Genomic DNA, 56,243 nt, shown 5'->3' on the forward strand with positions numbered 1-56,243 from the left:
GACCAGCGCTACGCGGATTCCCGTAGCGCTGGTCCGTTGGCGCGTCATGGGACTTTTACCGCAGCGGAGTTGTCTGCGGAACGGACCGGGCGTTCGCGGGCGGGTTTGGTCGCTGATTGACGAGCGGCGACGCTCCTGCCCAGTTACTCGGCACCACACCCCGCGTCCTGCTCACGGAACCGCGGGTTTCCGTGGGGGCGTGGCAGTGCGGCCGGAAGTAACTGGGAAGGGGCGTCGCGCCACCGCCGGTAATTCGTCAACGCGGTGAATCCTAGGCTCGCTGCCGGGACTTCCACTCATCCGCAAGAATGGCGTAGACGACTTCCGTTGCCCACTGTCCCTTGTAGTGCCACTTGTCCACCTGGGTGGATTCGAGCCGCATGCCCAGCCGCTCGCAGAGCGTTGCGGAGGCCGTGTTGAGGGCATCCAGCTTGGCATCGATCCGGTGGAAGCCGAGCTCCTCGAACCCCAGTTTCAGCAGCGCACCGGCCGCCTCGGCCGCAATCCCCTTGCCGCGCGCTTCCGGAGCCAGGCTCCAGCCGATCTCGGCCTGCCCGCGGCCGGGCAGCCACTTCAGCACCACTTCCCCGAGCAGCCCGGGCGATTCCGCTGCCTCGATGGCCAGGCAGATCCAGTCGCCCTCCTTTTCGAAGACGAAGTTGGCGTATTTGCCCACGGACTCCATGGACTTGGTGTAGCTTTTCGCCTCCCCGGGCAGGAACCGTGCGGTCTCGGGCAGCGAATGGTAGGCGTAGAAGGCGTCCAGGTCCCCGGCCTCGAAGCGGCGCAGCACCAGCCGCTGGGTGCGGAGGGGCAGGCGGAGGGGCAAGTTCTGTTCGGTCATGGCCTCCACGCTACCCATCGATTGCTCCCCACCGGCCCCCTCGCCTCGCAAGCTCGGCCAGGGAACCCTGCCGGCGTGGGCCCAGGGTGCCGTTTTGAGCCGTGAAAAGGGCAGTTACGGAGCAACCGACGCGCCGACGACGGCGGCCGTCGCCTCAGCGATCGCCCGCTCCTCGTCGGTTGGCACCACGAGCACGGGGATGGCCGAGGACGGCGAGGAAATCACACGGGGGTCCTTGGACCGTTCGCGGTTCAGGCCGTCGTCGAGCTGCACACCCAGGGCGCCCAGCCGTTCCGCCACGAGGGCGCGGAACTGGTAGGAGTTCTCCCCGATCCCGGCGGTGAAGACGAGGGCCTTCGCCCCGCCGACAGCCACGTGGTAGCCGCCGATGTACTTTGCGAGCCGGTAGGAGGCGACGGCGAGCGCCATGGCCGCCTTAGCGTCACCGGCTTCCGCGGCCTCCACCACGGAGCGCATGTCGTTGTTGCCGGCCAGCCCCTTGAGCCCGGCCTGGCGGTTGAGCATGGAATCCAGGTCCTCCGGGGACCAGCCGGCCCGGCCGAGGAATACCAGGATGGACGGGTCCAAATCGCCGGAACGGGTGCCCATCACGAGGCCCTCGAGAGGAGTGAACCCCATGGAAGTGTCCACGGAATGGCCGCCGCGGATCGCAGTCACCGAGGCCCCGTTGCCGAGGTGGGCGATGACGGCGTCGAACTCGTCCACCGGGACATCCAGCATCGCCGCGGCGCGGTGCGCGACGTATTCGTGCGAGGTGCCGTGGAAGCCGTAGCGGCGGATCCCGTGGTTGGTGTAGAGCTCCTCCGGCACGGCGTAGCGCCAGGCGTGCTCCGGCAGGGTCCGGTGGAAGGCGGTGTCGAAGACGGCGACCTGCGGCATGTCCGGCCACTTCTTCGAGATCGCGCGGATGCCCAGCACGTTCGCCGGGTTGTGGAGGGGTGCCAGCGGGTTGAGCCGCTCGATGGCGCGGGTGATCTCGTTATCGACCAGGACGGGCTCGGCGAAGCGCTCCCCGCCGTGCACCACCCGGTGCCCGACGGCGTCGAGCGCCCGGTCGCCCAGCGCGGCGTGGATCTCAGCGTCCACCAGTTCCAGCGCCTCAGCGTGGTCGCGGGGGCCCTCGAGCTCGCCGTCGCCCTCGCCGCCGTTGCCCATTCCGATCTTCTCGACGAGTCCTTCGGCGAGCACGCTGCCGGCTTCGACATCGCGGACCTGGTACTTCAGTGAGGACGAGCCTGAGTTAATGACGAGGACGAGCACTGGGCCTCCTAAGCCTTGGCTGCAGCGGTGGTCGGTGTAAGTTCGATCGTATCGCCATTGCATCGGACGCGGCGGGCGCCTAGAGTCGGCGGACCTATTGGTCACCGCACGGAGGGCTTTTCATGACTGACAGCACCAACGAGCAGGACAGCAGCGCACCGGACGCCGGATCCAAGAAGCCGGACCCCACCGGCGTCGAAGGCGCGAACCCGGCGTTGGACGACACCGGGAACCTCAAGGCCGCCGAGGCGGGCGAGTCCCCCGAGCCGCCCGAGAACGTGGAGGACCTGGACCTCACCCCCGAGGGCCTGGCGGACGAGCCGGCCAAGCAGGAAGACCCAGACAGCCCGGCAGAGCCGGAGAACAGCTGACGGAGAACAGCTGACGCCGGTCCCCCACCTACGCGTGCGCGGCCGACGCAGCCGGTTCGACGGCGGGACCCGTGGACTGGGCCTGGATGGCGGTGATGGCCACCGTGTTCACGATGTCCTCCACGGTGCACCCGCGGGAGAGGTCGTTGACCGGCTTCCGCAGGCCCTGTAGCACGGGCCCGACGGCGACCGCCCCGGAGGACTGCTGGACCGCCTTGTAGGTGTTGTTGCCGGTGTTCAGGTCCGGGAAGATGAAGACGGTCGCCTGGCCGGCCACGGATGAGCCCGGCATCTTCGACTCGGCGATGGCGGCGTCGACGGCGGCGTCGTACTGGATGGGCCCTTCGACGGCGAGGTCCGGGCGGCGGTCCCGCACGAGTTCGGTGGCCTGCCGGACCTTGTCCACCGCCTCGCCGCTTCCGGACCCTCCGGTGGAGTAGGACAGCATGGCAACCCGCGGCTCCACCCCGAACTGGGTGGCGGTCTCGGCCGAAGCCAGCGCGATGTCGCCCAGCTGCTCGGCGTTCGGGTCCGGGTTGACCGCGCAGTCGCCGTACACCAGCACCCGGTCCGGCATCAGCATCAGGAACACCGAGGAGACGATCTTCACGCCGTCGCGGGTCTTCACGAACTCCAGCGCCGGGCGGATGGTGTGGGCGGTGGTGTGCGCGGCGCCAGAGACCATGCCGTCCACCACTCCCAGCTGCACCATCATGGTGCCGAAGTAGCTGCCGTCTAGCATGACTTCCAGGGCCCGGGCCAGGTCAACGCCCTTGTGTGCGCGCAGCTCCGCGTATTTTTCGGCGAACTCCTGGCGCAGCTCGGACGTGGCAGGGTCCACGATGTCGATGCCGGAGATGTCGATGCCCTGGGTGGATGCCAGCTCCCGGACTTCAGATTCTCTACCCAGAATGGTGAGGTCGCAGACGTCCCGGCGGTGCAGGATCTCCGCAGCACGCAGGATCCGCACGTCGTTCCCCTCGGGCAGCACGATGTGCCGGCGCTGCAGCCGCGCCCGCTCGATGAGGTCGTGCAGGAACCGCAGCGGCGTCATCCGCTCCAGCCGCGGGAGGTGCAGGCGCTCCACGAGCTCCGCCTCGTCCACGCGCTTCGCCCACAGCCCCACGGCCGAGGCCACCTTGCGGCGGTGCCCGGACCAGATTTCGCTGCGGACCTCGGAGACCCGCTTCGCGGTGGTGTAGGTATCGTCCGGGCCGGCGAACACGGGGAACGGGGCCTGCGCCAGCAACGAGTAAATGTTGGGGTCCGGGGCCAGGCCGCCGGTGAGGATCAGCGCCGACGGCACCGGGAAATCCGGCGAGAACGACGACGCCAGGCACGCGACCATCACGTCGGCACGGTCGCCCGGGACGATCACCAGCGCGCCGTCGTCGAGCACGTGGAGGAAGTTGGCCACATTCATGGCCGCCACCTTGATGGAGTGGACGTCGCGTTCCATGTCCGGGCGGCCGGCCACCTGGCGGATCCCCAGGGCCGCGGCCACCTCGCCGGTGGTTGGCCGGGCAATGTCCTCAAGCTCCGGGAAGACATACACAGGACGGCCGGACGCGCCGGGCTTCACGGCAGCGACGATCCCGTCCACGTCCTCCGGGTCGGCGCGGTTCACCATGATGGCCAGCAGGCTGCAGCGTTCCGCCGCCAGTTCCTTCCGGGCAACCTCGACGGCGTCAGCAGCCTCCGCCACGGTGCGCCCCTTCGCTCCCACCACGGCCACGACGGAGGCGGCCAGGTTGTTCGCGAGGCGTGCGTTGAGGTCGAATTCGACGGCGGCGTCCTGGCCGGTGAGGTCGGTGCCCTCCACGATCACCACGTCGCAGTGGCGTGACATTTCGGCAAATATCTCCACGCACCGGGCGTCGATTTCCGCCCGGTTCCCCTCGGCCAGGAGCGCCCGGACTTCGGCAAAGGTCAGCCCGCCGCGGCAGCGCTCGTCATCAAGGTCGAACCGGGACTTCATCAGGGCCACCATGGGATCCGAGGCGGCGTCGCTGCCGTGGACCACTGGTTTGAAGAAGCCGATGCGGTCCGCGTGCCGGTGCAGGGTGTCCGCAAGCCCCAGCGCTATGAGGGACTTGCCGGAGCCCGGCGTGGTCGCGCTGACGTAGATTCCTTTGGCCATTGTTCGCCCTTTGCTGTGAAGTGGTGCTGCTTCCCTCCCAGCCTACTTTCTCTTGCCGGCGAGCCGGCTTCCGGGTCCCGATTCTGGTGCTTTTCGACGGCCGTTATGTCGTCCGCCGACCGCTTCATACGCCTGTCAGCTCTTGACAGAAGACACCCAAATGGGATTACCTAATGAACATTCGGTAAATAAAGCTGGAGGCAATGACGCATGGCTGAACTGACGGTTTCCGGTGGCACCCACCCCATTCTTAAGGACGACTACGCGTCCGAATGGATGGGCATCGAAGTTGTGGCGCTGGACGACGGACATGCCACGATCCGCATGGCGCTCCGGCAGGAAATGCTCAACGGGTTCGGCATGGCCCACGGCGGAATGATCTTTGCTTTTGGGGACACCGCCTTCGCGCTGGCCTGCAACCCGGCCGACCCGGAACCGGCTGACGAAGGCAACATCACCGTGGCGTCCGGTGTCGACATCAACTTCCTCAAGCCGGCGTTCCGTGGCCAAGTCCTCACCGCCGTCGCCAACCGCCGCGCCAGCACGGGCCGGAGCGGCCTCTATGACATCCAGATCTACGCCGCAGATCCGGGCACTCCTGAGGCGCGTCAGTCGGCACCCGCCGGCGCCGCGCACGCCGCCACGGCCCCGGGCGAACTCCCCACCGACGCCCCTGCGGGCGAACTCGTCGCCGAGTTCCGCGGCCGCAGCCGCACCATCTCCAAGAAATAGAAACAGGGAACCCCAGATGACCCAAGAAACCGTCGCCGCCGCCAGCGAAGCTGTCCTGGACCGCGAAGAAACCATCTCCCGCGACGAGCTCGAGGCGTTGCAGCTCAGCCGCCTGCAGCACACCGTGGCCTACGCCTACGACCGTGTTCCCCTGTACAAGCGCAAGTTCGACGAAGCCGGCGTCCACCCCACCGACCTCCGTGAGCTCGCCGACCTCGGCAAGTTCCCCTTCACCACCAAGGAAGACCTCCGCCTGGAGTACCCCTTCGGAATGTTCGCCGTGCCGCAGCACGAGGTGGCCCGCATTCACGCGAGCTCCGGCACCACCGGCCGCGCCACCGTAGTGGGCTACACGAAGAAGGACCTTGCCGACTGGGCCAAGCTCGTTGCCCGCTCGCTGCGCGCCTCCGGCGTCCGCCCCGGCATGAAGGTCCACAACGCTTACGGCTACGGCCTGTTCACCGGCGGGATGGGCGCCCACGCCGGCGCCGAGGCCCTCGGCTGCACGGTCATCCCGATCTCGGGCGGCCAGACCGAACGCCAGATCACGCTCATCCAGGACTTCAAGCCCGACGCCATCCTGGCCACCCCGACCTACCTGCTGACGATCGCCGACGCGATGATGAAGCAGGGCATCGACCCGGCCTCAACCTCGCTGAAGTTCGCCGTTCTGGGCGCCGAGCCGTGGACCGAGGAAATGCGCCACGAGCTCGAGACGACCATGAACATCAAGGCCTGCGATATTTACGGGCTCTCCGAGGTCATGGGGCCGGGCGTCGCCGGCGAGGCAGTCGAAACCCAGGACGGCAGCCACATCTGGGAGGACCACTTCCGCCCCGAGATCATCGATGCCTTTGATCCGTCCGTGGTCCTGGGCGACGGCGAACACGGCGAACTCGTCTTCACCTCGCTCACCAAAGAGGCGCTGCCGATCATCCGGTACCGCACCAAGGACCTCACCCGGCTGCTGCCCGGCACGGCCCGCCCCGCGCACCGCCGCATGGGCCGTATCACCGGCCGCAGCGACGACATGATCATCCTGCGCGGCGTGAATCTGTTCCCCTCCCAGATCGAGGAGATCGCTTTGCGCATCCCCGAGCTGAGCCCGCACTTCCAGCTCGAGCTCACCCGCCCCGAGGGCCAGCGCATGGACCAGCTGACTGTCAAGATCGAACGCCGCGAGTCTGTCACGGTCGAGAGTGTCGCCTCGGCTGCCAAGGTCCTGCAGCAGCAGATCAAGATCCACGTCGGGTCCTCCTGCGCCGTCGACGTCGTCGAACCAGGCTCCCTTGAGCGGTCCAACGGCAAGCTCCGCCGGATCTACGACATGCGCCCCAAGGCCTGACCCCATCCTGTCCAGCCCGCCGGGCCGCCCGCGAGGGCAGCCCGGCGGGCTGACCGATCTCCTGATCGTGAGAAACTAGCGACTATGCCCACAACAGCAACAACCACGAAACGCGGCCGGCCCGGTTATGACCAGCAGTCGGTGCTGGTGATCGCTGTTGACGTTTTTAACCGCCATGGCTATGATGCCACGTCCATGGGCATCCTGGCCGAGAACCTGGGTATCTCCAAGTCAGCCATTTACCACCACGTGCCGTCCAAGGGTGACCTGCTGAAGCTCGCCCTGGACCACGCCCTGGGCGGCCTCGAAGCCATCCTGGACCAGCCGCAGGCCCAGAACGGCACTGCCGAGGCCCGGCTGGAGTTCGTCCTCCGCCAGACCATCTCGGTGCTGGTGGAGCGGCTTCCGTTTGTGACCCTGCTGCTGCGGCTGCGGGGCAACACGGAGATCGAGCGCGACGCGATGGAACGCCGTCGCACCTTCGACCACAAGGTGGCGGCCCTGATTTCCTCAGCACGCGACGAGGGCTCGCTCCGGCAGGACATCGACCCCCGCACCGTCACCCGGCTGCTCTTCGGCACCATCAACTCCATCGTCGAGTGGTACAAACCCGGCGGCTCCCTCTCCCCCGAGAAACTGGCCGACGACGTCATCACCATGGCCTTCCACGGCCTCCACGTCCCGCAGTAGTCCGCCCGGCCGCCGGTCCCATTGACGGGCCAAGGCGCCGGGGCCCACGCTGTGAGGATGGCCACCAGACTATCCACGGTGCTCATGGGCACCTTCCCCGAGCTGCGGTACGAACCCACGCCCAAGCGGATCCGCGCGAGCCTCGGCGGGGCCGCCGTCGTCGATACGCTGCGGGCCTATCTGGTCTGGGAACCGCGGCGGATCACGCCCGTCTATGCCGTGCCTGAGCAGGAACTCCTGGCGGGACTCGCTGCGCCGGCCCTGCCGGCGACTTTGGTCGAGGAGCACCCCTTTGCCCTTCGGCAAGGCTCGGCCCCGACCTCCCTTGACCCGGGAACGGCGTTTGGCAAGCACACCATCGCAGGCGAGGAACTCGACGTCGTCACCGGACCGGCGGCAGCTCCCCGGGCCGCCTTCCGGCCGGCGGACCCCGATCTTGCGGGCTACGTCATCCTGGAATTCCCGGCCTTCGACTGGCTCGAGGACGACGAGGAGATCATCGGCCACCCCCGTGATCCGTTCCACCGCGTGGACATCCGCGCGTCGTCCGTGGACGTGGAGGTGGCGCTCGACGGCGTGACGCTGGCCGGCACGAAGCGCGCGCAACTTCTGTACGAGACGATGCTCCCGGTGCGCTACTACATCCCGCCGGCGGACGTGCGGCTGGACCTGCTGGAGAAGAGCCCCAAGCGGACGGTCTGCCCGTACAAGGGCCAGGCCAGCTACTGGAGCTACCCGGATTCCGCGCAGGGCAGGAACCTGGCATGGAGCTACGACCGGCGGTACGTCGACGCCGCCCAGATCCACGGCCTCATCAGCTTCTTCAACGAACGGGTGGACGTTCGGGTCGACGGGGTGCTCCAGACGCGCCCGGTGACGCCGTGGTCACGTCCGGGCGGTCGGGACGGGCCGGGTCAGAGCGGTGGTGGCGGGGGCGGTCCGGGGGCACTGTGAGGGCTGCGGCGCGCATTTCGCCCGCTGACACCGGCGTTTCCGTGTCGATGTGCCCCCGCCGCGTTACCTCGGCCGGTCCGGCTGACCGGCCCGCACACACAGGCGGCGCCCCGCTGAGCCGGGACGCCGTGACTTTGTCCGCCGATCAGAGCCCGGTCAGAGCTGGTAATCAGCTAACGTCGTGATGTCCTCGTGAACGCACAAGATGTTGTGCTCCGTGTCCATGAACCAGGCGCACTTCTCCGAATCCGTTGTACAGATGTGGTTCTCGGTCTTGAGGTCCGGCAGGTCGTAGTCCTGGAACTGGACGCCTTTGGATTCCATTTCCTGGACGGTCCGCTCGATCTCGGAGACTTCAAAACTCAGGGCTGTGTGCTCAGAGTGCTTACCGTCCCTGACGGGCATCAGCTGCAGCATGGGGCCGCCCTCGCTGCCGAACATTTCACTTCCGTCGTCTGCCACTCCATGGTGCGGGAGCCCCAGGGTGTCGGCATAGAAATGCCGGGCACGTTCTGCATCATCGACGGGCAGGACTGTTGTGGCTTTGTTGAGTACTAGGGTCATTTCGCCACCTCCTACGTTGAAAATTTTACGCCGGAGCAGGGCAGAAAGAACCGGCGCTTCCATGGTTGCCCTATCACTTGTGGCTGCCATTTCGGTGGTTTGGCAGCCACAAGTGATAGGGCAACTGGAGGGGAGGGCGTGGTTATTTCTCCACGAGGGTGAGGACGTCGTACGTGGCCACGATTTCGTCGTTCTGGTTGGTCAGGACGGCGTCCCAGGCCACCTCGCCGTACTCGTCGGTCTCGCGCGGGGTGATCTTCTTGGCGGTCAGGGTGACCCGGATGGAGTCTCCTGCGGCCACCGGAGTGATGAAGCGCAGGCCCTCCAGGCCGTAGTTCGCCAGGACCGGGCCCGGCGCAGGCTCCACGAACAACCCGGCGCCCCACGCCAGCAGCAGGTAGCCGTGCGCCACGATGCCCGGGAAGAACGGGTTGGCCTCGGCCGCTTCCTGGTTGGTGTGGGCATAGAAGGTGTCGCCGGTGGAGTTGGCGAACTTCGTGATCTCGTCCAGGGTCACTTCGCGCAGCTCCGAGCGCATCGCGTCGCCGATGTGGAGCGTTGCCAGGGACTTGCGGAACGGGTGCTGGCCTTCGGTCTCGAGCGTGAAGTTGCGGTCTGCCCCGGTGTGCCAGACGCCCGTGACGGCGGTCAGCATGTTCGGTGAGCCCTGGATGGCGGTGCGCTGCATGTGGTGCAGGACGGAGCGGATGCCACCGAGTTCCTCGCCGCCGCCGGCGCGGCCGGGGCCGCCGTGGACCAGGTGCGGGACCGGGGAACCGTGGCCGGTGGAGCTGCGGGCGTCCTCGCGGTTAAGCATGTGCACACGGCCGTGGTGGGCGGCGATGCCGGTGACGAGTTCGCGGGCAACCGCCGGGTCGTTGGTGCAGACCGAGGCGACGAGCGATCCGCCGCCGCGGGCGGCGAGGCGGACGGCGTCGGCCAGGTCCGTGTAACCGATCACGGACGACACCGGGCCGAAGGCCTCCAGCGAGTGGACCTCTTCGGCTTCCGGATCCTTCCAGCTCAGCAGCACCGGGGACATAAACGCGCCGTCGTCGACGACGCCGATGCTGCCGTCAGCGCTGGTGACCTTGGGCGAATCGAGCGTGCCGTAGGCGAGTTCGCCGCCGGCGTCGAGCATGGACTGGACGGCCGCGCGCACATCGGCGAGCTGCTCCAGGGACGCCAGGGCGCCCATGTTGACGCCGTCGGCGCGCGGGTCGCCCAGGACAACGCGTTCCTGGATCCGTTCCCCGACGGCGGCGATGACGTCCTGCACCAGCTCCTGCGGCACGATGGCCCGGCGGATCGATGTGCACTTCTGGCCTGCCTTCGCCGTCATCTCGGTGACGAGCGACTTGATGAAGGCGTCGAATTCCGGTGTGCCCTTGACGGCGTCCGGGCCCAGGATCGAGGCGTTCAGGGAGTCGGTTTCCGAGGTGAAGCGGACACCGCCCTTGACCACGTTGACGTGGGACTTGAGCGTGTTGGCGGTGGAGGCGGAACCGGTGAAGGCCACGATATCGCGGTAGTCGAGGTGGTCCAGCATGGTCCGCACGGAGCCGGAAATCAGCTGCAGCGACCCCTTGGGCAGGATGCCGGATTCGATCATCGCCTTGACCACCGCGGCGGTGACGTAACCCGTGGGGGTGGCGGGCTTGACGATGGTGGGCACGCCGGCGATGAACGCGGGCGCGAATTTCTCGAGCATGCCCCAGACGGGGAAGTTGAAGGCGTTGATCTGCACGGCGACGCCGGGAATCCGGGTATAGATGTGCTCGCCGGCGAAGGAACCGTCCTTGGACAGGACCTCCATCGGGCCGTCCACGATCACTTGGGCGTTGGGGAGTTCGCGCCGGCCCTTGGAGCCAAACGTGAAGAGCACGCCGATGCCGCCGTCGATGTCCACCATCGAGTCGATCTTGGTGGCGCCGGTCTGGGCGGAGAGCGCGTAGAACTCGTCGCGGCGGCCGTTCAGGTACTGCGCCAGCTCCTTGAGCTTGAGCGCGCGCTGGTGGAACGTCAGTTTGCCGAGTTCCGCCTGGCCGGTGGTGCGTCCGTAGTCGACGACGGCGGCGAGGTCCAGGCCCTCGGTGCTCACCTTGGCGAGGAGTTCACCGGTGCTGGCGTCGAGGACGGAGGCCGCGCCGGCCGCCGAGCCGGCGTCGGGGGTCCACCAGGAATCCCGGATGAAGCTGGGAACGATCTCGACAGTGTCTACTGTGGGTTCCGGAGCAGTTGCAGTGGTGGTCATCGTTGACGGGTCCTTCCAACGGGGGCAAGATCAACACGGCCAGCATTACTGACCGTCCGTTCGGTAATATGTCTACAGTACATGAATGAGGCCTGCCGCACACTAGCTGCGGCGGCATTGACCGGCCTGAGCCCTTGGATTTCCGGCCACAGAGGAGACGTTATGACGCCCGAGCCCCGGAACCCCGAGCTGTGGAAGATCACCCTCGGCGAACTCGACGAGAAGATGGGTGTGAAGATCGTCGAGGAATCCGTCGACCGGGTCGTCGCCACCATGCCGGTGGAGGGGAACCGCCAGTCCTTCGGACTGCTGCACGGCGGCGCCTCGCTGGCCGTCGGCGAGGCGGTGGGCTCCTGGGCCGCGGTCATCCACGCCAGCACCCTGGGCAAGACCGCCGTCGGAGTGGACGTCTCCGCCACCCACCACAAGTCGGCCCGCGAGGGGCTCATCACGATCACGGCGACCCCCATTCACCTCGGCGGCACCGTCACCACCCATGAGGTGGTCATCACCAACGACGCCGGCCAGCGGCTGTGCACGCTGCGGATCACCAACCTGTTGCTCGACCGCAAGGGCTGAGAGGACTGCGGCCGCGTCGCCGAATTCGCCGGACAGCTGCCAGGTCGCCGTACGGCAACGGCGACTCCGCAGCTGTCCGGCGACTCCGCAGTAGGGCTGGCAGTTAGCGGACCGCCCGACGCCGTGCGGCAGCCAGCTTGGTGCCGCCCAGCAGGAGACTGCCCAGCAGGATCGCCCCGCCAGCAAGTCCCGCCGTCGGCAGGAGCGATCCGGCGCCGGTGTTCGGCAGGTGTCCGGTGTCGGCCGGAAGCACGCCAGCCGGAAGCATGGGGGCCACGCCAGCCGGAACATCGGGCACCCCCGGGGCAGCAGGAGGTGCAACGGCCGGAGCGTCAATGGTGAAGGCTACAAGCCGCGGGGCCGAGGCAATGCCGTCCACGGATTGGGTGATGGAAAGGGTGTGCGACCCCAGCGTGAGGCCTGCCGGGAACGGCACGCTCCAGCCTCCGCCAGCCACCAGGACCTGCGGGACCATGGAGCGGACCACTGCGCGTGCGCCGACGCCGGTCCCGCCGGCCCCGGCCTGGGCAGCACCGACCGGAATCCCGTCGATCGCCACTGTCACGTCGGCGCCGTCGACGCCGGTCCCGGAGATCGTCGTGGGGAGTGCGTCCTGGCTGAGGTGCACGCCGTCCACGATCGACGATACGGCCGGGACGCCCGGGACGACTGTGAAGGTCCGGGTGACGGAGGGACTGTCCACAACCCCGTCGGACGTCTGGACGGCGTGCACTGAGAGCTGGCCATACACGGGCCCGGTCACGGGAATGCTCCACTGGCCGTCCTGCTGGACGTCTGCGGAACCGCGGACGTCGCCGGTGAGCTTCACCGTCAATCCGGGGGTTCCGGTGCCGTCGATGCGGCTGAGGGACGTCAAGGCCGCTCMCCCGTCAGGGGCAGCGATCACGGGCGCCTCAAGGTCGGAGACGTTGACAGCCAAGGAAACCGCGCCGGACCGGCTGAAGCCGTTGATAGCCTCCGCTGTGAATGTCAGTTCACCTGTGGTTGCCGGGGTAGGGAAGGACCAGTTTCCGGCGCTGTCGATCGCCACGTCTGCCGGCTGCTGGCCCGCGACGGTGATGCGCACCTTCGAGTCAGCGGCAACAGCCGACGCAGGAGCCGCCGATACACGCCCTGTGATGGCTTGGCCCGCGGTGAACGTCCGGTTCTCCGGCGCCACGAGCTCGGGCTTGTTCAGAAACAGCTGGAGCTGGACAGCGGTCGGGAACGTGGTGAGGGCGTCCTGCAGGGTCGTTGCGATGGCGAAGTTCTCACCGGAAGTCTCGCCCGCCGAATGCGTGCCCACGGCGAAGTTGCCACTGATCCAGGGCCCGCCCGAGTCTCCGCCGCTCGACTGGACATCATGGGACAGGAAGCCCTTGAAAGCGCGGACGTCCCCCGGGTCTATGGTTCGACCGCCCACAACGTAGGTCCCGACTTCCGCGACGCTTCCGCAGGACCAGCCCGTGGTTCGACCGGAGCGGCAGACAGCCTGGCCTTCGAAGGGGGCAACGACGCCGATGATCTTCACGGCGCTGGGGGCCGGGTTCACTGCGCTGGCCCACGTGGCCGCGGCCGGCTGGACGTTGATTCCGCCGTCGAGGTGCTCGATGACGGCGATATCAGTGCCCACGTTACCGGGGTCTCCCGGATCGCCCGTGTTCCATTGGGGGTTCAGGACCCATGCGTTCTGGGGACCGCCGAACTGGCTGAACCCGAAGGTCCCGAGAGCTGCCAGGGTGCCGGGCAGTGGTGCCGCTCCACCCGCCGTGGCGGACGTCGGGGGCTCAAGCTCGGCCGTCCGCGCCGTGCCGTCTTCGGCGCAGTGCCCCGCTGTCAGCACCACCGGCAGTCCCGCCGCGCTGAACGCGCCAAAACCCGTTGAGCAGATGGTCCGCCGGTCTATGACGTAGCCCTCGCCGCCGTAGACGTCCGCTTCCGTCGTCACCGGAGACCCCTGCTCCAGCTGGACGTTGGCGTAACGGGCCACGAAGTCAGCCGGGGAAATTTTCCCGGGCACCGCATCGGTCGCAGCATCGGTCGCGGCCGGCACGGCTTGCGGGTCCAGGACGGCCGGCAGCGTGGCTTCGGCCGCATTCTTCCCGCCGGTGCGGATGATGAACCTTCCCCCCGAGTAGGCCACGGCCTGCAAAGCGGCTGGCCCCACCTCGCGGACGTAGGCCTGGAATAGCTGCTCGGTGCTTGAAGCCACCAGTTCCGCCGCGGAGGGAACGGACTTGGGCGCCGCGAGAGGAGTCTCTGACGCATGTGTTGAGGGCTCAGCCGACAGTCCTGCCACCGGTGTCACGAGGACGAACACGGCCGCGGTTCCTGCTCCGTTAAGTTCGTTAACCCGCGCCCCGAGCTCGGCGCCGCTGCCTTCAATCAGGATTTTGCTGTCCCGCAGGCTGATGCCCAGATAACCGGGGAGTTCACGCAGGGAAGGAACGGCGTCAGCGGCCGTCTTGGCCAGCTGGCCTGCGGCGTTGAACTCCTCAAGCGTCATGCCCAGGTCACGCAGGACAGCCTCCGCGAGTCCGGCGTCGCTGATGTGCGGCGCAGGTGCCGGAGTCGTCGCCGGGGCCGTCGCGTCAGCCGCCGTCGTTGCCTCACTCGGCGCTGCCGGGCTGGCCGTTGCCGACGGAGAATCTGCAGGCGAGGCAGTGGGAACAGCCTCCGGCCCCCCGCTCTCGGCCAGAGCCGGAACAGCGTAAAACGAGCCCGCGAGCGCGATGGCGGCCGCCGCCACCGCCCGCACTGTCAGCTGAAACCTGGGAGTCTTCACCCGGTTACTCTAGCGCCCCAATTTGGCCCTGATGGCCGCCAGCTCGGGTTCCGTTACGCCATTGTGGCGCAGGAACTCTTCGGCTTTCACGCTGTGCACAAACCGGCGCAGGCTCTTGAGCCGCGATTCGAGCAGGGGCGCGAGGACGTCCTCGGGCAAATACCGCTCATGCGGGTGCGGCACCCCTGACACGCGATGGTGTTCGTTGATGCCGCGCATGGCCCGCTCGTAACCCCGGGCAATGGCGTCCTCGCCCGCCCCGGCGAGGTCCTGGAGCATCGCCGCGATCATCCCGCTGCGGTCCCGGCCCGCCGAGCAATGGATCACGACGCCGCCGCGCGCCGCCGCGACAGCCCGAAAGACCGCGGCGAGCTTCTCCGGGAAAATCCGGGCATTGTCTGCATAGGACGCCGGATGGTTCAGGTACGGAACGCACAGCTCCTGAAACTCGCTGTTGCCCGGATCCTCGGTGGGGGCGTGCACGATGTCGAACGCCGCCAGGGTCTCCGCGCTTACCAAGGGATCAGTATCGCGGCGGCGGATCTCGTCCGGGTTGCGGAGGTCAATCACTGTCCGGATGCCGCCGTCGTAGGCCTGTTGCCAGCCGGCCTCGGTGAGCCACTCGCGGCGTCCCATCCGGAACACGCTGCCGGCGGTGTGCCAGGCGTTGACCGCCCCGTCCCATTCGACAGGCTTCAAGAATTCATCCACCCTGCCAGCTAACCACGTGGTCCGAGTAGTCGACAGCCGGAAATCAACGTAGCCCCGGTTCCTGGCTGGCGCAGAAACGCGTAGGCCCTACCGTGTCCGGCAGTTCAGTGCCGGCGTACCGTGGCCCCATGACTGCCCGGAGCTGAGGGTCGAAGCTCCCACAGTCTGTCCGCCAGCCGGGTTTCCGGGAGGCCCCGCTGGCCGCCACCGCTCGGTGTGCCGGCAGGCCGCTCCCGCCGTTCCGACCCACAAGGGGACTCATCATGAACACTGCGACAATCAGGCGCTGGTCCGGACGACTGGCGGGGGCGGTCGCCGCCGTCGCGCTGGTGGCGGGTTTCGCCGCCGCGCCTGCCACGGCGGCCCGCCCGGATCCCGTCTATATCGCCCTTGGCGACTCCTACGCGGCCGGTACCGGGGGCGGGGCGTACACGCCTTCCGCGGCCGGACTTCCCGACACGTGCCTGCAGACCGCAGCGTCCTACCCGGCAGTCCGCAATGCCACGCTGAACCTGGGGTGTTTCGGCGCCACGACGGAGGACGTCTCCGACGTCGCCACCCTCTACGCACCAGCGCTGGCGGCTGCCACAGTCGTTACGGTGACAGTGGGCGGAAACGACATCGATACGGGCCAGGTGGCCCTCGCCTGCACGGCCTCGGCGAGCTCACCGGCCTGCAAGGCGGCCCTCTACAACTCACTGGTAGTGAAGCTCCGCGAACTGCCCGGCAAGATCAAGGAGATGGTGAAGACCGTCAAGAGCAAGGCCCCGAATGCCAGGATCGTGCTGACCGGCTATCCCCGGCTCTTCACCGTGAGCCCCGGGCTCACCGCGGAGCAGGCACAGGCGGCCCGGTCGATGAATGCGGCGGCCGACCTGCTCAACGCCACCATCGCATTCTCGGCCCTGCTGAACAGGGYCGGGTACGTCAGCGTCACTGAGAAGTTCGCCGGCCACGGAATCGGATCAACAAACCCCTGGATTGTGGCGCCGACAGGTCTTTGCACCCTGGCGATCAATTGCAGCCCGAGCCCGTTTGACGCTTTCCACCCCACCGCCACCGGCTATTCCGGTGGCTACGCCGCGGCCCTTGCGGCGGTTCGGGTCCCCTAGCCCTGGCCCGCGTCCGGCAGACCCGGCAGCGGCTACCGCTGCCTGGCGATCCGAAACTCGAGGGCGTTGCGGACCATCGGCCATTCGTGTTCCAGGATGGAGTACACCACGGTGTCCCGCAGCGCGCCGTCGMTGCTGCGGGTGTGGCTGCGGAGCACACCGTCCTGTTTGGCGCCGAGCCGCGCGATCGCCTCGCGTGACTGGTGGTTGAGCCAATGCGTGCGGAACTCGACGGCGGGGCAGCCCAGCGTTTCGAAGGCGTGCCGCAGCAGCAGCAGCTTGGAGTCCGGGTTGCTGCCGCTGCCGTGCGCTGACGCCGCGTTCCAGGTGGAGCCGATCTCCACCCGGGGCGTGGCGGCGTCGATGTTCATGTAGGTGGTCATGCCGATCACCCGGCCCGGACCCCCGGTGGCGGGGTCAAGCAGCCGCGTGGTGAAGGGCAGCATGTCGCCGCTTTCCTGCAGTGCCAGGCGCCGCTCGATCTCGGCGGCCATCTGCTCCGGGGCCGGCACGCTGGTGTACCAGAGCTGCCACAGGTCGCCGTCGCGGGCCGCCTCGACGAGGCCGTCGTGGTGGTCCGGGCTCAGCGGCTCAAGGACGACGTATCTGCCGGTCAGCGTGATGGGGGCAATGGAAGTCACCGCACCATCCTAGGGGCTTGGATAATCGCCGGTCAGCTGGTCCAGTCGAAGAAGCCCTTGCCGGTCTTGCGCCCCAGCTCGCCGCGGGCCACCTTGTCGCGCAGGATCTGCGGCGGCGCGAAGCGCTCACCCAGCGTGGAGGCGAGGTATTCGGCAATGCCGAGGCGGACGTCCAGTCCGACGATGTCCGTGGTCCGCAAGGGCCCTGTGGGGTGTTTGTAGCCCAGGACCATAGCGTTGTCGATGTCCTCGGCGGACGCCACGCCTTCCTCGACCATGCGCATCGCCTCGAGGGCAATCGCGACCCCGAGCCGTGAGGACGCGAAGCCGGGTGCGTCATTGACGACGACGGCGGTCTTGCCCAGCGCCTCGACCCAGCCGCGGGCCGCCTGGGTCAGCTGCTCCGAGGTGTGCCCGCCGAGGACCACCTCGATCAGGGTGGACGCCGGCACCGGGTTGAAGAAGTGCAGGCCCAGGAAGTTCTGCGGGCGCTGCAGCTCGCCGGCCAGGGCGTTGACGGAGATGGAGGACGTGTTGGAGGCGAGGTAGGCGTCGTCGGACAGCCGTTCCTCGATTCCCCGCAGGGAGGCCACTTTCAGGTCCCAGTCTTCGGGGACGGCTTCGATGACCAGCTGGCGGTCCTTGAAATCGTCGTAGTCCACCGTCACGGAGAGCCGTGAGACCATCTCGTCCAGGTTGCCGTCGATGGCGCCGCGCTCGATGCTCTTGGCAGCCGCCGATTCCACCCGCTCGCGGGCAGCCTCGGCGGACTCCTCATCGCGTTCGACGACGAGGACGTTGGCGCCGTTGATCAGGAAGGCGTGGGCGATGCCGGCCCCCATGCGGCCGCCGCCGAGCACCCCGACGGAGTCGGGAAGGTTTGAGGGGTGTGCAGAGTTGCTCATCTTCAGTTCTTCTCCTGCTCGGACGTTGTGGCTGGCTTCTTGGCAGCCTTCTTATCGGATTTCTTATCCAAGAAAGCCTGCATGCGGTCGAACTTGGCCTGGGACTCAAACAGGATGCCCTGCGCCAGCTGGTCGATCAGGGGGTGTGCCTCGGCTGGTGCGTGGAACACTGACTTGGTGATCCGGACGGCCAGGGGATCTTGGCCGGCAATCCTGTCGGCCAGGGCGTGGGCCGCCGCCATCAGTTCGGATGCCTCGTGGATTTCGGTGATGAGGTTGACGGCGAGGGCCCGGTCGGCGCGCAGCACGCTGCCGGTCAGCAGGATTTCCTTGGCCACCGGCTCCCCCACGAGCTCCTTCAGGCGCCAGTTCGCACCGGCGGCGGCGAGGATGCCCAGCCCCGTCTCCGGGTTCCCGATCCGTACTGACGGTGTGCCGATCCGGAAGTCCGCCGCGTACGCCAGTTCGGCGCCGCCGCCCAGGCAGAAGCCGTCCAGGGCCGCGATGACCGGCATCGGCAGCTTGGCGATCCGCACAAAAATAGTGGAGTTGATGCCCTGCAGGGCGTCGTCGCGGCGGCGTTCGCGCAGCTGGCCGATGTCCGCCCCGGAGGCGAAGACGCCTTCCGTGCCTGCGATGATCAACACCTTCGGGGTCTGCTCCAGCGCGGCGCAGACGGCGTGCAGCTCGTCGACCATCTGCTGGTCGATGGCGTTGCGGACCTCGGGCCGGTTGAGGAGCACCACCAGCCGGTCATCGCGCTCGTCAACCAGGAGTGTGCTGAAATTCTGCGGGTTGAGGCCCGTCGCCGGGGCCGCCACTACACCCGCTCCAGCAGCATCGCGGTGCCCTGGCCCACGCCGATGCACATGGTGGCGAGGCCGATCTTGGCGTCTTCACGCTCCATCCGGCCCAGCAGGGTGATCGCGATCCGTGACCCGGACGAACCCAGCGGGTGGCCCAGGGAGATTGCGCCGCCGTCGCGGTTCACGGTCTCGGGGTCCAGCCCGAGCCGCCGCATGGTGGCCAGCGACTGGGTGGCGAAGGCTTCGTTGAGTTCGACGGCGCCGAGGTCGCCGACGCTGAGTCCGGTCCGGGCCAGCACCTTCTGGGTGGCCGGGACGGGGCCGATGCCCATGATTTCGGGTTCGCAGCCCGCGGAGGCGCCGTCGATGATCCGGGCGCGCGGGGTGAGGCCGAGCCTCTCGATGGCGGCTTCGGAGGCGACGATGATCGCGGAGGCGCCGTCGTTGAGGGTGGAGGAGTTGCCGGCCGTGACCACGGAGCCGCCGGCGACGACGGGGCGGAGGCCGGCCAGGATGTCCATCGTGGTGCCGGCGCGGGGGCCCTCGTCGGTGTCGACGACGGTTTCGCCCTTGCGGGTTTTAACCGTGACCGGGACGATTTCGTCGGCGAAGCGGCCGGCGGCGATGGCCGCGAGGGAGCGTTCGTGGGAGCGGACGGCGAAGGCGTCGGCGTCCTCGCGGGTGATGCCGTCCACACGGGCGACTTCCTCGGCCGTCTCCGGCATCGAGTAGGTCATCTTGCCGCCGCGGGAGAGCTCACCCTTTTGGAACAGCGGGTTGGCGAAGCGCCAGCCGATCGAGGTGTCAAAGATCTGGCCCGGCTTGGCGAAGGCGGCCTGCGGCTTCTCCTGGACCCAGGGGGCGCGGCTCATGGATTCCACGCCGCCGGCGATCACGATGTCCGCGGCTCCCGACTTGATCATCTGGCTGGCCATGATGATGGCGCTCAGGCCCGAGGCGCAGAGCCGGTTCACGGTGATGCCGGGGATGTGCAGCGGGAGGCCGGCCAGGATGGTGGCCATCCGGGCGACGTTGCGGTTTTCCTCGCCGGCGCCGTTGGCGTTGCCCAGGATGACCTCGTCGATGCTGTCGGGGTCCAGCCCGGCCCGGGCCACGGCCTCGCGGACCACGAGGGCGGCCAGGTCATCAGGGCGGACCGCGGAGAGTGCCCCGCCGTAGCGGCCCACCGCGGTGCGGGCACCGCCTACGAGAAATGCCTGTGGTCCTGCTGCTGATGCCATGGGTACACCCTTCACGCGATAAACGTCTCTGTCATCGAAAGAACTTTGATCGGCGGCGGCCTTCACGTTCAATCCGCGGAGCGCGCCAATTTACCGACCGTTCGTTCTATAAAGATTACACGGCGCGGCAAGGGGGTCAATCAGGCCACCGCTGGATTACGCAACCACGACGCCGAGATGGCTCGCCATGAGCGGGGCCAGCAGGCCGAGCTGGTAGTCATCGATCACGAGGCCGGCGAGACTCTCCAGGCCGCTGATGGCGCGGAAGTCCGTGCCGCGGATGTCGAAGTTATTGAGCCTGGCTCCGGCGACGTCAAGGGTGCCGATGGTGCAGTTTTTCAGCGCCACCCTCGTCGCCGCGCAGGAGCCCAGGTCCAGTTCGTTGATGATGCAGTCGCTGATCTGAACGTCCGTGAGCTTGGAACCGCGCAGGTTCACGTAGTCGAGTTTGCCGCCGTCGATCCGTACGGACTGCCAGCCGCTCTCGTAAAGCTCCGCGGAACCCCAGCGCGGGTTCCCGATCTCGACGTCGCGCAGGGTGCTCCGGGCCGCCATGAACACGGGGGCGTACACCTCCGCAAGGATGCAGTCGCGGAAACCCGCGCCGCGCAGCTGGGTCTCATTGAAGGAAACGCCCTGGAACTCGCACTCGGCGAAGTCGGTGCCGGCAAGCTCCAGCCCGTCGGCCGACGCCCTGCTGTACCGGACGCCGTCGTACCGCTCCCCGGATTGGAAGTCCGGGGACGGGTCGTCCCGAAGCTCGTCCAGCCGGACGGGGCTAAGCCGCGGCGCGGTGACTTTGGGGGCTTTGGACGCCGGGGTGCTGCGGGCCACTAGAGCGACTCGGCCTTGGCCGCGATTTCTGCCAGGTCCTTGGCGAGGGCCTTGCGGGTGATGCGCATGCCCAGCTTCCCGAAGACCGCCATCGCGAGTTTGCTCATCCGGGAGGGATTGACCAGGTCGGCGCCGAACGTCATTGTCAGGTCCGTGCCGCCGTCGCGGTCGGCCAGAGTCATGCGTGAGGTGTAGTCCGCCCCGCCCTGCAGTGCCTTCACCGTGGTGCTCCGGGGCGGTTCGGACTTGGCCACCCACATCTCCACGGTTTCCGACCTGCCCATCATCGTGCGGGTCTCCTTCCAGCGCGTCCCCTCGCCGTAGGGTCCGTCACTCAGCATCTGGATCGAGTCGATGCCGGACAGGGTCGCGGCGGATCCGGGTATGTCGGAAATAACCGCCCACACCTTCTCCGCCGGGGCGTTGACGTGCTGGGTCAGGCTGATTTTGTGGTCCATGGCATCGAGCCTAGCCCGGCCCCGCGGCAGATTTCACTTCTTTCGGACCGGACACTCCCGCGGTAATCCCTTGAATTAGTAAGCATGCTTTGTGTTAGGGTGAATGAACATTGAATTTCAACCGGAGACGAAAGGTGTTCACACCATGGGTATCGGAGACAAGATTCAGAACGAAGCAGAGCACCTGGGCGGCAAGGCCAAGGAAGCTACTGGAAACGCGACGAACAATGACGAGTTGCGCGCCGAGGGCCAGAAGGACCAGGTAGTCGCAGACGCCAAGAAGGTCGGCGAGAACGTCAAGGACACCTTCAAGAAGGATTAGTCGTTCGAGACGGCGGCGCCGGACGTTCCTTTGGGGGATGTCCGGCGCCGCCTTTCTTGTGCCCGGGTTCTTGTGCGGGCGGCAGTTGATGCCTCCGGACCCATCGATTCACCACAAGTGGCCGCTAAACCACCCCGGTTAGCGGCCATTCGTGTCAATTGGGCGCATGTCGTGGGCACGGCCCCCTGAGCGCTGGTCCCGCAATCGCCCAGGCCCACCGATCACCACAAGTGGCCGCTAACCACCCCGGTTAGCGGCCATTCGCGTCAGATGGGCGCATGCTACGCAGCGTCCCCCGCACCCTCGCGGGCAGCCCACCCCTTAAACGAACGACGGCGGGCCCCCTTACCGGAGGCCCGCCGTCGTACACGTTGGTTCTTGCCTTGTGAGGCTAGTTGAACAGCGCGTTCTTGGGTTCGTTGTTCTTGACCTTGTGCCAGCCAAGCCACAGCAGGAGTGCGAAGAACGGAATGGTCGCCAGGGTCCAGAGGCCGAGTTGGAAGACCTCTCCGGACTTGCTGGTCATGGTGTCGAAGCCGATCAGCACCGTGATGGCGAGCAGGGCGATCAGGCCGGCCCAGCTGGTCCACGTTCCACCAGGCGCGGGCAGGGACGAGACCTTGCCCTTGGTCTTGCGCAGGGCGATCTGGCTGGCGAAGATGGCGCCCCACGTGAAGATCACGCCGATGGACGCGGAGTTCAGCGCCAGGTCGAAGGCGTATGAGCCGCCGAGCCAGATGTTGAGCAGGATGCCCACGAGGTAGACGCCGCCGATCGCCAGGATGGCTGCGTACGGCACGTGGCTCTTGGACATCTTGGTCAGCCACTCCGGAGCATGTCCATTGTTGGCCATGGTGCGGAAGATCCGGCCGATCGAGTACAGGCCCGAGTTGCAGGAGGACAGCGCGGCGGTGATGACGATCATGTTCATGACGTCGCCCATCCAGGCGAGGCCCATCTGGCCGAACACGGTGACGAACGGCGAGGTGCCGGCCACATATTGGTCCGAGGGCAGCAGCATGGCCAGGAGGGTCACGGAACCGACGTAGAAGACCACGATGCGGAAAACGACGGCGCGGATGGCCTTGGGCACTTCCTTGGCCGGGTCCTGCATTTCGCCGGCGGTGATGCCGACGAGCTCAATGCCGTTGTAGGCGAAGATCACGGCGTTCAGGACCAGGATCATGACCAGGGCGCCCTTGGGGAACATCCCGCCTTCGGCCGCGAAGAGGTTGTTGACCGAGGCGTGGCCGTCGCCCACCTGGGCGTTGGTGACCACCATGAAGGTGCCCACGGCCAGGAAGATGAGGATTGCGCCGACCTTGAGGCAGGACGCCCAGAATTCGAATTCACCGAACGCCTTGACGCTTAGGAGGTTGACGCCCACGAGCAGCAGCAGGGCCGCGATGGCCGTCAGCTCGACCGGCACGTTGGGGAAGAAGAACTGGAAATACAGTCCGATCGCGATGAGCTCGGCGATGCCGGTCATGGCCCAGTTGATGAAGTACATCCAGCCGGACACATACGCGCCCTTCTTGCCGAACATTTCTCCGGCGTAGCTGACGAACGAGCCCGACGTCTGGCGGTACATGATGAGTTCGCCCAGCGCGCGCATCAGCAGGTAAGCGATGACTCCGGCAATGGCGTAGGAGAAGATCAGCGCGGGCCCGGTGGAGGCCAGGCGCCCGCCGGCACCCATGAAGAGGCCGACGCCGATGGCGCCGCCCATCGCGATCATGGTGACCTGACGGCCGCTCAGGGACTTTTTGTAGCCCTCGGCGCTGAGAGTCGAGTCGACGACGGCGGATTGCGCCGTCGCGCTCTGAAGTTCTGTGGGGGTCATTGATGACACAGCTGTTTCCTTGTAGGTCGAGGTATGGCCGGGGACAGGACCGTGGATTCAGGTACACAAAATTCGGCCCTGAGCCCCTTCCAAGGGCCAGGACGTGTACCGAACCTCACAAGTGTCGAAGCTCGCGCGGCTCATCTATCGTACTAGCACTCAGGACCCCGGAGTGACCCGGGCAACATCAGGCGGGTGCCATCGCTAATCAATGACGCCAAAAGGAACGGATTGCCGAAGGATGTTCGGCGAATGCCGTGGGCGGCTCCGGCTGCTAAGCCAGGGCGCCGTCCCGCATGGCATAACGGAGCCAGTTTCCGGAGCTATCCCCTGGGCGGCTCCCGGGACTGTTTTCCCCCGCGCACGTGCTGAACCATTCCCCCAGCGCGCGGTCGTGGCTGACCATGACCAGTGTGCCTGCGAAGTCCGAGAGGGCCGCTTCGAGCTGTTCCACGAGCACGGGCGCCAGATGGTTGGTGGGCTCGTCCACCAGCATCGTCCCGAACCCGCCCAGCAGGAGCCGGGCCAGCGCCAGCCTGCGCTGTTGCCCTGCGGAAAGGCTGCCCACGGGGACGTGGAATTCGCTGGTCCGGAACAGCCCCAGGCGCAGCAGCGCCTCGGCGTGCTCATCGATGTTGCCGCCCAGGCCCGAGGCAAAAGCGGGCAAGAGCCGCAAACCCGGGCGCTGCGGGAGCTCCAATTCCTGTTGCAGGTAGCCGATGCGGCCGTGCCGCACGACGGTTCCCTGGGCCGGCGCCAGCGGGCCCGCGAGGACGGAAAGCAACGTGGACTTGCCGGCACCGTTGGGGCCCGTGATGAGAATTTTCTGCCCCGCTTCGACCCGGAAGTCCGTCGGTTGCAGGCGGCCGGGCACGGCCACCCCCTTCGCTTCAAGGGCGGGGCCTGCCGCGACGTCCGCCCGCAGGTCCGTTGCCAGCGTCAGGGGCACCGGGGGGCGGTCGATGGGGTTTGCCTCTAGCCGGCGGAGGCGCTCCTGGGCGTTGCGGACCTTGCTGGTGGCCGCCTTTTGCCACGTGCCGGCCTTGAAGTCGAACCCCATTTTGTCGCCGTCGCGCCGGCGGGCGTAGCCCATCCTTTCCGCGACCGTGTCCGCCTGGAGCTGTTCGGCAGCCATCGCGTCCAGCCACCCGTGATACTGCTGCGCCCAGCGCTGGCGTTCGGCAGCCTTCTCCCGCAGGTAGCCTTCGTAGCCGTTGCCGTACCGGTTGACGGTCCGGCGTTCGGCATCCACCTCAATTACGGTTGAGGCCACTTTGCGCAACAGCACCCGGTCGTGGGAGACCACCACCACGGTTCCGCGGTGCGCCGCCAGCCGCGTCTCCAGCCAGGCCGTGCCGCTGGCGTCAAGGTGGTTGGTGGGTTCGTCCAGGAGCAGGATGTCCGCAGGGTCAGCCAGCACGCAGGCCAGTGCCACGCGTTCCTGCTCCCCGCCGGAGAGCGAGCCCAGGGTCCGCATCCGGTCCAGCCCGCCCAGGCCAAGCCGGTCCAGGGCCGCCTCGACCCGGGATTCCGCGGCGTAGCCTTCCCTGAGCTGGTACTGGGTCTGCAGGTTTCCGTAGCGCTCCAGTTCTTCCGCTTCCGCGCCGGCCAGCCCGTCTTCCAGACGGTCCAGCTCAGCCTCCAGGGCGCGCAGCGATTCCAGTGCCGCGTCGATCGCGTTGCTCACGGTGAACGGGGCGGGCAGGCCCAGGGTCTGGGCAAGATAGCCGACGCGGCCTTGGCTGACGGCGCTGCCCTCGTCCGGGACCTCGAGTCCGGCCAGAATCCGTAGAAGCGTGGATTTTCCCGCGCCGTTTTCGCCGACGATCGCCACATGCTCACCGGCTGTGATGGCAAGGTCGACGCCGGCGAACAGCTGGCGGTCCCCGTAACCGTGGGAAACGCCTGAAAGATGGAGATGTTCGCTCAAGGAGTCCTCGCAATTGGGTGCCCAGCCGGCCCGGTGGCGGCTTGCGCGTCAAGTATGACACCGGCGGCTGTTCCTCTGGTACTGCGGTGCGTGCCGCCGTCGGACGGCTGCTCAGACGGCGAGCGCAACCGCTTTTTTGCGGCGGGCCTTCGCCAGCCGGGTCCCGATCAGGCCCTGCCGGGGACTGAACAGATAGACGACGGCGAAGGCGGCAGCCTGCGTCAGGACCACCATGGCGCCGGAGGCGGTGTCGAGGTAGTAGCTGAGGTAGATGCCGGCGATGGAGCACAGCGCCGAAATGACCGGAGCGATCACCAGCATGCGGGAAAACCGGTCCGTCAGCAGGTAGGCCGTGGAGCCGGGGATGATCAGCATGGCCACCACGAGCACCACGCCCACGGTCTGCAGCGCCACCACGGAGGTCAGCGCCAGGAGGCCCAGCAGCAGGGCACCGAGGCGTTTCGGGGACAGGCCGATCGCGTGGGCGTGCGTGGGGTCGAAGGCGTACAGCGTCAGGTCGCGCCGCCTGAGGATCAGGACGGTGAACGCGACTGCGCCCAGAACCAGGACCTGGATGAGGTCGGGGATGCTGACGCCGAGCAGGTTGCCGAAGATGATGTGGTTGAGGTCGGTCTGGCTCGGCGTGACGGAGATGAGCACCAGGCCCAGGGCGAACAGGGAGGTGAACACGATCCCGATCGCGGCGTCTTCCTTGACCCGGCTGGTGTTGCGGACCACCCCGATCAGGGTCACGGCAATCAGCGCGAACACCAGCGCCCCCAGCGCGAACGGCGCCCCGACGATGTAGGCGAGCACCACGCCCGGCAGCACGGCGTGGGAGACGGCGTCGCCCATCAGCGACCAGCCGATCAGCACCAGCCAGCAGCTCAGGACGGCGCACACGATCGCGGCGAGCGCCGTGGTGACGATGGCGCGGACCATAAAGTCGTAGCCCAGCGGCTCCAGCAGGATGTCGAGGAGATCCACGGTTTAGTTCCTGCCCAGTTGGTTCGAAAGGCCGGCGTCGGGAAGCTCCCGGTCAGCGCGGCCAGCGTCAGGTAGCGCCCTGTTGAGGACGTCGAGGCCGAACGCCATGGCCAGGTGCTCCGGCTGCAGCACCACCTCGGGCGGGCCGTGCATCAGGACCTTGCGCATCAGGAGCACGGCCTCGTCGCAGAGTTGCGGCAGGGCGTGCAGGTCATGGGTGGAGACCAGGATGGTGCAGCCGTCCGCGGCGAGCTCCTTCAGCAGGCGCGTGATGGTTGCCTCGGAGCGCTTGTCCACCCCGGCGAACGGTTCGTCCAGGAGCATCATGGTGGCTCCCTGGGCGATCCCCCGGGCCACGAAGGCGCGCTTCTTCTGGCCGCCGGAGAGCTGGCCGATCTGCCGGCCGGCGAATTCGGACAGTTCCACCCGGTCCAGGGCAAGGTCGACGGCGGCGCGGTCCGCTTTGGAGGCCCGGCGGGTGAACCCCTGGTGCCCGTAGCGGCCCATCATCACCACGTCGCGGACGGACAGCGGGAACTGCCAGTCCACGTCCTCGCTCTGCGGGACGTAGCCGATTCCGCCGGCCTTGCGCGCCTTGGCCGGCGGTTCACCGTTGATCAGGACACGGCCGGCGTCGGGCTTGACCATGCCCATGATCGCCTTGAACAGCGTGGATTTGCCGGAGCCGTTCATGCCCACCAGGCCACAGATCCGGGCGGCGTCAAGGGACAGCGACGCGGCGTCGAGCGCCAGGACGTCGCCGTAATGGACGGTGACGTTGTCCACCAGGATGGCCGGACTGCTCATGATGCCGCTCCTGTAAGACCTTCGGTGATGATCTTGGAGTCGTGCCGGATGAGGTCCAGGTACGTGGGGACCGGCCCGTCCGCCTCGGACAGCGAATCGACGTAGAGCACCCCGCCGAACGTCGAACCCGTGGCTCCCACCACCTGGCGCATCGGCGCGTCGGACACCGTGGACTCGCAGAAGACGGCGGGGACCTTGTTTGTCTTCACGAATTCGATCGCCTTGGTGATCTGTTGCGGGGTGGCCTGCTGTTCGGCGTTGACGGCCCAGATGTAGACCTCACGAAGGCCGGCGTCGCGCGCCAGGTACGAGAAGGCGCCCTCGCATGTCACGAGGGCCCGCTGCGCCTCGGGGACGGTTGCGAGCTTCTGGACCATTTCGTCCTTCACGGCCTGCAGCTTGGCCTTGTAGGCCGCGCCGTTCGCCTCGAAGACCGCGGCGTTGTCCGGATCCAGCTTCGAGAATGCCTCCACCATGTTGTCCACATAGATTTGGACGTTGACCGGCGACATCCACGCGTGCGGGTTCGGCTTGCCCTGGTAGGAGTCCTCACTGATGGACAGCACCTCCACGCCCTCGCTCACCACGGCGTGCGGGACGTCCAGGCCTTCAACGAACTGCCCAAACCACGCCTCAAGGTTCAGGCCGTTGTCCAGGATCAGGTCCGCCTTCGACGCCTTGCGGATGTCCCCCGGCGTGGGCTCGTACCCGTGGATTTCCGCGCCGGCCTTGGTGATGGATTCGACCTGCAGCTTGTCCCCGGCCACGTTCTGCGCCACGTCGGCCAGCACGGTGAAGGTGGTCAGCACCACGGGCTTCCCGCCCCCGGTACCGTGGCCGGCGCCCTGGCCCGAGGCGGCGCCTCCGCAGGCGGCCAGGGACAGGCAGAGAAGAACGGCGGCGACGGCGGCTCCGGCAGCGCGGAGGCCGCGTCCGGCGGTGCGCAGGCATCGGGCCCGGCGGATAACTTCGGCTTCCCGAAACAAATATTTAGGCATGCCGAATATCCTACGTGACCACGCCGTCCTCCCCCGGCGCTAGGCTGGGGGCATGGGCACCGTTCTCCGCACACCACCCGCACCGCGGCCGGAACTTTACCGGTTCTCGCGGCTCGATTTCTTTACGGCTGGCCTCTATGTGGCTGTGGCCGTCTTCTTCGCCGTGGCCGGCGGGCTGCTGGTCCCATTGATGCTGCAGTTGTCGCCGAACCCGGCCGTGGCGTCCTACTCCGTCAACCTGATCTTCTATGGCGGCATCGGGATCCTGGCCCTGGCCGCCGTCCGGCAGGTCGCGGCCCGGGACCTTCGGGTCCTTGCCACCAGACCGTGGTTCACCATACTGATGGTCCCCCTCGCGGTGGTGGCCATGATGATCCTCACGGCGATCTTCGTCTCGCTGACCGGTCCGCCGCAGACGTCCGCCAACCAGGCAGGCCTGCAGGCACTTATGCAGCAGGTGCCGGCATGGCTGATGGTGCCCCTGCTGGTGATCGTGGGTCCCTTTGTGGAGGAGTACATCTTCCGGCACCTGCTGATCGGCAAGCTCAGCCGGCGGGTCAACCTGTGGGTGTGCTGCGCCTTGTCCGTGGTGCTGTTCGCGGGCCTGCACATCGTGGGCCAGGAGGACCTGACCCTTCCGGTGCTGATGCCCTACCTTGCGATGGGCGCCGTCCTGGTGTTCGTGTACGTCTGGACCGGCAAGAACGTGATGTTCTCCTACTTCGTCCACGCCTCGAAGAACCTGCTCGCCGTCATCTTCATCTACGCCATCCCGCCGGACCTGATGGAGCAACTCCAGAACGTCCAGCCCTGAGCCTGGCGGCGCCACTGCGGCTCGGCGCTCGGCATCATCGCCCAGATCGTTGCCTTAGTCCGGAGTCTCGGTGGCCGCGAGGGCAAAGACTCCCCCGGCACACCCTGAGGTCCGGCATCCCGCCCCGCGCCGCCGTCGACTGTGCAGTTGACGGCAGTCCCGGGCGGAAACACTGCCGCGAAATGCCAACTCGCGCGGGTTCTCAGGAACCGGCACCCCTACCGCCGCACCCGCCGACGTCGTAGGTTCTTTCCATGACACTCAACATCCAGATTGCCGTCGACTGCCGGAACCCGCATGAGCTCGCCGACTGGTGGGCCGAAACGCTCGAGTGGGCCGTTGAGCCGCAGGACGAGGCCTTCATCCGCTCGATGATCGCACAGGGCTTCGCCACGGAGGCGGAAACCAAACTGCACCAGGGCAAGCTGGTGTGGGGTGCCGGGGCCGCCATCCGCCCGCCCGAAGAACTCGACGCCAAATCGCCCGAGCGGCGCATCCTCTTCCAGACCGTCCCGGAGGAGAAGACCATCAAGAACCGGATCCACTGGGACGTCAGGCTCGCCGGCCCGGACAAGGACGAGGCGCGCGCCGCCCTCGAAGCCCGGGGCGCCACCTTCCTCTGGACTGCCAGCCAGGGGCCGCATTCCTGGCACACCATGGCGGACCCGGAAGGCAACGAGTTCTGCATCAGCTGAGGCGATTACTAGACTCGGACTGTGAGCAACGAAATCCCCGCCAAGGTGTCCGACGTCTTTGACCCCACCCGCTGGCGCACTGTGTCCGGCTTCGACGACTTCCAGGACATGACCTACCACCGGCAGGTGGAGCGTTCCGCGGACGGCGCCGTGGTGCGGGACCTGCCTACCGTCCGCATCGCCTTCAACCGGCCCGAGGTGCGCAACGCCTTCCGCCCGGGCACCGTGGACGAGCTGTACCGCGCCATGGACCACGCCCGGATGACCCCGGACGTGGCCACCGTGCTGCTCACCGGCAACGGCCCCTCCACCAAGGACGGCGGCCACTCGTTCTGCTCGGGCGGGGACCAGCGGATCCGCGGCCGTGACGGGTACCGGTATGCGGAGGGTGAAACCCAGGAGACCATCGACCCCGCCCGCGCCGGCCGGCTGCACATCCTGGAAGTCCAGCGGCTCATGCGCACCATGCCCAAGGTGGTCATCGCCGTCGTCAACGGCTGGGCGGCCGGCGGCGGGCATTCCCTGCATGTCGTCTCGGACCTGACCATCGCCTCCCGCGAACACGGCAAGTTCAAGCAGACCGACGCCACCGTGGGCAGCTTCGACGCCGGCTACGGCTCCGCGCTGCTGGCCCGCCAGATCGGCCAGAAGGCCGCACGGGAGATCTTCTTCCTGGCCCGCGAATACTCGGCCGAGGACATGGTCCGCATGGGCGCCGTGAACGAGGCCGTGGACCATGAGCGGCTCGAAGAGGTCGCGCTGGAATACGCCGCGGACATCGCCCGGCAGTCCCCGCAGGCCCTCCGGATGCTCAAGTTTGCCTTCAACCTGGCCGACGACGGCCTGGCCGGCCAGCAGGTCTTCGCCGGGGAAGCCACCCGGCTTGCGTACATGACGGACGAGGCGGTGGAGGGCAAGGACGCCTTCCTGGAGAAGCGCGATCCGGACTGGTCCAGGTTCCCGTACTACTTCTAGTCCCCGTTCTACACCGAAGGCAGCCCCTTGACCTCCCAGCACCCGAACATCGAACCCGCGCTCAAGGCGCTGGCGGACGCCCTCCACGGCGAGGGTCCCGCCGTCGAACTCTCCGCCGGCCCCGATGGAAACGTTGTGGTCTCCGCCGTGGACACACCGGGCTACGAGGACGCCGCCGTCGTGGTGCGGACCTCCGGCTCCACCGGCACGCCCAAGGCGACCGTCCTGACCGTCGACGCGCTGGCGGCGTCCTCCGTGGCAACGGCCTTCGCGCTGAAGGGCGAAGGCCAGTGGCTGCTCGCCCTGCCCGTGCAGTACGTGGCCGGCGTCCAGGTCCTGGTCCGCTCGCTGTTCGCCGGCACCCGGCCCTGGGCGATGGACCTCAGCGGTGGGTTTACCCCCGAGGCTTTCACCGAGGCGGCGCTGGAAATGACGGACAAGATCCGCTTCACCTCGCTCGTTCCCACCCAGCTGCAGCGGCTGCTGGACTCGCCGTCGGCCGGGACGCTGGCTGTGCTGCGGCGCTTCAACGGGGTGTTGCTGGGCGGAGGTCCTGGGTCACCCGAGCTCCTGGCCGCCGCCCGCGCCGCCGGCGTGCGCGTCGTGACCACCTACGGCTCGGCCGAGACGTGCGGCGGCTGCGTGTACGACGGCGTCCCGCTTGAGGACGTGCTGGCCCGGGTGGATGCGGACGGCCGGATCCTGCTCGGCGGAGCCACGATCGCCGCCGGCTACCTGGATGCCCCGGAACTGAGCGCTGAGGCGTTTGTGGAGGACGACGGCGTCCGCTGGTACCGGACCAATGATCTCGGCGAGCTGGACGCCGACGGGCGGCTGACCGTGCTGGGCCGGGCCGACGACGTCGTCATCACCGGCGGCGTGAAAGTCTCCGCCGCGCATGTGCAGGCGGAGCTGGAAAAGCTCGACGGCGTTCGGGCCGCCTTCGTCGCCGGGGTTCCGTCCGCCGAGTGGGGGCAGGCGCTTGCCGCGTACGTGGCGCTGTCCGACAGCTCGCCGGAAGGCATCCGGGCCTTCACCACGGGCGCCGCCTGGGCACCCGCGCTAGGCCCGATGGCCCCGAAAACCGTACTGGCCGCTGGCGAACTTCTGATGCTCCCGAACGGGAAACCGGACCGCCTGGCGATGACGGTTCGGCTCACAGAGCTGCATCAGGGAAAATAGAACCGCCGGGCACTCCCGGCCTCACCAAACCAACAAGAGGTACTGAACGTGGCAACAGCCGCTCAATGGATCCAAGGCGCCCGACTGCGCACCCTGCCGGCCGCGATCGCGCCTGTCCTGATCGGCACCGCGGCCGCGTACGAGATGGACGCATTCCTGCCGCTCCATGCCGTGCTGGCCGCGCTGGTGGCCCTGCTGCTGCAGATCGGCGTGAACTACGCCAACGACTACTCGGACGGCATCCGCGGCACCGACGAGGACCGGGTGGGCCCGCTCCGGCTGGTCGGCTCCGGCGCCGCGAAGCCTGAGCACGTCAAGTACGCCGCGTTCGCCGCGTTCGGGCTGGCGATGGTGTTCGGCCTGGCCCTGGTCATCCTCTCGCAGACGTGGTGGCTGATCCTGGTGGGCATCGGCTGTGTCCTCGCGGCGTGGGGTTACACGGGCGGGAAGAACCCCTACGGCTACATGGGCCTGGGCGATTTGTTCGTGTTTGTGTTCTTCGGTCTGGTTGCCACCCTGGGTACGACCTACACGCAGGCCGGGCAGATCAGCCTCGCCGCCATCATCGGCGCGATCGGGACGGGCCTGATCGCCTGCGCGCTGCTCATGGCCAACAACGTCCGTGACATCCCCACCGACCGGAAGGCCGGGAAGAAGACCCTGGCCGTGCGGCTCGGAGACAAGCACGCCCGGGAAGCCTACGTGCTGATGCTCGCCGTCGCGATCCTGCTGCCGATCGTGCTGGCGCCGACCCGGCCGTGGATGCTGATTGTGCTGCTGCTGATCCCGGCCAGCCTGATGCCGTCCTGGCTGATGATCGCCGGCCGGCGCCGCAAGAGCCTGATCCCGGTGCTCAAGCAGACCGGGCTGATCAACCTCGGCTACGCGGTGCTGTTCTCACTGGGCCTGGTGCTGAGCCACGGGTTCTAGGGGTGGCCCGCGCCTGCGGTGAGCCGGACGTCGTCGGGGATCTACCCGCCGTCCGGCGCCTCAGGTCCCTGCCGGGCTAGTTGTCCTTCGGGCGGCTGTCCGTGTGGACGGTGATGTCCGGATGCTCGTCGACCAGGCGGTCTTCGGCGTCGGCGTCGTCCACTTCTCCGGCGCTGCGCAATGGCTTGGCATTGCCTGAGAACCGCTGGTGGAGCGATGCGGCGGCGGCGTCGCGCTGCTTCTGGAAGAAGAGAAAGCTGATCGCGAACGCCATCATTCCCGCGCAGAGGACGGCCAGGAACCATCCGAGCTGGAGGTAGACGAACAGCGCGAACAACGGCGCGAAGAGCACCAGTCGGATCAGGGAGTATTTCAGGAAAGCCACGCTCCAAGTTTAGCCGCCCGGCGGCGGCCCGGCCCACCGGCCTGCATCCGGCCCCTCCGCTCGCCCTGGGGGATGCTCCGACGGCGGTCCTCTAGGGCCGGCATATCGGAAGAAGCCGGAGGCTCCCCCGGAGGCTAGACTGATTACATGCTCCGCGTAGTGATTGTCGTCGCCGTTATCGTCGTGTTTGTCTACGGACTCGTCGACGTGATCCGCACTGACCCTCGCGAGACAAAGGGCATTTCGAAGCCGGCCTGGATTGTGGTGCAGATCGTCCTGCCGGTGATCGGTGCCATCCTGTGGTTCCTCATTGGCCGGCCGCGCGGCACCAGCCCGGCGCGCCCCGCTTACAGCCACCCCATCGCGCCCGACGACGACCCCGACTTCCTGCGCAACCTCGAACTCCGCCGCCGCAAGCAGGCCGAAGCCGATCGGCTCAAGAAGCTCAAGGACGAGTTGGACGCCAAGGAGCGCAAGGCCGACGACGCCAAGGGTACCCACGACCCCCGCGGCTCCGAGTCGGGCGAGGCCTCCGGCAGCGGCGACGCGCAGGGCACCGACGAGGTCAAGTAGCACCGGGCCGTTCTTTCGCTGCCGGCTTTCGTTGCCCCTTCACGGCCGCTCGCAGTCTTTGGCCCTTGCCCCCGCATTGCCCTGCACTCCGCTGCACGACCCTGAACTGCACGCACCGAACGCCGTTTGCTCAAACAACTCTGAGGGCCAGTGACGGGCGCGAATGTCACCCCGCCGACTTGGCTATCCCTCCGTCGACCGACACAGATGACGGGCACACCTGAATTCGTGCAACCGTCACACACCCCGAGACGCAGTCGTTGACTGCCTTATTTGAGCGAAGCCGACGGTAGAATCGCGGCAGCCCGGCTTCTCTCATGGAGCGGCGCCGTAGTCGATTACTGGGGGGACAGAACGTTGCTGATGCTGGCCGGAACCGAGAGTGCGAATCCGATCATCCCCACGGCGTGGGAAGTCATGGTCATTGTTGCGGGGGCGATAGCTGCCGCCCTGTTCATTTGTGCGCTGATCAGCATCGCACGGAGTAAGAACTACACGCCTGCTGGCAGGGCGCTCTGGCTATTGGTCGTGTTCGCACTCCCAGCCCTTGGCCCGATGCTCTGGTTCCTCAGACGTGCATCGTCACCGACAGGACCGGCTCCCTCCTGACGGCCTGAGCCTGTGGTGGCCGCCTAGCCCACAGGGACATCTCCTCCACTCTGTGGATAACCTCCTAGCGCCCTCCCATCGGGGCCAGAATGCTCGTATGCATCAGCCCAGCGAGCTTCCCCCGCAGCTTCGACACCGGCCCTTCACCGTGGCCGAGGCCCACGCCGCCGGGCTGAGCCGACGTCGGACCAGGGCCCGGGATCTCGTCAAGCCTTGCCACGGAGTGCGCGCCGCGGTGGCCACTAAGGACAGCCTGCCGGAACGTTTGCGTGCCCTGGCTGCCGTGACCGGCGCCGTCGTGAGCCACCTGTCTGCAGCAGTGCTGTGGGGATTTCCCCTGCCACTCGCATTGGAGTACCTGGCGGTTGTCCATCTGACAAGTGCGCCGGGCCGGCGGGCCGTTCGCTACAAGAATGTCGTGGGCCACCAGCAGTCACTCGAACCTGATGAGATAGTGGCCGGGGTCAGGGTGCGCTGCACTTCTCCGCTGCGGACCTGGTTTGACCTCGCCGGCATCCTGAGCCTCGACGATCTGGTGATTGCCGGCGACTTCCTGCTGCGCCGGAGGAGCCCGCTGACTACGGTCGATGCCCTGGATGCATTCCTCGCAGGGAAGCAGGGCAGGGCAGGCTACCGGTGTGCCCTGCGTGCCCGGGCCCTGATGCGCGCCAACACCGACTCCCCCAAAGAGACCGAACTCCGGCTAATCCTGATCCGCCACGGTCTGCCGGAACCCGGAATCATCGTCCCGATTTTCGACGAAACCGGCCGATGGATCCAGGACCCGGACCTGTCCTACGAGCGGGAGAAGATCGCGATCCAGTACGACGGCGGGCATCATGCCGGTCCGTCGCAGCGCCGCGGCGACATCTACCGGGACGAAAACGCCAGGGATGCCGGGTGGCGCGTTGTGGTCCTGACCCAGCGGGACCTGGACCCGTTCGCACCCGGTATGGAACTAACAGCCGTGACCGGGGTACGGGCGGCGCTGACAGAGCGCGGCTGGACGCCCGAACCGCGTCGGAGCCCAAGGCGTACCGCCCCTACCCCGCCGACCTGACACGAATGGCCGCTAACCGGGGCGGAATAGCGGCCACTTGTGGCAAGTCGATGGACTGCGTGGGTGGTGGAACTGTCTGGAACACTCGATTCACAGACCACCCTCGACCCCAGGAAACGCCAATCCAACCAGACATGCACCCATCTGACGCGAATGGCCGCTAAAGGGTGGTTTGGCGGCCACTTGTGGCGAACGGACGTAGAACGACGTGGCTTCGCGGACACTTGTGGCAAATGGGCGATGCCCTGGCCAGCACCGTACCCGCCCGCGCACCTATCTGACGCGAATGGCCGCTAAGCGCGGGGCTTAGCGGCCATTCGTGGCGACTGAGCGGATCGCGGAGTCTTGAGACCGCGGTTTACAGCCCCGAGTAGGAGTGCAGGCCGTTGAAGAACTGGTTCACGATCGTGAAGTTGAAGACCACGCAGAGGTAGCCGACGATCGAGAGCCAGGCCGCGCGGGTTCCGGTCCAGCCACGGGTGGCGCGGGCGTGCAGGTAGCCGGCGTAGACCACCCAGATCACGAACGTCCAGACTTCTTTGGTGTCCCAGCCCCAGAAGCGGCCCCAGGCTTTCTCGGCCCAGATGGCGCCGAACATCAGCGTGAAGGTCCAGCCGACGAACGCGATGGCATTGATCCGGTAGGAGAGGTTCTCGAGGCTCAGCGCGGACGGGACAAGGCGCATGAAGCCCAGCTTGTCGCCGCCGCCGGCCGCGATGGTCTTCTGCCGGTGCGACTGGACCAGCTGCAGCGCGGACATCGCGAACGTCAGGGTAAACAGCGCCGAGGACAGCACGGCGATCGAGACGTGGATGATCAGCCAGTAGCTCTGCAGCGCGGGAACGAGGTGGCCCACCGGGGTCCAGTACGCCACCGAGGCCGCAACCAGCATAATGATCGCCAGGCCCACCACGAACGTGCCCAGGAAGCGCAGGTCACGGCGGACCAGGACCAGCAGGAAGACGGCCACGGCCACGAACGCGCCGGTGGTCAGGAACTCGTACATGTTGCCCCACGGCACGCGGCCCGCGCCCATGGCCCGGGTGATGACGCCGGCTGCATGGATGGCGGCACCCAGTACGGTCACGGCGACGGCGACCCGGGCGGGGACGCGGCGCTCGGCGGCGGAGTAGCGCATGGCGCCGTCGGCGGTCCGGCCAATCCCGGCAGTGTTCCCGGCAGCGGCACCAGCGACGGACGACGTCGGGCGTTCTGCCCGGCCGACAGGCCCGGACACGTCCGCGTCGGCCCGGTCAACAGCACCGGAGGAGGACCCGACGCCGGCAGCCACCGGAACGCGGGCGGCGTCGGCACCCGACAGCTGGGCGGCCTTCAGGTCCACGGCGCGCAGCGTCTTGCTGCTCTTGGCCAGGTCCCACGCGAAGGCGATGAAAGCCACCGTGTAGGTGCCCGCCGCGAGGAGCATAAACAACTCGCTGTACTGGCCCATGGTTTCGTTGATGGGGAGCATTACTGATCCTTCTTTGACTCGGAAGAGCCGGCTGTTGACTGGATGAAGTCTGCTGCGGGGTGGTCCGTCGGGACCTGCGAAGCCCCGGCCCCGGGCAGCTTGGTATCCGCCCCGTCATTATCCGCTGTTCCGCTGGGAGCTGACTGGGAGTCCCCAAGATCCCAGGCACCCGCGAGCAGTTTGCGGATCGCCGCTGCCTCCCCGGCCAACCGGTGGTCCTCGCCGCGGGCCAGGAGACCGTATTCGACCATGGTGCGGCCGTCGTCATGGGTTCCGGTCCGGACCCAGACGCGGCGGCGGTTCACGTACAGCGAGGTGACCAGGCCGGCCACCGCCAGGAGCGCGAAGATCAGGGCGTACAGCTGGCCCGGATTGTGGTGGATGTCGACGCCGACGTAGCGCTTGACGCCGTCGAAGCTGATGGAACCCTTGCCGTCGGGCAGGGTGTAGCTCGCACCCGGGGCGAGGGTGATGCCACCGGCGTCGAGGTTGCGGGCGTTGAGCGGTGTGAGCTTCTTGACGTCGAGTTCGAAGACGTTCTGCGGGGCGCCGTCGTCCAGGCCGAGGTCGCCGTAGTACGAGTTCAGGGTCAGCTGCGGGTTGAACAGCTCCGGATCGCCGCTGAAGGACACGCCCTCGTCGGTAATGAACGCGGTGGGCAGGAAGAAGCCGGCGAAGGCGAGCTGCTCCGGCTTGGCATCCGGCACCTTGATGACGACGGACGAGTAGTAGTTGTCGCCCTGCAGCTTGGCCACCACCGGTCCCTGCATGGAGACGTTTCCGGCGCCGTCGCGGATGGTGACCACCGGGGCGTAGCCGTTGCCGGTGAGGTACATGCTGGTGCCGCCGAGGGTGAGCGGATCGTTGACCTTCAGCACCTCTTTCTTGGCAGGCGCATCCGGGGTTTCCTTTGTGGTCACGTCAGCCTTGAAGTCAATGGGCTGGCCGTTCTTGCCCCGGGACTCCCGGTCGAAAGTGATCTGGAACTTGTCCAGCTGGACCGAGTACGGCTGCAGCTGGCTGCTCTGGAAGTTGGTGCCCGGGGTGAACTGGTCGTACCCGACGAGGGTGTTGACGAAGGTGTCGCCCTCGACGAGGATCCGCTGCCCGCTGTAACCGAACAGCCCGCCGATTGCGACGGACACTAACACGCCGATCAGCGAGGTGTGGAAGACCAGGTTGCCGACTTCGCGCAGGAAGCCGCGTTCGGCACCGATCGAGGGCCGGGCGCCGTCGCGGTCGCGGACGTCGACGCGGTAGCCGCGCTTCTTCAGCAGCCCAGCGGCGTCGTCAATGGCGCTCGACGCCGGGATCCCGGCGTCGGCGGGGATCACGAGTGTGCCGTATTCGGGCAGCCGGGACAGCCGTGCGGGTGTCCGCGGGGGCTGGGAACGCATCGCCTTGTAGTGTGCGATGGCGCGCGGGACCACACAACCGATCAGCGAGATGAAGAGCAGGATGTAGATCGCCGAGAACCACGCCGAGGAGTACACATCGTAGAGCTGGAGTGCGTCGAGGATCTTGCCGTAGTCCGGGTGGTCCTTGATGTACTGCGTGACGGTCGAGGGGTTGGCCGGCCGCTGCGGGAAGAGCGAGCCGGGGACCGCGGCCACGGCCAGCATCAGCAGCAGGAACAACGCGGTGCGCATGCTGGTCAGCTGGGTCCAGGCCCAGCGGAGCATGCCCATCGGGCCGAGCGCGGGCAGGACAGCCTCGGCCTTCGCGGCGGCGACGGGACTTGCGCCGCCGGACTTGGCGCCGGCACCGCCGGACGTCGCACCGGCAGGCGTGCCGTCGGGCTCAGCTCCGGTGCGCTTGGTGCCGCTGGCTGGGAAATTCTTCTCTTCGTTCACTCGCTCGCTCATCAGATCGGCAATTTCACATCGGTTTGGAACCAGTACTGCAACTCGGACACCCAGGTCCCCCACACGCCGGTGGCCATCAGCAGGCCCAGCCCCACCAGGATTGCGCCGCCAATGCGCTGGATGGCGAGGCGGTGCTTGCGGAAGAAGGACATCACGCCGATGCCGCGGCGCACGGCCAGGGCAATCAGCAGGAACGGGATGCCCAGGCCGAGGCTGTAGATAAACGCCAGGAACGCGCCCTTGGCCGCCGACGACCCGCCGGAGAGGCTCAGCAGCTGGACCGCGGAATAGGTCGGGCCGATGCAGGGCGCCCAGCCCAGGCCGAAGGTGATGCCCAGCAGCGGCGCACCCCACAGCCCGGCGGGGGGCTTGGACTGGATCTTGGCGTCGCGCTGGAGCCAGCCGAAGCCGCCCATGAACACCACACCCATGATGATCACGAGGATGCCCAGGATCTGGGTGATCCAGGCGTTCTGTGAGCCGGTGATCAGCGTCCCCAGCTGCCCGAAAGCGCCGCCGAGCAGCACAAAGATCACCGAGAAGCCCAGGACAAAGAGCCCGATGCCGGCCAGCATGCGGCCGCGCTTCTGCTTCTGGAGGTCGACGCCGGTCAGGCCGGTGACGTAGCCCAGGTACCCGGGCACGAGGGGCAGCACGCAGGGTGACAGGAAGGAGACGAAGCCGGCGAGCAGTGCCACCGGGATGGCAAGCAGCAGCGATCCGCTCAGGATGGCTTCGGCGAAGGGGCTGTTCACGGTGGCTGGCCCTCTACTCGGCCACGGCAGCGGCGATGAGGGACTTCAGGGTGCCCTTTTGGATCTCCCCGAGGACACGGGACGCCACGCGGCCCTGCTTGTCCAGCACCAGCGTGGTGGGCACGGCACCGGGCGGAACCAGGCCGGAAACGGCCAGCAGCACGGCGCCGTCCTTGTCGTTGAAGCTCGGGTAGGTCAGGTTGAAGGTCTTGTCGAACGCCTCCGCCGCGGCCTTTTCGTCCCGAAGATTGACGCCGAAGAACTGCACGCCCTGGCTCTTGAACTCCTGGTGCAGGGCCTCCAGCGACGGCGCCTCAACCCGGCAGGGCGCGCAGGCCGCGAACCAGAAGTTGAGCACGGTCACCTGACCCTGGAAAGCCTCGGCAGCCACAGCGGTGCCATCGAAGAGCGTGCCCTTAATGGCAATCGGGCTCTTGCGGTCCGCGACGGCGAATTCCGTAACCGAACCGTCGCCGGCCACGTAGTTCTTGTTGTCGCCGGCCTTGGCCTGCTTGGCCAGCGCATCCTCCTGGGCGCATCCGGACAGGCCCAGCACGACGGCGAGCCCCGCACCGCCCGCTGTCAGGAGGCTGCGGCGGGTCAGCGGCGACGGATTGCCGTTATTAGCGCTCATGCTCAGGCTCCGGGGGTGCTGGACGCACCGGGAAGAAGGGCGGCCGCAGGCTCGCTGTACTGGACCCCCAGAAGGTTCCCGGCGTCGTCGAACGTCAGGGAGGTGACCGAGGTGAGGGTGCATTCGCGTTTGCGCGGATCGTGCCACAGGGGTTTGCCCTCGGCGCTGAGCCGGGTGGCCCAGATGGGCAGCTGGTGGCTGACGAGGATGGCTTCGGCGCCATCGCCGCCGAGTTCGAGTGCCCGCAACCGGGCGTCCTGAACGGCAGCCATGACCCGGGCGGCCTGGTCCTTGTAGGGCTCGCCCCAGGACGGCCGGAACGGGTTGCGGAGCATGGGCCAGTGCCTCGGCTTGAGGATCTCCGCCTTGTCGACGTGGAGCCCTTCGAAGTAGTTGGCGGCCTCGATGATGCGGGCCTCGGTGGCGATCTGGAGGTTGAGCGCCTCAGAGATGGGCTGCGCCGTCTCCTGCGCGCGGGTCAGCGGCGAGGCGACGAGGTGGACGATCTTGGCCCCCTGCGCGGCCCTCGCACTGAAGTGCTCCGCGAGCATCCGGGCCATCTCCTGGCCGAGCTCGGAGAGGTGGAATTCGGGCAGCCTTCCGTACAGGACGCCGTCGGGATTGTAGACCTCGCCGTGGCGGAGCAAATGAACAGTGGCTTGGGGCATGTGTACCAGTTTCTCAAAGGGCAGGGGCAATGACGAAATCTTCTACAAGAAGTAGAACTCAAGTGTTTTGAGAAATGTTCCCCAGAGTTGGAATAAAAGATGCAAATGCATGTTTATACTGGGTGAAGCAGTTAGTTGAGACTTCAACAAATGATGCTTCGGCTGACGATCAGACCACCGAACGACCCACCCGACTCAAGGAGAACCACCATGGCACTTCCCGCCAACGTCACCACCGGCACCTGGACCCTCGACCCGTCGCACAGCGAGATCGGCTTCACCGTCCGCCACGCGGGCATCAGCAAGGTCCGCGGCCAGTTCACCGACGCCGCCGCCACCCTTGACCTCGCCGAGGAAGTCACCGACTCCAAGGTGAACGCCACGATCAAGACGGCCAGCTTCGACTCCGGCGATGTCAACCGCGACGGCCACGTACGCGGCGAAGACTTCTTCGACGTCGAGAAGTTCCCTGAGATCTCCTTCGTCTCCAACACCATCGTCCCCAAGGGTGACGCCTACGAACTCCAGGGCGATCTCACCATCAAGGGAGTCACCCGCCCGGTGGCCCTTGAGACCGAGTTCAACGGCGTTGCCGTCGACCCGTTCGGCAACACCCGCGCCGGCCTGTCCGCCGAGACCACGATCAGCCGCAAGGACTTCGGCCTCACCTGGAACGCAGTCCTCGACGCCGGCGGCGTGCTGGTCAGCGACAAGGTCGCCATCAACCTGGAACTCGCCTTCATCGCCCCCGCAGCCTAGTCCGCAGCACCGGGCCGGTTCTTTTGGGACCGGAACCCTGAGGCTTGCAGCCGCCGGCACCCCGCTTCGTCCCAGTGACGGAGCGGGGTGTTGCGGTTAACCCGGGCGCGGCGGTTTATCCGGGTGTTGCGGCTAACCCTGGTGTTGCGGTTCCTGAGGGGTCGGCTGTGCAGTCTGCACGAGCCCCTCTTGGCGGCCTCCCGCCGTGCCCGGCAACACGGCCATAATCCCTAGAAGCCGGTACATTCGCGGTCTACAGTGAGAGCCATGAGCAACCCTGATGAGGTACCTCCGCCGCAGCAGCCGGGCGCCCGGCCACCGCAGCCGGGCAGCGTTCCGCCCGCCGGCGCCGACGCGCCTCGGGGCACACCGGCGGCGCCGGACGGGAACATGCCGGATGGGAACCTTCCGGCCGGAACCCTTCCGAGTGGGAACCTGCCTGACGGGAACTTGCCGCCGGGCTATCAGGCGCCTGGCCACCAGCCCCCGCCCGCATATCAGGCACCTCAGCCTGGTTACCAGCCGCCGCCCGCATATCAGCCGCCGCAGCAGGGTTACCAGCCGCCGCCCGCATATCAGGCGCCGGACCAACCCTCCGGCGGTTTCCGCTTCGAACTTCCAACGGACCGGCCGCGGAACTTCAACGACGCCATGCCCAGCGGCGGCTTCGCCGGCATGTTTACGGTCACGTGGCTGCCGACGGAGCTAAAAGTCGCCTATTGGATCTGGCTCATCGGCGGACTGCTGGGCCTGCTGGGCGGCGTCATCGGCCTCTTCGGGTCGTTCGTTCTCCTGGCGGTGGCTCCTGGTCTGGGATTCGTGGTGCTCCTGCTGGTGCTCGTGGCCCTCGGCCTTGCCGCGGCACAGGTCATCCTGGCCATGAAGATGAAGGAGGGCCGCGAGTGGGCCCGCTTCGCCCTCACGATCGTCGCCGGCATTTCCCTGCTGCTGGCCATCCTCAACGCCAACGCGGCTGAGGGCCGGGGCGGCGGGAACTGGCCAAGCTTCGTCATCAGCCTGGTGGCGACCGTGCTGATGTGGCTGCCCAACTCGCAGGCCTGGTTCGCCTCACTGCGGGGGCGCAGCTGAACCGCCTCTGAATTTCGTCCCGACGCACGCCGTGGCGCCTCCAGCTGTTCGCTGACGTGACCCCGCGGCGGCCGCCCGGGCGCCGGTGAGAATACCTCTCCGGAATGATCCACACCGGCACCGGCCCGCGGTACGGTGGACGTAACCATGCTGGGGGCAGGGCAGGAAGCTGTTTCCGGTATCTGACCAAGACCGCCACGCAAAGGAACGCCCATGAGCATCCCGCCAGTCCCGCCGTCGAACCCGGACGCCCCCGAGCCGGGCGACCAGCAGGCGCCCCGCTACGGCCAGAACGCACCCCAGCCCGGCCAGCAGCCGCCGTCGAACCCGCAGTACGGGCAGAATGCGCCTTCCGCGCCCCAGTATGGCCAGGCGCCGTCCGCACCGCAGTACGGTCAGCAGGCGCCGCAGTATGGCCAGAACGCCCCGCAGCTCCCCCAGTACGGCCAGAACCAGCCCCCATACAACCAGCCGCAGAACAACCAGCCCGGGCAGCAGGCTCCGCAGTACAACCAGCCCGCCTACGGCCAGTCCCCCTACGCCAGCTACCCCTCCGGGCAGCCTCAGGCCGCGGCCGGCATGCCAAAGAGCGTCAACACGGCTTTCTGGCTCATCGTCGCGTCCGGCGTCGTATGGATTCTCTCCCTGTTGATGGCACTCGGCACCCTGGATACCCCGGAAATGCGGAACATGTTCGAACAGCAGATGGCCGCAAGCGGCGCCAACATTCCCTATGAGGACATCCGGGGCGTCCTCGTCGGGAGCATCCTGGTGTTCGCCTTGATCAGCGCCGGGCTCTACGCCCTGGTCGCCCTGAACGTCCGCAAGGGCAAGAACTGGGCACGGATCCTCGGCACTGTCTTCGCAGCCCTGTCGATCTTCAGCATTTTCCCGCTGAGCCTCGGCACGCTGGCAGTCCTCCTCGGCATCGCCGGCATTGTGATGCTGTACCTGCCGGCTTCGTCACCCTACTTCAGCAAGCAGCAGCCGTTCGCCAACCCGTACGGGCAGCCGGGCGGACAATACTAAACAGCAAGGCACCACCGCGGAGGGCGCGGGAGCCGGACGGGCTGACTGAAGCTAGTCAGCATCCTCCGGGTCCTGCGCCCTCTGTGCGTGATAAGCGAGGATCTGGAGTTCGGTGGCCATGTCCACCTTGCGCAGGTTGACCCCGGGCGGCACCTGCAGCATCACGGGGGCAAAGCTGAGAATGCTCCGCACACCGGCGGCAATCACACGGTCGCAGACGTCCTGGGCCACGGCGGCCGGCAGTGCCAGAACCACCATGTTGGCGCCGGTCCGCTGCAGCACAGGTTCTAGGTCCGCGGCATCACTGACACGCAGCCAGCCGACCTCGCTGCCCACCACCAGCTGGTCCGCATCGAAGATCGCAACAATATCGAAGCCCCGGGACTCGAACCCGCCGTACCGCGCCAGGGCTTTGCCGAGGTTGCCGGCCCCGACGATGGCGACCTTCCAGTCGTGCGTCAGGCCCAGTGCCGCCGCAATATGCCGGTTGAGGTACTGCACTTCGTAGCCGACGCCCCTGGTCCCGTAGGAGCCGACATAGGAAAGATCCTTGCGGAGCGTGGAGGAACTGACGCCCGAGGCCTCGGCCAGGGATTCGGAGGAGACTCTGTCGATGCCCTCGGAAAGCAGGGTGGTGAGGGCGCGCAGATAGATGGTCAGCCGGGCTACTGCCGCGGGCGGAATCTGCTTGGAAGCAGTCCCTGTTCCCCCGGGCAGCGCGTCAGGGGATGAATCCAGCGAAGTCACTATCTGCTCCATTGTCGCGTTGTGACTTCCACTCTAGAGCCACCGCCGATCAGCGGACAAAGCAGCGCTCTCCAGCCGGTCCCTATGTTTCAGGCCGGCCCGTCCAGCACCCGCCGCAGCGTCCGCTCCAGCCGGACTTCGTCGATCTTCCAGAAGTCCCGCTGGACACCATCCACCAGCACCACAGGGATCTCCTCCGCAAAGCGTTCCCGCAGTTCGGCGTCGTCATCCACCGGCTGCTCCCTCCAGCCGATCCCCAGGCCTGTTGTCACGCGCTCGACGGCGGCGCGCGCCGCCGAGCACAGGTGGCAGTCAGCTTTGGTGATGAGGACGACGTCGGGCTGTGGCATGGCTCCACGGTAGCCCGCCGGCCCGTCCCGCGTCGACGCGCCAGACGCATTTGGTGCCGCCGCCGCGGCCCGGGCGGCAGGATCGGGCCCCGGCGTTGACTAGACTCGTGGCATGTCCGAAGAGAAGTACGTCGCTGAGGCCACAGAGCCTGTTGCAGCACCGCAGCTCGGCGAAGCCGCGTTCTTCGACGTCGACAACACCCTCATGCGGGGCGCCAGCCTGTTCCACGTGGCCCGCAAAATGCACCAGCGCGGGGCGTTCACCATTCCCCAGGCCGCCGGATTCGGCTGGAAACAGCTGATGTTTGTGCTTCGCGGGGAAAACATGGACGACGTCCACGCGGTCCGCGACACCGCCCTGGGCCTCGCCTCCGGATTCACCGTTGAGGACATTGAGGCGCTCGGCGAAGAAGTCTATGACGAAATGATTGAATCCCGGATCTGGCCGGGGGCCAAGGCCCTCGCCGAACAGCACCTCCGGGTGGGACGCAAGGTCTGGCTCGTGACGGCCACTCCGATCGAGGTGGCCACGGTGATCTCCACCAGGCTGGGCCTTACCGGCGCCCTCGGCACGGTGGGCGAAATCCGGGACGGCTCCTACACCGGCCGGCTGGTCGGTGACATCCTGCACGGCCCCGCAAAAGCGGTGGCCGTCAGCGCCATCGCCGAGGCCGAGGGCCTGGACCTGGCCCGGTGCTGGGCGTACAGCGATTCGCACAACGACATCCCGCTCCTGAGCATGGTGGGGCACCCCGTGGCCATCAACCCCGATGCCCGGCTCCGCCGCCACGCCCGCGAGCACAACTGGCCGGTCTACGATTTCCGCTCCGGGCGGCGCGCGGCCACCTTGGGGCTCAAGGCTGCCACCGCAGGAGGGGCTATCTACGGCCTCTGGCGGGGGTTCTCCCGCTTCCGCGGCCCCACGGTCTGACTCCGCCAGGGCCGCTGCCGGTCCACTGCCGGCTCAGCGCTGTGCTTTCGGACGGACGCTGCGCGGATCTGCGTAGCGTGGGTCTACAACCGCGTCGCCTGTCCGAAAATGCAGCGCCGATGCTAACCCGCGTCCGCTGTCAACGCCCAGCCCAGCCCAGGCTGACCTGAGCGTCCGCCCCACGACTTCCGCCGCGCTTCCCGCTAAGGGCTGTGCTTGCGGACAGACGCTGCGCGGATTTGCGTAGCGTGGGTCTACAACCGCGTCGCCTGTCCGAAACCGCAGCGCCAGGCTGAACCGTCGCCGGCTGCCACTGCCCCGCCTGCCCAGCCCAGCCCAGCCCGGGCTGACCAGACCCTCCGCCCACCACTTCCGCTGCGCTTCCCGCTAAGCGCCGTGCTTTCGGACGGACGCTGCGCCGGTCCGCGCGTCGTGGGTCTACGACCGCGTCGGCTGTCCGAAAATGCAGCGCCAGGCTGAACCGTCGCCGATCCGAAGCCACGTCGCCCTTACGAGCCCGCACCACTTTCCGCTGCGCTTCCCGCTAAGCGCTGTGCTTTCGGACGGACGCTACGCGGATCCGCGTAGCGTGGGTCTACAACCGCGTCGGCTGTCCGAAACCGCAGCGCCGGTGCCAACCCAGGCCGGTCGTTCCACTGCGCCTCGGCGACCTGCAACCGCGTCGTCGCACAGCTGAAGCCGCGTCGGCCGGGCGGATCAGGGGCGGAAGACCAAAGAAAATGCCCGCTGCCGGAAAGGCAACGGGCATTCACATGATGTGAAGTATTTCTACTTCTTATTGCGACGCTGGTGGCGCGTCTTGCGAAGCAGCTTGCGGTGCTTCTTCTTGGCCATACGCTTGCGACGCTTCTTAATAACTGAACCCACGAAAGTTCCTTACCGGCTAGATGCAGTACCTGCCTGTTGGAAAGGGTCCGCGGGCTAAGCAGCAGACTGTACAACTGACAGGTTCTTACAATGACGTAAAACGTTCCTTAACAGGGTACCGCCTATCGGGGGCACACCACGACCGCAGGCACCCCAGGGCGCCTGCAGGTCCTCACTCCGGCCGCAGAAGACTCAGGCTGTTTCCGTGTGCCCGTCGACGACAGCACCCTTGAGGTACTGTTCGACGGCGGTTTCCGGCACCCGGTAGGAGCGCCCGAAACGGACGGCCGGCATCTCACCGGAGTGAACAAGCCTGTACACGGTCATTTTGGACACGCGCATCACATCCGCGACTTCGGCCACGGTCAAGAAGCGTGCGTTGGAGAAGTTAGCCTCCGAAGACATTTCCCTATTCCTTTACTCAAGCGAACGGCAGCCCCATCTAAACGACATGGCGGTGTGCCGATGCTGAGCCATCAAACAACCATGTGTTAGATACTCTAGGGGCTGATGGTGCCAATGTGAAAGAGCTGCGCGGGAATCTCCCGGTCCGGTCACAGTTTTTTTCTGGCACCGCCTTCCCGCCCGGCCGCCTAGACGCGGCTCCGGCGGATGCGCGCGGAGGCCGCAAGCTGCGCCAGGACCGAAGCCGTGACGTCCCAGTCCATGCAGGCGTCGGTCACACTCTGGCCGTAGACCAGCGCGTCCGTACCGGCGGCGTGCTCGGCGACATCCAGATTCTGCGCCCCGCCAACCAGGAAACTCTCCAGCATGACGCCGGCAATGGCCCCCGCCGAGGCGCTGCCGCCCTCCAGCTGTGAGCCGATTTCGAGGGCGACTTCCGCCTGCCGGTGGTGGTTCTTGCCGCTGTTGGCGTGGCTCGCATCCACGATCAGCCGCGGGTTGAGCTGCTTGTCGGCCAGCTTGGCCGTCGTGGCCGCAACATCGGCGGAGGAGTAGTTGGGGCCCTTCCGTCCGCCCCGGAGGATGATGTGGGTGTCCGGGTTGCCTGCGGTGGAAACCAGTGCGGCCCTGCCGTCGCCGTCGATGCCGAGGAACGCCTGGGCCGCCCCGGCGGCGCTGCACGCGTCCAGCGCGACCTGCAGGTCGCCGTCGGTCCCGTTCTTGAACCCGATCGGCATGGACAGTCCCGACGCCAGCTGGCGGTGGATCTGGCTTTCAGTGGTGCGGGCACCGATGGCGCCCCAGGAGACGAGGTCCGCCATGTACTGCGGGCTGATCGGTTCCAGGAACTCCGTGCCCGCGGGCAGCCCGAGGGCCGTGACCTGCTGCAGGAAGCGGCGTGCGGCGCGCAGCCCGGCGGCGATGTCGTGGCTGCCGTCGAGCCGGGGATCGTTGATCAGGCCCTTCCAGCCCACCGTGGTCCGCGGCTTCTCGAAGTACGCCCGCATCACGATCAGCAGGTCTTCCTTGTGCTGTTCGGCCTGGCTGACCAGCCGGCGGGCGTATTCCAGGCCGGCTTTGGGATCGTGGATGGAGCAGGGGCCGACAATGACCAGCAAGCGGTCATCGACCCCGTCCATGACCGCGCGGACCTCGTCCCGGCCCCTCGCGACGACCTCGGCCAGGCGGGCATCCAACGGCAGTTCTGCGACCATATCCTGCGGGGTCGGCAGCGGGGTGAACTCGCTGACGCGCAGGTTGGAGGTGGACAGCTGGGATTCGGGGGCTGCTTCGATGCTCATGTTTGGGGGTCCTGTTCCGGGGTGCGGAGCGGGCCCAGATCAGAACCCGCCGGGAAATGGCGAAGGGCAGAGAATGATCTCTGCCCTGTTGGCTCTGAAGGAAGGTTGGATGCGTGTCAGCTAGACGCGGGCCCCTCCAGAGCCAACGAAAAATACGCATACCAACGGTTCGTCATAGCCACACGTTAACCGCACACCGCCGCCGCCGCAAAATCGCGGCGGTCACACAGAGTCTTCGGGTCAGCCGGGGAGGCTGCGGAAATGCTCCAGCAGTGCTGCCGCTGAGGCGGTCCCCCCGTCTGCCTTCTTTCGCTTAAACACCACCGTCCCGGCCGGAACCAAAAGGTTCCAACCGGGACGGTGGTGACCACCCGCCGTCGTACGCTTTCTGCAGGAGCATCCGGACCTGCGAAGGCGCCCTGACGGATTGCGGGTGTGCGGCTTAGCTGATGGCGGACTTCATCTCGTCGTGGGCTTTCTTGCCGGCTTCGTCAGTGGACAGCCGGTTGAACAGCACCTCTGAGGTGTAGCGCTTGACGATTTCCTGAATGGCGCCGGCGCCCTTCGGCGGCGGAGCCGGAGCCTCGCCGAGCTCGTCCTTGATCTGGTCAATGAAGTTGACCACCTTGATGTCGGCGGGGGTCAGCTTGGACTCAATGGCCGCCCGGACGTCAGAGTTGGGGTACACACCGCGGTCAGCCAGCAGGGCTTCCCCGGCCTTGTTGTTGTTGGCCAGGAAGTTGATGAACTTGGCGGTTTCTTCAGGGTGCTTGGTCCGCGATGAAGCCGACCAGAACTGGGATGCCTTGTACCAAAGCTGGGCGTCTGCAGCCTTGCCAGTGGTGGAGGGGAACCGGAGAATCTGCAGGTCCGAGCCGGCAGCCTTCTCCAGGGCCGGCAACTGGTTGGACCACCAGAACGCGAGCCCGTTCTTGCCGGTGGCCAGGCCGCTCTGATCAAGGGGGGCAGCCTCAGCTTCCACGACCTCAGAGGCCGAAGGTACAGCCTTGTTCTCACTGAGCTGCTTCAGGAAAGCCCACCACTCGGCGATGTCACCAGGCTCGAAGCCCAGCTTGCCGTCGGTCGTGTACAAGGTCTTGCCGTTCTGCCGGAGCCAGACTCCCAGCGAGGCTTCGTCTGTGCCGTAGGCGGCGGCACCATAGGTGCCCTTCGGCGACTTGGCGGTCAGTTCGGCGGAGATGCGCTCGAAGTCGTCCCAGGTCCAGGTCTTGTCGTCCGGGAGCTCAACCCCGGCAGCCTTGAAGACCGCCGGGTTGGCCAGGATGGTGGCGGCATTGATACCGGCGGCGATGCCCGTCAAGCCCTTCTCGCCCTTTCCTGCGTTGAGGGCCGCCTCGTCAAGCTTGGAGGTGTCGATTTTGTACTTGGAGAGGTCCAGCAGCGCACCGCGCGTTGAGTACTCGGTGATGTACTTCTCGTCCATCTGAATGATGTCCGGGGCATCGTTGGCGGCAACCTGGGTAGCCAGCTTGTCCCAGTAGCCGCTCCAGTCGCCGTATTCGGGCTTGATCTTGATGTTGGGATTCTCAGCCTCGAAGGCGGCGATGGCGGCCCGCGTTACCTGGGCCCGCTTGTCACTCCCCCACCAGGAGAAGCGCAGCTCGACGGGTCCACCGTCGCTCTGCGGGGTGCCTCCCCCGCCGCAGGCGCTGAGGGCTATGACGACGGCGGCTGCCGCGGCAATCACGCCCGCCTTGCGGTTGCGGCGCCGTGCGCCAGAGGGTGACACAGCTGCCGGGCTGTTGGTGCCAGCAGCGTCAGAGCGGGGAAAAAGCGGCACTGGGTACTCCGATCTTCGTTGATCTAGTGAGGACGAATTTGCGTGAGAAAGCGTTTTCTTGATCTTATGCTACAAGTTAGTGACTTGTATTACAAGAGGTTATTTGATGCCGGTGGTGGCGATGCCCTTGATGAGGAACCGCTGGCCGAAGAGGAACACCAGGAACACCGGCAGCAGCGACACGATGGACATCGCGAACAGCGATCCCCAGCTGGTGGCGGATTGGGAGTCGACGAAGGCGCGCAGTGCCACGGGGACGGTGAACATGTCCGGGTCCGTGAGGTAGATCAGGGCGCCGAAGAAGTCGTTCCAGGTCCAGATGAAGGTGAAGATCGTGGTGGTGGCCAGGGCCGGGACCATCAGCGGCAGGATGACCCGCAGGAAGATGCGGGGGTGGCCGGCGCCGTCGATGCGTGCGGCCTCGTCCAGGTCCTTGGGGATGCCGCGGATGAACTGGACCATGAGGAAGATGAAGAACGCGTCGGTGGCCAGGAGCTTGGGCACGATGAGCGGCCAGAAGGTGTTGACCCAGCCGATCTGTGAAAACAGGATGTACTGCGGCACGATCACGACGTGGAACGGCAGCATGATGGTCAGCAGCATGATGCCGAAGAACAGCTTCTTGCCGGTGAACTGCAGGCGGGCAAACGCGTACGCGGCCATCGAGCAGGAGATGAGGTTGCCCAGGATGGAGCCGATGACCACGATGGCCGAGTTGAGCATGTAGTGCCCGAACGGGTGCGTCAGCGCGGACCAGCCGTCGGTGTAGTTGCTCATTTCCAGGCTGTTCAGCCAGAGCCCGGGATCGCGGAAGATCAGGTCATTGGGCCGGAGCGAGGAGGCGATCATCCACAGCAGCGGGTAGATCATCAGGGCCCCGGCCAGGATCAGGATGGCGTGCTTGCCCAGCGCCTTGGTCCGCTGTTTCCGGCTGAAGGCCAGGGTCCCGCGTGATTCGCGGGCCTTTTTGGGCTTGCGGTGGTTCGTTGGCTTGCCGGAGCCGGCGGCGTTCTTGTCCGCGGCGGGCAGCGTCTGCAGGTCAGTCGTCATAGAAAACCCAATACTTGGAAGCGATGAAGTTGATGGCGGTGAACACACCGATGATGACCAGCAGGAACCAGGCCATCGCTGAGGCGTAGCCCATGTCGAACTGGCCGAAGCCCTTCTGGTACAGGTACAGGGTGAAGAACATCGTGGAGTCTGACGGGCCGCCGTTGCCGCCCGAGACGATGAACGCCTGCGTGAAGGACTGGAAGGATCCGATGATCTGGAGCACCAGGTTGAAGAATATGATGGGGCTGAGCATCGGCAGCGTGATCTTCCAGAACTGCTGAAGCGTGCTGGCGCCGTCCACCTTTGCGGCCTCGTAGTACATCACCGGGATCTGCCGGAGGCCGGCCAGGAAGATGATCATGGGGGCGCCGAACGTCCACACATGCAGCAGGATGATGGAGCTCAGTGCAGTGCTCGGATCGGAAATCCAGCCCGGGCCCTCGATGCCGAACATCGCAAGTGCCTGGTTGACCAGCCCGGTGGTGCCGAAGATCTGCTTCCACAAAATCGCGATGGCCACCGAACCGCCCAGCAGGGACGGCAGGTAGAACACGGAGCGGTAGAACGGCAGGCCCCGCAGGCCCTTGTCCAGCACCAGCGCGATCAGCAGGGCAACCGCGAGCTGCAGCGGCACACCCACGAAGACATAGGTGAACGTCACGCCCAGCGAGTTGTGCAGCCGGGCGTCACCGAGCATCCGGATGAAGTTATCCAGCCCGACCCATTCCGGCGGCTGCAGCAGGTTGTAGTCCGTGAAGGACAAATACAGCGACATCAGCATCGGACCGACGGTGATGGCCACCAGGCCCACCAGCCACGGCAGCAGGAAGATATACGCGGCCTTATTATCCCGGCCGTTGGCTTTCTTCTCCGCTGCCGTCATCGGCCCTTTGCGACCCTTGAGAGTGCTCAGTTCACTCATGGCGCTCATTGCCGCGACTCCGTTTCGCGCAGCAAGTCCGCGGCGGCCGGCACTCCTGCCGGGCACGGCAACTCGGTTCTGTCTCTAGCGGCCATGTGGCCTCCTTTGGTCATCGTGGCCCCCTACGTCTGGGATGATCGCACTGGGCGGTCGGTTTCCGCCGTCTTCCGCGGCGGCTGGGGTTCAGCCTCACGGATCCGGCGCCCGTCACCCGGGACGTTGAAAGCGGCTCCGTACCAAAGTAAACGCTTTCTTGACTCCTGTATAGCCTTTTGGGTACATTTCGAGAAAGCGTTTTCCGAAACGGATCCCCGACCGGCCAACCAACACCGGAACAGATCCGACGCGCCTTCCCGATCCTCATCAACCAAACAACAGGCAGGTCAGTGAGCACGGAATCCCGGCCGGTCCGGCCCAGCGCAATTGCAGGCTTTGAGAACTGGCCTGCCTACGTCCTGGACCGACCGCGCTTCCAGGCAGCCACCCCGTCCGCGCAGGAACTGTCGGACGCCCTGGGTGTCCCGGACGTTGTTCCGCCGGCGGACGTAACCGTCCGTTGGGAGGACACGCACGACGGCGTCACCACCTCCCAGCTGAGCTGGCAGTTGGGCTTCGGTCCCCCCACCACGGGCTGGCTTTTGCGCCCGGCCGGGAGTTCCGGCCCGCTGCCCGGCGTGCTGGCACTGCACTGCCACGGCGGAAACAAGTTCGGCGGGGCCGACCGGCTGGTCCGGCTTCCCGACATCCACCCGTCCGCGGCAGCGGCCCAGGGCGAAACTTACGGAGGGCGCGCTCTGGCCTCGGATGTTGCCCGCCGCGGCTTCGCCGTCCTGGCCCATGACACTTTCTCATGGGGCAGCCGACGCTTCGATCTGGCCACGCCGCCGTGGAGGACGGAAGCCGCAGTGGAGGCAAGGAGGTCGCAGTGGCGGGAGGCCGGCGTCGACCCCTCCGACGCTGAACTGTATAACGCCGGCGCGGGAATCCACGAGGACACCGTGGCCAAGGCCGCAGGCCTGCTGGGCACCAGCCTGGCGGGGATGGTGGCCCATGATGACCTTGCTGCCCTGGACATCCTTGCCGGCCTGCCCTTTGTGGACGCGGAGCGGCTGGGCTGCATCGGATTCTCCGGCGGCGGCGGCCGTGCCCTGGCCCTGGCGGTCCTCAGCCCGCAGATCCGGAACTACGTGATCACGTGCATGATGACAACGTTCCGGTCGCTGCTGCCTGCCTACCTCGACGCCCATTCCTGGCTGCTCCAGACCCCCGGGCTGTGGAAGCTGGGCGACTGGCCGGAACTGACCGGCAGATCCCTTGCCCAAGGATTCCTGGTGCAGTACGCGCTGGCCGATGAACTGTTCCCCGAAGAAGGAATGCGCCAGGCCCACCAGATCCTGGAATCCCGGCACGGGCGCGAAAGCTATACGGGCAGCTTCTGGCCCGGCGGCCATGTGTTTACTGCCGCGATGCAGCGTGAAGCAATCTGTTACCTGTCCAGGACCCTGCGCGCCGAAGGCTCCGCCCCGGACCACCCTTCCCCGACCCATCACCAATCCACCGAGGACCTCGATGATTCCGCAAAACGCTCCCACGGCACCCGCTAATCCTTCAGCGGCAGGCGGAAGCCCTGCTCCGGCAGCCCTCCCGCGGATCGCGCTCGTCGGTGTGCATGGCTTCGGCCAACGGCATCTGTCCAACCTGGCCCGGCTTGAAGCAGCCGGCGTCCTGGAGCTTGTGGCGGTGGCAGACCCGCATCCGCCGGAAGAGGGCACGCTGGGCGGCTCTGTCGCTGTCTTCGACTCCTTTGACCAGTTGCTGGCATCGGAATCGGCCCCCGACGTGATCATCCTGGCCACGCCCATTCAGACCCACGCGCCCCTGGCCCTGGTCGCCCTGGCTGCGGGAGCCGATGTGTACGTGGAAAAACCGCCGGTGGCCTCAATGGCGCAGTTCCAGGAGGTGCTGGCTGCGGCGGAAGCCGCGGGCCGCCGGGTGCAGGTGGGGTTCCAGAGCCTGGGATCCTTGGCCCTGCCCGCGATGCGCGCGTCCATCGAATCCGGCGAAATCGGAGACGTCCTGGGCTTGAGTGCAACCGGCATGTGGCTGCGGACCAAGGGCTACTTCAAGCGTTCCCGCTGGGCAGGCAAGCGCAGCCTTGACGGGACCGACGTGGTGGACGGTGTGGCGACCAACGCCCTGGCACATGCCGTGGCCACCGGGCTGCACATGGCCGGTGCGCACACCACTGCCGATGTGGCCTCCGTGGAGACAGATCTCTACCGTGCCCACAACACCCAGAGCGACGACACCTCCGTGATCCGGGTTCGCACTGCAGCCGGCCAGACCCTGCTGTGCGCGCTCACGCTCTGCGCCCCCGAACAGCAGCACCCTTCGGTGACGGTCCACGGCACCCGGGGAGATATCACCTTCTATTACACCCAAGACGAAGTCCTTACCACCACGCCGGCCGGCGAGCGCCGCGAAACGTTCGGGCGGATCGACCTGCTGGAGAACCTGCTTGCGGCCCGGACCGCCGGCGAACCACTGCTGTGCGCCTTGGCTGATACCGGCGCGTTCACCGCTGTTTTGGAGGCGATCCGCACGGCCCCGGAACCGCTGGCGATCAGCTCCGATCACATCACCTGGCATGGCGACGGCGACGACGCCCACCCTGTGGTCAACGGCATCCCTGAGCTGATCGCGCGTGCAGCCAAGGCGCAGGCCACTTTCGCCGAACTGAATGTCTCGTGGGCGCGGAGCCTGCCGCCCGTCCGGACGTTCGCAATCGACGGCAGGCCCGTCGCCGGGTACCAGGACGGCTGCCGGATCCGCGTCTCCTCCTCGCCCCGGCCCTACCTGCACCCCGTCCGTACGCTCGGCGGCACCGTGGTCACGGACCACCAGCCGCTGGATCATGTGTGGCATCTGGGCGCGGGGGTGGCCCTCCAGGACGTGGCCGGTTTCAACTTCTGGGGCGGCCGCACCTACACGCGGGAGGCGGGCGGGTACGTCTGGCGGCCGGACCACGGCAGCATCGTCAGTGCCGGTGATCGCGCCCCGGGCCAGCCATCCGGGGGCGAGCCATCCCAGGGTGTTCCATCCCCCGGCGACGGTGAGCTGGCCGAGTCCCTGGCCTGGAACGGGCCGGACGGCGCTCCTCTCCTGGCTGAGCAGCGGACCTGGACGTGGGCCGGCGTCGGACCTTCGCTCTGGCGCCTCACGCTGGACTTCGCCCTCTCCCCCGCCGGAAACCAGCCGGTGAGCCTCGGCAGCCCGGGTTCCAATGGCCGCGTGGGCGGCGGGTATGGGGGGTTCTTCTGGCGCCTCCCCGCATGTTCCGGAGCGAAAGTGTGGACCCCGGCCGGAGTTGGGGAAGCCGAGGTCCACGGGAGCGTCACCCCGTGGCTCGCCTGGTCGGGCAGCTTCACTGCAGGAACAGCCGACGGCGGCCACGGCCCCGGCAGCGCCGCGGACGTTCACACCGTTCCGGGTGCCGCCACGCTGGTATTCGTCGCCGCCGCGGGTTCGACCGAACCGTGGTTCGTCCGGGTGGAGGGATACCCGGGGGTGGGGCAGTCGCTGGCCTGGGATGAGCCGGTCATCGCCCACCCCGGTGCCCCGGTTCACCGCACCGTGACCGTATATATCGCCGACGGAATCCTTAGCACTGACGACATCCAGACACTGATCACATCACCGGGGGACAACTCATGAGCCAGACCACCACCGCCATGCCTACCACCGGCACACTGCGCACCGGCAAACGCACAGCGCCGGCGTCCGCTGCGGACCGCGCCATCAAGCGGGGCCGGGTCCTTGACATCCTCGACGCCGAAGGAAAGGACGCAGTGCTGCTGACCACCCACACGGCCCTGACCTGGTACCTGGACGGGAGCCGCGTGCACATCAGCCTGGCCGGGGACCCCATCGCCGCGCTGCTGGTGGACCGGGAGGGTGACCACCTGGTGACGTTCAACAACGAAGCCGGACGGATCGCCGCAGAGGAGCTCCCTGCCGGGGTCTCACTTCACTCCGTTCCCTGGTACGGGAACCTGCACGAGGCAGCGGCCGCCGTCGGGATTGCTTCCGGGGCGGGCGCGGGAACTCCGCTGGCCGAGTCCGCGGTGGCCGCGGCGCTGAGGGAGGCCCGCCAGCAACTGCTCCCCGGCGAGTCCGCCCGCTATGCCCAGCTCAGCGCGGAAATGGCCGGCATCATGA

55 protein-coding genes (1 of these 55 running past the window's edge) are annotated in these 56,243 nt (G+C 67.0%); 23 read left to right on the plus strand and 32 right to left on the minus strand.

All coding sequences use genetic code 11. The features are described 5' to 3' along the window. Positions 1-271 precede the first annotated feature (271 nt). Complete coding sequence (locus AB4Y67_RS13810; protein WP_441406348.1) at positions 272-844, minus strand: GNAT family N-acetyltransferase; 573 nt, start codon at positions 842-844, stop codon at positions 272-274. Between the two features lie 114 nt (positions 845-958). Continuing rightward, on the minus strand, positions 959-2,125 hold the full coding sequence (locus AB4Y67_RS13815) for an acetate kinase (RefSeq protein WP_441406349.1): 1,167 nt from the start codon (positions 2,123-2,125) through the stop codon (positions 959-961). 122 nt (positions 2,126-2,247) lie between these two features. Between AB4Y67_RS13815 and AB4Y67_RS13820 the strand changes: the two genes are divergently transcribed. Further along, entirely contained in the window at positions 2,248-2,496 is a 249-nt protein-coding gene (locus AB4Y67_RS13820) for a hypothetical protein (protein WP_441406350.1), read from the plus strand. 28 nt (positions 2,497-2,524) lie between these two features. On the opposite strand, the gene pta is transcribed toward AB4Y67_RS13820, so the two are convergent. Further along, positions 2,525-4,636 carry a phosphate acetyltransferase gene (gene pta / locus AB4Y67_RS13825; protein ID WP_441406351.1) on the minus strand — a complete coding sequence of 704 codons (2,112 nt, stop codon included), beginning with the start codon at positions 4,634-4,636 and terminating at the stop codon, positions 2,525-2,527. Between the two features lie 210 nt (positions 4,637-4,846). On the opposite strand from pta, the gene AB4Y67_RS13830 reads away from it, so the two are divergent. From AB4Y67_RS13830 to AB4Y67_RS13845, 4 genes are all read left to right on the plus strand, one after another. Next, positions 4,847-5,368: a hotdog fold thioesterase gene (locus tag AB4Y67_RS13830; RefSeq protein WP_441406352.1), complete on the plus strand. Its 522-nt coding sequence runs from the start codon at positions 4,847-4,849 to the stop codon at positions 5,366-5,368. 16 nt (positions 5,369-5,384) lie between these two features. Continuing rightward, positions 5,385-6,713, plus strand: coding sequence for a phenylacetate--CoA ligase PaaK (gene paaK, locus AB4Y67_RS13835; RefSeq protein ID WP_441406353.1), 1,329 nt, complete (start codon positions 5,385-5,387; stop codon positions 6,711-6,713). An 84-nt stretch (positions 6,714-6,797) separates the two neighbouring features. Then, positions 6,798-7,403, plus strand: coding sequence for a TetR/AcrR family transcriptional regulator (locus AB4Y67_RS13840; RefSeq protein ID WP_441406354.1), 606 nt, complete (start codon positions 6,798-6,800; stop codon positions 7,401-7,403). Positions 7,404-7,460: 57 nt separating this feature from the next. After that, positions 7,461-8,357: a DUF427 domain-containing protein gene (locus tag AB4Y67_RS13845; protein ID WP_441406355.1), complete on the plus strand. Its 897-nt coding sequence runs from the start codon at positions 7,461-7,463 to the stop codon at positions 8,355-8,357. A 156-nt stretch (positions 8,358-8,513) separates the two neighbouring features. Here AB4Y67_RS13845 and AB4Y67_RS13850 read toward each other — a convergent pair whose 3' ends face one another. Together AB4Y67_RS13850 and paaZ are read right to left on the minus strand one after the other, a co-directional pair. After that, complete coding sequence (locus tag AB4Y67_RS13850) at positions 8,514-8,921, minus strand: VOC family protein (protein WP_441406356.1); 408 nt, start codon at positions 8,919-8,921, stop codon at positions 8,514-8,516. A gap of 142 nt (positions 8,922-9,063) precedes the next feature. Next, on the minus strand, positions 9,064-11,175 hold the full coding sequence (paaZ, locus tag AB4Y67_RS13855) for a phenylacetic acid degradation bifunctional protein PaaZ (RefSeq protein ID WP_441406357.1): 2,112 nt from the start codon (positions 11,173-11,175) through the stop codon (positions 9,064-9,066). A gap of 162 nt (positions 11,176-11,337) precedes the next feature. Between paaZ and AB4Y67_RS13860 the strand changes: the two genes are divergently transcribed. Beyond that, a complete protein-coding gene (locus AB4Y67_RS13860) occupies positions 11,338-11,754 on the plus strand; it encodes a PaaI family thioesterase (protein ID WP_441406358.1) in 417 nt (138 codons plus the stop codon). A 103-nt stretch (positions 11,755-11,857) separates the two neighbouring features. On the opposite strand, the gene AB4Y67_RS13865 is transcribed toward AB4Y67_RS13860, so the two are convergent. Next, positions 11,858-14,539, minus strand: coding sequence for a S1 family peptidase (locus AB4Y67_RS13865; protein WP_441406359.1), 2,682 nt, complete (start codon positions 14,537-14,539; stop codon positions 11,858-11,860). A gap of 9 nt (positions 14,540-14,548) precedes the next feature. Beyond that, positions 14,549-15,238, minus strand: a complete 690-nt coding sequence (locus AB4Y67_RS13870) for a tyrosine-protein phosphatase (RefSeq protein ID WP_441406360.1) — start codon at positions 15,236-15,238, stop codon at positions 14,549-14,551. A gap of 275 nt (positions 15,239-15,513) precedes the next feature. Between AB4Y67_RS13870 and AB4Y67_RS13875 the strand changes: the two genes are divergently transcribed. Continuing rightward, on the plus strand, positions 15,514-16,362 hold the full coding sequence (locus AB4Y67_RS13875) for an SGNH/GDSL hydrolase family protein (protein ID WP_441406361.1): 849 nt from the start codon (positions 15,514-15,516) through the stop codon (positions 16,360-16,362). 32 nt (positions 16,363-16,394) lie between these two features. Here the strand turns inward: AB4Y67_RS13875 and AB4Y67_RS13880 are convergent, their stop codons facing one another. The 6 genes from AB4Y67_RS13880 to AB4Y67_RS13905 form a co-directional block, all read right to left on the minus strand. Beyond that, on the minus strand, positions 16,395-17,003 hold the full coding sequence (locus AB4Y67_RS13880) for a GNAT family N-acetyltransferase (RefSeq protein WP_441406362.1): 609 nt from the start codon (positions 17,001-17,003) through the stop codon (positions 16,395-16,397). Between the two features lie 32 nt (positions 17,004-17,035). After that, the gene (locus AB4Y67_RS13885; protein WP_441406363.1) at positions 17,036-17,908 is read right to left on the minus strand and encodes a 3-hydroxyacyl-CoA dehydrogenase family protein; all 873 of its coding nucleotides are present in this window, start codon (positions 17,906-17,908) and stop codon (positions 17,036-17,038) included. Between the two features lie 2 nt (positions 17,909-17,910). Beyond that, on the minus strand, positions 17,911-18,729 hold the full coding sequence (locus AB4Y67_RS13890) for an enoyl-CoA hydratase/isomerase family protein (protein ID WP_441406364.1): 819 nt from the start codon (positions 18,727-18,729) through the stop codon (positions 17,911-17,913). Further along, complete coding sequence (locus AB4Y67_RS13895) at positions 18,729-19,955, minus strand: thiolase family protein (RefSeq protein WP_441406365.1); 1,227 nt, start codon at positions 19,953-19,955, stop codon at positions 18,729-18,731. The genes AB4Y67_RS13890 and AB4Y67_RS13895 overlap by 1 nt, the downstream gene beginning before the upstream one ends. 156 nt (positions 19,956-20,111) lie before the next feature. Continuing rightward, positions 20,112-20,789, minus strand: a complete 678-nt coding sequence (locus tag AB4Y67_RS13900) for a pentapeptide repeat-containing protein (protein WP_441406366.1) — start codon at positions 20,787-20,789, stop codon at positions 20,112-20,114. Next, the gene (locus AB4Y67_RS13905; protein ID WP_441406367.1) at positions 20,789-21,247 is read right to left on the minus strand and encodes an SRPBCC family protein; all 459 of its coding nucleotides are present in this window, start codon (positions 21,245-21,247) and stop codon (positions 20,789-20,791) included. Before AB4Y67_RS13905 ends, AB4Y67_RS13900 begins: the two co-directional genes overlap by 1 nt. 145 nt (positions 21,248-21,392) lie before the next feature. On the opposite strand from AB4Y67_RS13905, the gene AB4Y67_RS13910 reads away from it, so the two are divergent. Next, entirely contained in the window at positions 21,393-21,569 is a 177-nt protein-coding gene (locus AB4Y67_RS13910) for a CsbD family protein (protein WP_069949555.1), read from the plus strand. Positions 21,570-21,960: 391 nt separating this feature from the next. On the opposite strand, the gene AB4Y67_RS13915 is transcribed toward AB4Y67_RS13910, so the two are convergent. The 5 genes from AB4Y67_RS13915 to AB4Y67_RS13935 form a co-directional block, all read right to left on the minus strand. Next, on the minus strand, positions 21,961-23,421 hold the full coding sequence (locus AB4Y67_RS13915; RefSeq protein WP_441406368.1) for an amino acid permease: 1,461 nt from the start codon (positions 23,419-23,421) through the stop codon (positions 21,961-21,963). 265 nt (positions 23,422-23,686) lie between these two features. Continuing rightward, the gene (locus tag AB4Y67_RS13920; RefSeq protein ID WP_441406369.1) at positions 23,687-25,342 is read right to left on the minus strand and encodes an ABC-F family ATP-binding cassette domain-containing protein; all 1,656 of its coding nucleotides are present in this window, start codon (positions 25,340-25,342) and stop codon (positions 23,687-23,689) included. 111 nt (positions 25,343-25,453) lie between these two features. Then, on the minus strand, positions 25,454-26,329 hold the full coding sequence (locus AB4Y67_RS13925) for a metal ABC transporter permease (protein ID WP_441406370.1): 876 nt from the start codon (positions 26,327-26,329) through the stop codon (positions 25,454-25,456). A gap of 3 nt (positions 26,330-26,332) precedes the next feature. Continuing rightward, the gene (locus AB4Y67_RS13930) at positions 26,333-27,136 is read right to left on the minus strand and encodes a metal ABC transporter ATP-binding protein (protein WP_441406371.1); all 804 of its coding nucleotides are present in this window, start codon (positions 27,134-27,136) and stop codon (positions 26,333-26,335) included. Beyond that, complete coding sequence (locus tag AB4Y67_RS13935; protein ID WP_441406372.1) at positions 27,133-28,134, minus strand: metal ABC transporter substrate-binding protein; 1,002 nt, start codon at positions 28,132-28,134, stop codon at positions 27,133-27,135. Before AB4Y67_RS13935 ends, AB4Y67_RS13930 begins: the two co-directional genes overlap by 4 nt. Positions 28,135-28,186: 52 nt before the next feature. Between AB4Y67_RS13935 and AB4Y67_RS13940 the strand changes: the two genes are divergently transcribed. The 5 genes from AB4Y67_RS13940 (at position 28,187) to AB4Y67_RS13960 (ending at position 32,730) form a co-directional block, all read left to right on the plus strand. Continuing rightward, entirely contained in the window at positions 28,187-28,948 is a 762-nt protein-coding gene (locus AB4Y67_RS13940; protein WP_441406373.1) for a CPBP family intramembrane glutamic endopeptidase, read from the plus strand. Between the two features lie 254 nt (positions 28,949-29,202). Further along, a complete protein-coding gene (locus AB4Y67_RS13945; RefSeq protein ID WP_441406374.1) occupies positions 29,203-29,643 on the plus strand; it encodes a VOC family protein in 441 nt (146 codons plus the stop codon). A 21-nt stretch (positions 29,644-29,664) separates the two neighbouring features. Further along, on the plus strand, positions 29,665-30,618 hold the full coding sequence (locus AB4Y67_RS13950) for a 1,4-dihydroxy-2-naphthoyl-CoA synthase (protein WP_441406375.1): 954 nt from the start codon (positions 29,665-29,667) through the stop codon (positions 30,616-30,618). 27 nt (positions 30,619-30,645) lie between these two features. After that, positions 30,646-31,800: an AMP-binding protein gene (locus AB4Y67_RS13955; RefSeq protein ID WP_441406376.1), complete on the plus strand. Its 1,155-nt coding sequence runs from the start codon at positions 30,646-30,648 to the stop codon at positions 31,798-31,800. Positions 31,801-31,848: 48 nt separating this feature from the next. Further along, the gene (locus tag AB4Y67_RS13960; protein WP_441406377.1) at positions 31,849-32,730 is read left to right on the plus strand and encodes a 1,4-dihydroxy-2-naphthoate polyprenyltransferase; all 882 of its coding nucleotides are present in this window, start codon (positions 31,849-31,851) and stop codon (positions 32,728-32,730) included. Positions 32,731-32,806: 76 nt separating this feature from the next. On the opposite strand, the gene AB4Y67_RS13965 is transcribed toward AB4Y67_RS13960, so the two are convergent. Then, a complete protein-coding gene (locus AB4Y67_RS13965) occupies positions 32,807-33,115 on the minus strand; it encodes a DUF4229 domain-containing protein (RefSeq protein ID WP_441406378.1) in 309 nt (102 codons plus the stop codon). 147 nt (positions 33,116-33,262) lie between these two features. On the opposite strand from AB4Y67_RS13965, the gene AB4Y67_RS13970 reads away from it, so the two are divergent. The 3 genes from AB4Y67_RS13970 (at position 33,263) to AB4Y67_RS13980 (ending at position 35,357) form a co-directional block, all read left to right on the plus strand. Beyond that, positions 33,263-33,688, plus strand: coding sequence for a PLD nuclease N-terminal domain-containing protein (locus AB4Y67_RS13970; protein ID WP_441406379.1), 426 nt, complete (start codon positions 33,263-33,265; stop codon positions 33,686-33,688). Between the two features lie 417 nt (positions 33,689-34,105). Continuing rightward, positions 34,106-34,297 carry a PLD nuclease N-terminal domain-containing protein gene (locus tag AB4Y67_RS13975; protein ID WP_441406478.1) on the plus strand — a complete coding sequence of 64 codons (192 nt, stop codon included), beginning with the start codon at positions 34,106-34,108 and terminating at the stop codon, positions 34,295-34,297. Positions 34,298-34,394: 97 nt separating this feature from the next. Further along, complete coding sequence (locus tag AB4Y67_RS13980; RefSeq protein WP_441406380.1) at positions 34,395-35,357, plus strand: hypothetical protein; 963 nt, start codon at positions 34,395-34,397, stop codon at positions 35,355-35,357. A gap of 358 nt (positions 35,358-35,715) precedes the next feature. Here AB4Y67_RS13980 and ccsB read toward each other — a convergent pair whose 3' ends face one another. From ccsB to AB4Y67_RS14005, 5 genes are read right to left on the minus strand one after another with little or no spacing between them, the layout of a single operon-like run. Next, positions 35,716-36,828: a c-type cytochrome biogenesis protein CcsB gene (gene ccsB / locus AB4Y67_RS13985; RefSeq protein WP_441406381.1), complete on the minus strand. Its 1,113-nt coding sequence runs from the start codon at positions 36,826-36,828 to the stop codon at positions 35,716-35,718. Continuing rightward, positions 36,828-38,693, minus strand: a complete 1,866-nt coding sequence (gene resB, locus AB4Y67_RS13990) for a cytochrome c biogenesis protein ResB (RefSeq protein WP_441406382.1) — start codon at positions 38,691-38,693, stop codon at positions 36,828-36,830. Before resB ends, ccsB begins: the two co-directional genes overlap by 1 nt. Next, the gene (locus AB4Y67_RS13995; protein ID WP_441406383.1) at positions 38,693-39,448 is read right to left on the minus strand and encodes a cytochrome c biogenesis CcdA family protein; all 756 of its coding nucleotides are present in this window, start codon (positions 39,446-39,448) and stop codon (positions 38,693-38,695) included. Before AB4Y67_RS13995 ends, resB begins: the two co-directional genes overlap by 1 nt. A 13-nt stretch (positions 39,449-39,461) precedes the next feature. Beyond that, complete coding sequence (locus AB4Y67_RS14000; protein ID WP_441406384.1) at positions 39,462-40,082, minus strand: TlpA family protein disulfide reductase; 621 nt, start codon at positions 40,080-40,082, stop codon at positions 39,462-39,464. Between the two features lie 2 nt (positions 40,083-40,084). Then, the gene (locus tag AB4Y67_RS14005; protein WP_441406385.1) at positions 40,085-40,750 is read right to left on the minus strand and encodes a histidine phosphatase family protein; all 666 of its coding nucleotides are present in this window, start codon (positions 40,748-40,750) and stop codon (positions 40,085-40,087) included. 210 nt (positions 40,751-40,960) lie between these two features. Between AB4Y67_RS14005 and AB4Y67_RS14010 the strand changes: the two genes are divergently transcribed. The 3 genes from AB4Y67_RS14010 to AB4Y67_RS14020 all read left to right on the plus strand — a co-directional run bounded on the left by AB4Y67_RS14010 (position 40,961) and on the right by AB4Y67_RS14020 (position 43,627). Next, a complete protein-coding gene (locus AB4Y67_RS14010) occupies positions 40,961-41,509 on the plus strand; it encodes a YceI family protein (protein ID WP_441406386.1) in 549 nt (182 codons plus the stop codon). Between the two features lie 651 nt (positions 41,510-42,160). After that, complete coding sequence (locus AB4Y67_RS14015) at positions 42,161-42,598, plus strand: hypothetical protein (protein WP_441406387.1); 438 nt, start codon at positions 42,161-42,163, stop codon at positions 42,596-42,598. A gap of 213 nt (positions 42,599-42,811) precedes the next feature. Next, positions 42,812-43,627 carry a hypothetical protein gene (locus AB4Y67_RS14020; protein WP_441406388.1) on the plus strand — a complete coding sequence of 272 codons (816 nt, stop codon included), beginning with the start codon at positions 42,812-42,814 and terminating at the stop codon, positions 43,625-43,627. A 51-nt stretch (positions 43,628-43,678) separates the two neighbouring features. On the opposite strand, the gene AB4Y67_RS14025 is transcribed toward AB4Y67_RS14020, so the two are convergent. Both AB4Y67_RS14025 and AB4Y67_RS14030 read right to left on the minus strand, forming a co-directional pair. After that, on the minus strand, positions 43,679-44,374 hold the full coding sequence (locus AB4Y67_RS14025) for a redox-sensing transcriptional repressor Rex (protein WP_441406389.1): 696 nt from the start codon (positions 44,372-44,374) through the stop codon (positions 43,679-43,681). Between the two features lie 89 nt (positions 44,375-44,463). Beyond that, the gene (locus AB4Y67_RS14030) at positions 44,464-44,724 is read right to left on the minus strand and encodes a glutaredoxin family protein (RefSeq protein ID WP_441406390.1); all 261 of its coding nucleotides are present in this window, start codon (positions 44,722-44,724) and stop codon (positions 44,464-44,466) included. Between the two features lie 112 nt (positions 44,725-44,836). Here AB4Y67_RS14030 and AB4Y67_RS14035 point away from each other — a divergent pair, with 112 nt between their 5' ends. Further along, positions 44,837-45,655: an HAD family hydrolase gene (locus AB4Y67_RS14035; RefSeq protein WP_441406391.1), complete on the plus strand. Its 819-nt coding sequence runs from the start codon at positions 44,837-44,839 to the stop codon at positions 45,653-45,655. Between the two features lie 789 nt (positions 45,656-46,444). Here AB4Y67_RS14035 and AB4Y67_RS14040 read toward each other — a convergent pair. The 6 genes from AB4Y67_RS14040 to AB4Y67_RS14065 form a co-directional block, all read right to left on the minus strand. After that, on the minus strand, positions 46,445-46,543 hold the full coding sequence (locus tag AB4Y67_RS14040; protein WP_003792170.1) for a 30S ribosomal protein bS22: 99 nt from the start codon (positions 46,541-46,543) through the stop codon (positions 46,445-46,447). A 192-nt stretch (positions 46,544-46,735) separates the two neighbouring features. Continuing rightward, on the minus strand, positions 46,736-46,948 hold the full coding sequence (locus AB4Y67_RS14045) for a helix-turn-helix domain-containing protein (protein WP_024365616.1): 213 nt from the start codon (positions 46,946-46,948) through the stop codon (positions 46,736-46,738). Positions 46,949-47,136: 188 nt separating this feature from the next. After that, positions 47,137-48,249 (minus strand): 3-deoxy-7-phosphoheptulonate synthase, encoded by a 1,113-nt coding sequence (locus AB4Y67_RS14050; RefSeq protein ID WP_441406392.1) that lies wholly within the window; start codon positions 48,247-48,249, stop codon positions 47,137-47,139. Positions 48,250-48,691: 442 nt separating this feature from the next. Continuing rightward, positions 48,692-50,050 (minus strand): ABC transporter substrate-binding protein, encoded by a 1,359-nt coding sequence (locus tag AB4Y67_RS14055; RefSeq protein ID WP_441406393.1) that lies wholly within the window; start codon positions 50,048-50,050, stop codon positions 48,692-48,694. Positions 50,051-50,149: 99 nt separating this feature from the next. Then, the gene (locus AB4Y67_RS14060) at positions 50,150-51,100 is read right to left on the minus strand and encodes a carbohydrate ABC transporter permease (protein WP_441406394.1); all 951 of its coding nucleotides are present in this window, start codon (positions 51,098-51,100) and stop codon (positions 50,150-50,152) included. Continuing rightward, positions 51,090-52,034, minus strand: a complete 945-nt coding sequence (locus tag AB4Y67_RS14065; RefSeq protein WP_441406395.1) for a carbohydrate ABC transporter permease — start codon at positions 52,032-52,034, stop codon at positions 51,090-51,092. Before AB4Y67_RS14065 ends, AB4Y67_RS14060 begins: the two co-directional genes overlap by 11 nt. Positions 52,035-52,411: 377 nt before the next feature. Between AB4Y67_RS14065 and AB4Y67_RS14070 the strand changes: the two genes are divergently transcribed. The 3 genes in view from AB4Y67_RS14070 to AB4Y67_RS14080 are tightly spaced (each overlapping or abutting the next) and all read left to right on the plus strand, a layout consistent with a single transcriptional unit that may run on beyond the window. Continuing rightward, a complete protein-coding gene (locus tag AB4Y67_RS14070; protein ID WP_441406396.1) occupies positions 52,412-53,629 on the plus strand; it encodes an acetylxylan esterase in 1,218 nt (405 codons plus the stop codon). Continuing rightward, on the plus strand, positions 53,595-55,739 hold the full coding sequence (locus tag AB4Y67_RS14075; protein ID WP_441406397.1) for a DUF6807 family protein: 2,145 nt from the start codon (positions 53,595-53,597) through the stop codon (positions 55,737-55,739). Before AB4Y67_RS14070 ends, AB4Y67_RS14075 begins: the two co-directional genes overlap by 35 nt. Next, positions 55,736-56,243, plus strand: the 5' portion of a protein-coding gene (locus AB4Y67_RS14080) for a M24 family metallopeptidase (RefSeq protein WP_441406398.1). Its footprint extends 632 nt past the window's final position; only the first 508 of its 1,140 coding nucleotides appear in the window; its start codon is at positions 55,736-55,738; its stop codon lies off the right edge, out of view. Before AB4Y67_RS14075 ends, AB4Y67_RS14080 begins: the two co-directional genes overlap by 4 nt.

Origin of the sequence: Arthrobacter sp. YAF17 (assembly GCF_052113365.1) — a bacterium.
Taxonomy (GTDB): Bacteria; Actinomycetota; Actinomycetes; order Actinomycetales; family Micrococcaceae; genus Arthrobacter.

What these genes read in the sequence shown, in the direction of transcription:
- AB4Y67_RS14035 (WP_441406391.1), top strand. Translation starts at nt 44,837, where the DNA reads ATGTCCGAAGAGAAGTACGTCGCTGAGGCCACAGAGCCTGTTGCAGCA.
- AB4Y67_RS13970 (WP_441406379.1), top strand. Translation starts at nt 33,263, where the DNA reads ATGCTCCGCGTAGTGATTGTCGTCGCCGTTATCGTCGTGTTTGTCTAC.
- AB4Y67_RS13895 (WP_441406365.1), bottom strand. Translation starts at nt 19,955, where the DNA reads ATGGCATCAGCAGCAGGACCACAGGCATTTCTCGTAGGCGGTGCCCGC.
- AB4Y67_RS13980 (WP_441406380.1), top strand. Translation starts at nt 34,395, where the DNA reads ATGCATCAGCCCAGCGAGCTTCCCCCGCAGCTTCGACACCGGCCCTTC.
- AB4Y67_RS13885 (WP_441406363.1), bottom strand. Translation starts at nt 17,908, where the DNA reads ATGAGCAACTCTGCACACCCCTCAAACCTTCCCGACTCCGTCGGGGTG.
- AB4Y67_RS13945 (WP_441406374.1), top strand. Translation starts at nt 29,203, where the DNA reads ATGACACTCAACATCCAGATTGCCGTCGACTGCCGGAACCCGCATGAG.
- AB4Y67_RS13940 (WP_441406373.1), top strand. Translation starts at nt 28,187, where the DNA reads ATGGGCACCGTTCTCCGCACACCACCCGCACCGCGGCCGGAACTTTAC.
- AB4Y67_RS13860 (WP_441406358.1), top strand. Translation starts at nt 11,338, where the DNA reads ATGACGCCCGAGCCCCGGAACCCCGAGCTGTGGAAGATCACCCTCGGC.
- AB4Y67_RS14065 (WP_441406395.1), bottom strand. Translation starts at nt 52,034, where the DNA reads ATGAGCGCCATGAGTGAACTGAGCACTCTCAAGGGTCGCAAAGGGCCG.
- AB4Y67_RS13845 (WP_441406355.1), top strand. Translation starts at nt 7,461, where the DNA reads ATGGCCACCAGACTATCCACGGTGCTCATGGGCACCTTCCCCGAGCTG.
- AB4Y67_RS14075 (WP_441406397.1), top strand. Translation starts at nt 53,595, where the DNA reads ATGATTCCGCAAAACGCTCCCACGGCACCCGCTAATCCTTCAGCGGCA.
- AB4Y67_RS14045 (WP_024365616.1), bottom strand. Translation starts at nt 46,948, where the DNA reads ATGTCTTCGGAGGCTAACTTCTCCAACGCACGCTTCTTGACCGTGGCC.
- AB4Y67_RS14015 (WP_441406387.1), top strand. Translation starts at nt 42,161, where the DNA reads ATGCCCAGCGGCGGCTTCGCCGGCATGTTTACGGTCACGTGGCTGCCG.
- AB4Y67_RS13850 (WP_441406356.1), bottom strand. Translation starts at nt 8,921, where the DNA reads ATGACCCTAGTACTCAACAAAGCCACAACAGTCCTGCCCGTCGATGAT.
- AB4Y67_RS14010 (WP_441406386.1), top strand. Translation starts at nt 40,961, where the DNA reads ATGGCACTTCCCGCCAACGTCACCACCGGCACCTGGACCCTCGACCCG.
- AB4Y67_RS13975 (WP_441406478.1), top strand. Translation starts at nt 34,106, where the DNA reads ATGGTCATTGTTGCGGGGGCGATAGCTGCCGCCCTGTTCATTTGTGCG.
- AB4Y67_RS14020 (WP_441406388.1), top strand. Translation starts at nt 42,812, where the DNA reads ATGAGCATCCCGCCAGTCCCGCCGTCGAACCCGGACGCCCCCGAGCCG.
- AB4Y67_RS14005 (WP_441406385.1), bottom strand. Translation starts at nt 40,750, where the DNA reads ATGCCCCAAGCCACTGTTCATTTGCTCCGCCACGGCGAGGTCTACAAT.
- AB4Y67_RS14000 (WP_441406384.1), bottom strand. Translation starts at nt 40,082, where the DNA reads ATGAGCGCTAATAACGGCAATCCGTCGCCGCTGACCCGCCGCAGCCTC.
- paaK (WP_441406353.1), top strand. Translation starts at nt 5,385, where the DNA reads ATGACCCAAGAAACCGTCGCCGCCGCCAGCGAAGCTGTCCTGGACCGC.
- AB4Y67_RS13905 (WP_441406367.1), bottom strand. Translation starts at nt 21,247, where the DNA reads ATGGACCACAAAATCAGCCTGACCCAGCACGTCAACGCCCCGGCGGAG.
- resB (WP_441406382.1), bottom strand. Translation starts at nt 38,693, where the DNA reads ATGAGCGAGCGAGTGAACGAAGAGAAGAATTTCCCAGCCAGCGGCACC.
- AB4Y67_RS13820 (WP_441406350.1), top strand. Translation starts at nt 2,248, where the DNA reads ATGACTGACAGCACCAACGAGCAGGACAGCAGCGCACCGGACGCCGGA.
- AB4Y67_RS14050 (WP_441406392.1), bottom strand. Translation starts at nt 48,249, where the DNA reads ATGAGCATCGAAGCAGCCCCCGAATCCCAGCTGTCCACCTCCAACCTG.
- AB4Y67_RS14060 (WP_441406394.1), bottom strand. Translation starts at nt 51,100, where the DNA reads ATGACGACTGACCTGCAGACGCTGCCCGCCGCGGACAAGAACGCCGCC.
- AB4Y67_RS13935 (WP_441406372.1), bottom strand. Translation starts at nt 28,134, where the DNA reads ATGCCTAAATATTTGTTTCGGGAAGCCGAAGTTATCCGCCGGGCCCGA.
- paaZ (WP_441406357.1), bottom strand. Translation starts at nt 11,175, where the DNA reads ATGACCACCACTGCAACTGCTCCGGAACCCACAGTAGACACTGTCGAG.
- AB4Y67_RS13810 (WP_441406348.1), bottom strand. Translation starts at nt 844, where the DNA reads ATGACCGAACAGAACTTGCCCCTCCGCCTGCCCCTCCGCACCCAGCGG.
- AB4Y67_RS13910 (WP_069949555.1), top strand. Translation starts at nt 21,393, where the DNA reads ATGGGTATCGGAGACAAGATTCAGAACGAAGCAGAGCACCTGGGCGGC.
- AB4Y67_RS13830 (WP_441406352.1), top strand. Translation starts at nt 4,847, where the DNA reads ATGGCTGAACTGACGGTTTCCGGTGGCACCCACCCCATTCTTAAGGAC.
- AB4Y67_RS14030 (WP_441406390.1), bottom strand. Translation starts at nt 44,724, where the DNA reads ATGCCACAGCCCGACGTCGTCCTCATCACCAAAGCTGACTGCCACCTG.
- ccsB (WP_441406381.1), bottom strand. Translation starts at nt 36,828, where the DNA reads ATGCTCCCCATCAACGAAACCATGGGCCAGTACAGCGAGTTGTTTATG.
- AB4Y67_RS13930 (WP_441406371.1), bottom strand. Translation starts at nt 27,136, where the DNA reads ATGAGCAGTCCGGCCATCCTGGTGGACAACGTCACCGTCCATTACGGC.
- AB4Y67_RS13840 (WP_441406354.1), top strand. Translation starts at nt 6,798, where the DNA reads ATGCCCACAACAGCAACAACCACGAAACGCGGCCGGCCCGGTTATGAC.
- pta (WP_441406351.1), bottom strand. Translation starts at nt 4,636, where the DNA reads ATGGCCAAAGGAATCTACGTCAGCGCGACCACGCCGGGCTCCGGCAAG.